Genomic DNA, 57,671 nt, shown 5'->3' with positions numbered 1-57,671 from the left:
TCACTTATCAAGAAAATCTTGCCACTACTGATCAGCTTGGTGGTCATGGAACTCACGTTGCCGCGACTGTGGGTGGCGATGGTGTTATGTCTGGAGGTTTATACGAAGGTGTGGCTCCAGGCGCTAACTTGATTGGTTACGGCTCTGGTGCGGCGCTATTTTTATTGGATACGCTTGGTGGCTTTGATTATGCGTTAGCGAATCAAACTCGATATGGTATTCGGGTAATTACCAACTCATTTGGCTCAACTGCCGATGCTGGTTCTGAGTTCCAACCTAATCATCCAACGAATATCGCTACCAAAGCATTGGCAGACCGTGGAGTAATTACTGTATTTTCAGCAGGTAACTCTGGATCAGGAGCTAGCACCATTACTGGAAACTTTAAAAAGGCTCCATGGGTGGTAACTGTTGCAGCTGGTGATTCGCAAGGTAATTTAGCGCCTTTTTCCAGCCGTGGCGAACGTAACAAAGGCGGTGAAGTAATAATCAATGGCGAACGGTTTGATTGGGTGGACCAGCCAACGGTAACAGCACCTGGAGTTGGTGTTATTTCCGCTCGCGTACAATCAGATCCGTTGGGTGGTTTAGGTGCAACCTCTGACGCTGAACGCATCGAGTTAGGGCACTTACCTTACTACACTGCGAAGAGTGGTACATCTATGGCTGCGCCACATGTTGCTGGTATTGTGGCGTTGATGTTAGAAGCAAACCCATCACTTGAATGGCGGGAAGTAAAAGATATCCTTCAGTACACTGCAACCAATATGCCGGGTCGTGAAGATTGGGAAGTTGGCGCTGGTTACGTAAACGCCTATGAAGCAGTGAAAATGGCAGCCAGCTTTGAACAAAATGCGAGTGGCTTAAACAATCTAGATCGTGAGTTTAATGCTTCGGCAACAATTGAAATCGGTAAGGAAGAAACTATTAACGCGTTTTTCTCACCGGTAGGCGAACCAGAGCGTTACAGCTTCAACGTTGGCAGCGACATTACTTTGGTTTCTGCTAGCGCCAATGTGAGTGAAAACACATTAGCAATTGTGCTTACTGATCCTAATGGTGTTCGTTACGGTTCCGGCGTTTCGTTACCTGTTTTAGGGCAAAACATTGCCGCCACTGCTCCAGCTGTAGCTGGAGAGTGGACACTTGAATTGCGCGGTGTTGGTGGGCTATCCGGTGTGGCTTTAGACCCTCTCGGTGTAACCAACGGTTATGGAGTACCTGGCGATCTTAACGTTCGGGTAGTGCAGGAACGCGCTGGTGAGTTTTCTGGTTTAAACGATATTGCATCGCACCCAGCACGGGGCTTTATCGAATATGCGGTACAAAACCGCTTGGTAGACGGTCGCGGTAGCAACTTCGATCCAAACCGAGAACTTCGCCGGATCGAGTTAGCTGATTTCCAAGTTATGGGTGGGGGCGTTCGTCAGCTTGCACCTGCAACGGAGAGATTCACCGATGTGAATGGTTTTGCCGCTTTACTTGCTGAAGCTACCACAGCTCGAGGTGCAGCATTACGCGATCGCGCGCAGTTTGAGCCGGGTGTGGTTATTGCTAACAGTGATAAGTTTGCTCCGAATGGACGTGTAACAAAAGCTGAGCTTGCTTATACTTTGGTGCAATCGCTTGGATTAGGGCGTGAAGTTGCGAATTTTGATGGTGAAGTTGTTGCATACTTTGACGGTAACGCAGTACCAGTTACAGATGCTGGTGACATACCAGCAGGGCTACGCGGATATGTGCAAGCGGCGATTGATACCGGCCTGTTGTCAGTGCGGTTTCATTTACAGCAGGGAGTGTTGGATTTAGAGCCTACAATCACCGCTACATTTGAACCAAAGCAGCGGGTACAACGTGCGGATTATGCAGTGGCCATAACACGCTTACATAAAGCATTTTATTAACCCTGCCAAAAGATTCATTTTTTATCGTTATTGGCCAGCTTCTTCGGAAGCTGGCTTTTTTATTGAATTCGCAAGAGCTTAAGGTAATACATGAACCTTACCCTGTGGTATTTTTATGCTATGATTACGCCTTTGAAAAATAGCGTAAAACTCCCGTTATAACTCGCTTATGAGTAGTTGAGGATAAGTATGGATTTACAAGCAAATCTTGTGGAAATTCTTGCGGCAGGGACATCTGCTGCTCATTCAGCTAGAACCCCTGCGGAACTAGAAGATGTTCGTGTTGAATTTATGGGTAAGAAAGGCCGTTTAACGGAGCAGTTGAAAAGCCTAGGTAAATTAAGCGCGGAAGAGCGTCCGAAAGCAGGGCAGTTAATCAATCAAGCTAAACAAGAATTGCAGGATATTCTGAACGCCCGCCGTGATGAATTGAAAGATGCAGAAATGAATGCGCGCCTTGATGCAGAGCGCATTGATGTAACCTTAGCTGGCCGTATGGGGCAGTTTGGTGGTTTACACCCGGTAACGCGCACAATTCAACGTATTGAAGATTACTTTGGGCAATTAGGCTTCTCTGTGAAGGAAGGCCCTGAAGTAGAAGATGCATTTCATAATTTCGATGCGCTAAATATTCCGGCGCAACATCCAGCACGTGCTGATCACGATACCTTCTATTTCACACCAGAAACAATGTTGCGTACGCAAACATCCGGTGTACAGATTCGTACTATGGAGCATGAAAAGCCACCATTACGCATTATTTCTCCGGGCCGAGTTTACCGCAATGATTACGATCAAACTCACACGCCAATGTTCCACCAAGTGGAAGGCCTAATGGTTGATGAAAACGTGAGTTTTACCGAGTTGAAAGGTATTTTGCATGATTTCCTACACCACTTTTTTGAAGAAGATTTAGAAATTCGTTTTCGCCCTTCGTATTTTCCGTTCACGGAGCCCTCGGCAGAAGTTGATGTGCGCCGCAAAGATGGAAACTGGTTAGAAGTTTTAGGTTGCGGCATGGTGCATCCAAATGTATTGCGTTCTGTTGGTATCGATCCAGAGCAATACACTGGTTTTGCATTTGGTATGGGCGTAGAGCGTTTAACCATGATTCGTTATGGCGTAAACGATTTACGGGCATTCTTTGAAAATGATTTGCGCTTCTTAAAGCAGTTCAGCTAAACGGTTACGAGGGAATAAGAATTATGAAAATCAGTGAACAGTGGTTACGTGAGTGGGTTAACCCGCAACTGAACACCGAAGAACTCGCCGAACAGTTGAGTATGGCTGGTTTAGAAGTAGATGGTATTGAACCTGTAGCCGGTATTTTTAACGGTGTGGTAGTTGGTGAAGTAATGGAATGTGGGCAACATCCGAATGCCGATAAGCTGCAGGTAACTAAAGTAGATATTGGTGCTGAAGAACTTCTGGATATCGTTTGTGGAGCGCCAAATTGCCGAGTAGGTATAAAGGTAGCGGTAGCTACAGTTGGTGCGTTGCTTCCGGGTGATTTCAAAATCAAGAAAAGTAAACTGCGCGGTGAGCCAAGCCACGGCATGCTGTGTTCAGCTTCGGAGCTCGAGCTTAGCGAAGAACATGATGGTATTTTAGAGTTGCCAGCGAGCGCACCAATTGGTGAAGATTTCCGCGCTTGGATGGGCTTAAACGATACTGCGATGGAAATTGATTTAACCCCAAACCGTGCTGATTGTTTGGGTGTTAGGGGCTTAGCGCGAGAAGTAGGGGTGTTAAATCGCCTAGATGTAAGCGTGCCAGAGTTTAAAAACGTAGCGGTTACCGTTAACGATGAGCGGGCTATTCATTTAGATGCACCAGCAGCTTGCCCACGTTATTTAGGCCGCGTTATTCGTAATATTGATGTAACCGCAGCTAGCCCGTTATGGCTACAAGAGCGCTTACGCCGAAGCGGTATTCGTTCTATTGATCCAGTTGTTGATATCACTAACTACGTATTGCTTGAGCAAGGCCACCCAATGCACGCGTTTGATCTTGCAGCTATTGAGGGTGATGTTCATGTTCGTATGGCGAACAACGCGGAAAAAATTATATTGCTCGATGGCCAAGAAATAACACTTTCAGAAGATGTTTTAGTTATAGCTGATGAAAATAAAGCGTTGGCAATGGCGGGTGTTTTTGGTGGTGAAGCAAGCGGCGTTACTGAGAATTCGAAAGATATTTTCTTAGAAAGTGCTTTCTTTGCTCCTGATGCCATTATGGGCCGAGCGCGTAAGTTTGGTTTGCATACAGATGCTTCGCATCGTTATGAGCGTGGTGTTGATCCTGAGCTGCAGCGTGTAGCTATGGAGCGTGCAAGTGCTTTGATTTTAGAAATATGTGGCGGTGAAGCTGGGCCAATCATTGAAGCGGTGAGTGAGCAACACTTGCCGAAAGCAGCTGAAATTAGTTTGCGCGCTTCACGGTTAGAACGTTTATTGGGTATCGAAGTAGCAGCAAACGACGTTGAAGCTATTTTACAACGCTTAGGCTTCAGTGTTCAGAAAAGCACTGAAGGTTGGCAAGTAAACGTGCCTACTTATCGTTTCGATATCGCTATCGAAGAAGATTTAATTGAAGAAATTGCCCGTGTTTATGGCTATAACAACATTCCTGTGAAAGCTCCAGTTGCTCCATTGAGAATGCAGCGCCAAGAAGAATCAAAGCTTCCGGTGCGGGCGTTACAGCAAGTAATGTTAGCCGCGGGCTATCAAGAAGCCATTACGTATAGCTTTGTAGATCCAAAACAGCAGGCGCAGCTATACCCCGAAGCTGCAGCGTTAACGCTTCCGCACCCGATATCTATTGAGATGTCATCGATGCGCTTAGGCTTGTGGCCTGGGTTGTTATCAGCGGCGGGTTACAACCAAAAACGCCAGCAGCAAAATGTGCGCTTGTTTGAAACAGGTTTACGTTTCACACCAGATGAGAATGCAGAAAATGGCATCCGGCAAGAGCCGATGATAGCCGGTGTAATGCTTGGCACCGTGCAAGGTGAGCATTGGCAAGATGGTGTAAAGCCGGTTGATTTTTATGATCTTAAAGGCCATGTTGAAACCCTATTAAGAGCATCAGGGCGCTTTAGTGAATTCCGTTTTGTTGCTTCAACACACTCAGCGCTTCATCCGGGGCAGAGTGCGGCAATATATTGCGGTAGTAAATTAATAGGTTTTTGTGGTGCTCTGCATCCTCAGTTTGAGAAGCTGTTTGGTATTAAAGGCCGTGCATTCGTGTTCGAACTTGATTTATTAGCCATTCAGCAGCGTACGGTTCCAGTAGCTGGCGTAGTTTCTCGTTATCCTTCAATTCGTCGTGATATTGCTATTTTGGTAGACCGCAATTTGGCGGCTGGAGAGATTCTTGAAGTTATTCGAAAAGTTAGCGCAAATCAGTTAGTTGAACTAAACTTATTTGACGTCTACACTGGTGACAATCTACCAGCTTCAGAAAAGAGCTTGGCGATTGCATTAACGCTGCAGGCAGCGGATCGAACGCTAGAAGATCAAGAAGTGAATACTTTGATTTCTGAAGTAGTAACTGCACTGCAAAATGAATTCAACGCGGTATTGAGGGATAGTTAATTATGGCGCTAACGAAAGCTGAAATTGCTGAGCATCTATTTGAAAAAGTTGGCATTAATCGCAAAGATGCGAAGGAATTAGTGGAAACTTTTTTCGAAGAAATTCGCCATGCTCTGGAAAATGGGGAGCAAGTGAAGATTTCAGGTTTTGGTAACTTCGATCTTCGCGATAAATCTGAGCGGCCGGGGCGTAACCCGAAAACTGGAGAAGATATCCCAATTTCAGCGCGGCGAGTAGTTACCTTCCGCCCAGGGCAGAAATTTAAAGCTCGAGTAGAAGATGCAACGCCAATCGATGAGCAAGAATAACGATTGGTTAATATAATTACCTAATAATGAAAACAAAAAAGAGCCATTCAGAAATGAATGGCTCTTTTTTCTTTAGTAAATTATTTATTCTGCACTGTCTATTTTGCAGTAATGTTACCGAAAGAATAAGCTACTAAATGGATTTAACAAGCGTGCAACGCCCGATGTAAACTGTAATGGTGCATCCAGCCATGCTAACGTGAGGCAATCTTCTTGCGCTGTTTGCGGGCTATGGCGATGCGAATCACCTAGAAATATAAAATCGCCATCGTCATAACGGTCGAATTCATCTGCAAAAGATCCATTCAACACTAGAGTAGCTTCGCTTCCTCTATGGGTATGCTCAGGAACTGAAGCGCCGGCGGCCATATATATGAGGTTCACGTTATGTTCGCCTTCGATATTCACCGGAGCACGCCAAACTGAGCCCGGAACCTTGCTCCAAGGCCCTAAGCGTGACCCTAAGCGGCCTAGTGAAGGAGGTACTTTGAACTGCTTACCTTCAAGCGTTACTTCCTTCAGCGTTGGTTCACGCAGCAATGGCTGCGGTGCATTAGAGCTTAGTATTTGCTCAAGCATGTTATCGATATTTGTATCAGTGAAGCGCGAACCGCTATTTAAAGCTGTTTTGGCTACTTGTTCTTCAATGTCTTTCACGGAGTTTGCACATACTGGACACATATCAATGTGCGTTCCGATTACCAGACACAAAGACGCATCAAGCTCGCCTTGCGTATACTTCACTAGTAACTCTTCAGTAGGATGAAATTTAATCATGTGCAGTAATCAGCTCTCTTAGTTTCTGTAAGGCCAAACGCGTTCTCGATTTAACCGTTCCTAATGGAATATCCAATTCGTCAGATACTTCCTGCTGGGATTTGCCTTGAACATATATCTGTTCAATAACAATACGTTGAGCATCGGGAAGCTGGCGATAATACTCACCAATCTCTTGCATTAAGATGTTTTGGTCAAGGGCAAACTCTTCATCAGACGAATCACTCATTTCTTCAGAAAGAACTGGCCACAAATCTTCTGCGCTTACGTCGTTTTGCCGATGTTTGTTTTTGCGTAAGATATCGAACCGTATGTTACGAGCTATGGTGAAAATCCAAGTAGTGGGCGAACCCTTCTCTGGGCTAAATAAATGCGCTTTGTGCCATACATTGGTCATTGTATCTTGAACTAGGTCCATTGCAGTTTGTTCGTTGCCGAACTGCCGGGTAGCAAAGGCTTGTAACCTTGGCGCAAAATGCTTGAACAGCTCACTAAACGCTCTGCGCGAGCGATTGTTAGCTACATCCGCTAATAATTTGCCGAGATATTCAGTCGTTATTTCTTGGGTCTTGCTTGGCGACGTGTTCATGTACTCTCGCGTTACCCGATTTTTAGGCATGACATGCATTGTATTGTACGCCTTCTTGTTATTTTCCACCAATCAGTAACAACAATTACGGTTTCATACTTGCTACTGGATCAGTTGCGGTTAAAGATTAATCAAATCTTTCTGCTTGTTAACTTGCATAGTTAGAATCTTCATTCGAGCTTTCTTCAAATAATTGCCTAAGGTAGGCTTGCAGTTGTGGTGCATCGCTTTCATTTAGTAGCGCTTGTTTAGTTTCTGCTTGTAACGGCAAAATCTCTAACCAGCGATTACATACCCACAATGAATCATCAAAATTTTGCTCGGGATACAAGCTGGCAAACTCCGGATAATTATCAAACACTTCTTGTAATCTGCGCTTTAACTCACACTCATCGTTACTTGCAACATAGTCTTCGGCGTTCGCGGTTGTTGTATCTGGGAGGCTACGCAGAATCACTTCGCCAACCCGTAAACCATCTTTTTCCGTTTCGATGCTTTGGATATCAAAAAGTTGTTCACCTACTATAGTAATACCAAGGTAACCGTCGTCTAAACTCTCAAAATCAATAACTTTAACGAGCGTTCCAACGCTATGAATGTGTTCGTTGCGGCTTAAATCGCCATTTGGATTCAACATACATAATCCAAATCCGAGCTGATTACGTAAGGAATCTCTTACAAGTCGCATGTAACGTGGTTCGAAAACCCGCAATTGCATTCTGCCGCCCGGTAAAATATGTGCGGTAAGAGGAAACAAACCTAATTTTTTAACGCTGCTATCTAACATTGCTTTTAAATCCACTAATCGCTATTCGGTTTGTAACCCGAAATGGGTTGTTGAAGCAGTTACGCGGAAGTTTGGGATGTGGATCTATAAAGGTGTCATTTTTTAAAGTTATGGTGCAACGTTCGTAATTACTATTAATTAATTGAGCTGCACAAGTGCTTGCGTTACTTGCATTAATAACGCAGATGTAAGACAAATAGTTAAAGGAAAAGGCAAATTGAAAATTGTGCGGTGAATTAGTGCTACAACCTTAGGGTTGAATCACTAATTTTTAGACCAACGGTGAAATAAATATACCTAGTGCCGCCATTTAAGGAGTAAACATTGATATATGTGGGTGTGAGTGCTTGTCTTCTGGGACAAAAAGTAAGATACGATGGCGGGCATAAAGCCTCTGGATTTTGTCAGCATGAATTGGGCCGTCATGTAGAATATTTGCCACTGTGCCCGGAAGTGGGCGTGGGGTTATCAGTTCCAAGAGCGACAATTCGTTTAATTGGTGATGTATCTGCGCCTCGTGCTGTGGTGCAGAAAACAGGTGAAGATCTAACCGAAAAGTTAGAGGATTTTGCGTCTGTGCGTGCCGAACAACTAGCGAAGCTATCAGGATACGTATTGTGTGCGAAATCACCAAGCTGCGGAATGGAGCGGGTTCGCGTTTACGAAGAAAATTCAAACGCGAATGTTAAGCAAGGAATGGGTATTTTTGCAAAACGTTTGCAGAAAATGTTTCCCGCTATGCCGATGGAAGAGGATGGCCGCTTGAACGATCCAGAGCTGCGTGAAAACTTTGTGTTGCGCTTATACGTTTATGCGGAATGGAAACAATTGGCTGAGAATATTAACAAAGGCATTTTATATGCATTTCATGCTCGCCATAAGCTGCTTCTATTGGCTCATAACCAAGCAGTTTATAGGGAATTAGGGCGTGAGCTTGGTGAATTAGATGCGCTTTCTGATGAGTTTCTTGAAACCTATATTTGCCGGTTAATGGCAGCATTATCTCTGCCTGCTACTAGGAAAGATCACACCAACGTTTTGCAACACGTCCAGGGTTACTTCAAGCAACACATCGATTCAAGCTCGCGAACTGAACTAGCCGATTTGATTTTGCGGTATCACCACGGTATCGAGCCCTTATCTGCACCGCTAACGTTAATGAACCATTATTTGAAGCGGTACCCCGATGCATACCTCGAATCGCAATCTTATTTCCAGCCATATCCTGACGACCTGCGTTTACGCTATGGGTTATGAGATTCTTGAATTTATGTTGCGGATAATTATTAAGGTTTAAAATGACAGCTTTGGTATGGTTTAAACAAGATTTACGGTTATTGGACAACGATGCTGTATTGCACGCGTGTAAGAACAATAGCGCAATTCGCTTCTTAGTAACGCCAACCTTGAGCCAGTTTGCTGAGCATCATTGGGCAGCCATAAAGTGGGATCTCTACCAGCGCCAGTTAAATGAATTAGGTTTTGATCTGGCTGAATTAGGGCATTCGCTTGAAGTGGTTAAACTCGATAGGTTTTCTCAGTGTGCAGAGTTCTTGCAGCAATATTGCGCAGAACAGGGCATTACAGATGTTTATTTCAATCGTGATTATGCGCTTGATGAAGTGCGCCGTGATAAAGAGGTAGCTGAAACATTACAAGCTAAAAACGGTTTAACGGTTCATTCATTCGATTCCAATTTGCTGGTACCTCCGGAGCAGATTAAAAATGGTAAAGGCGAATACTATAAAGTATTTACTCCGTTTTTTAAGGTTTGGTTGAAATATATTCGCGAGCATGGTGTACCAGCGCCTTACCCAAGATGCGCGTTGAAGATAGAAGGTATTGAGGGTGTAGGTGCGTATAAAACTACTGAACTTGATTTGCCGAAAGATAAATCAAATCTTCCTGGGAATAGGATAGGTCAGCTTAAGAGCAGTAAAAAGTGGCTTGTAGGCGAAGCCAATTTACGTAAAAAAACGCAAGAGTTTGTGCGTGAATTAGTTGACGACTACAAAGCAAAACGCGATTTTCCAGCTATTGATGGCACATCAACGCTTTCTGCTTATTTTGAGATTGGTGCGCTTTCGCCACGCGTTGCAGTTCATCTTTTACAAAGAGTATCGCCTGAATTTCCAGAGGGTTTAAGTGATGGAGCATACACTTGGTTATCAGAACTTGCTTGGCGGGAATTTTATCAGCATTTAATGTTTCATGAACCGCGCCTAGCTATGGGTGAGCCGTTTCAGGCAGAACAATCTGCGTTTCCGTGGGTAAACGATAAGGCGCAGTTTGTGGCTTGGAGTGAAGGCCGAACAGGCTTTCCTATTGTTGATGCCGGTATGCGGCAGTTGAATGCAACCGGTTGGATGCATAATCGTGTTCGCATGATAGTGGCAAGCTTTTTAGTGAAAGATTTGCATATCAATTGGCAATGGGGCGAAGAATATTTTATGCAGCGCTTAATTGACGGTAGCTTTCCAGCAAACAATGGGGGCTGGCAGTGGAGCGCAGGTACTGGAACTGATGCAGCACCTTATTTCCGTGTATTTAATCCTACGAGCCAGGGAGAAAAGTTTGACCCAGACGGAAACTATATTCGTAAATGGGTTGAAGAATTACGGGATGTGCCAAGCAAGCATATTCATAACCCGCATGCTTACTTAAAACAGCAAGGTATGTTTGCAGAAGAAAAGGCCGCTAATGAAACCTATCCGAAACCGATAGTAGACCATAAACAGGCGCGGGAGGTATTCATTAGTACATTTAAGCAAGTTAAAAACAACTCAAAATAGCAATTTAAGGGCGGTGGATTATGACGATTAAGCATGCTGATCGGGAGCAATTGGTACATGATTTGCAGGCGATGTACAGTGAGTTTAATAAGAAATCTATTGACCAAGCCGATAACATTTACCACGCAGAAATAAGTTTTCGAGATCCTATTTTACAAGTAAATGGTTTGGCTGAGTTGAAGAGTTACTTTAATCACGGCGTAGCAAATGCCAGTTCCTGCCACTTCGCGTTTGATGCGCAAGTGGTTACTGAAAGCAAAGCCTTCTTAACTTGGCAGATGCGCTTGCAACATGAAAAATTGGCAGGCGGTAAAGAAATAGTAGTGCCTGGCTGCACGCATTTGGAATTTGCAGAAGAAGAGAACACAGTGCGCCATCATGTTGATTATTATGATGTTGGTGCAATGGTTTATGAGCATGTTCCTGTGCTTGGGTTTTTAATACGCAAAGTTCGCGAACGGTTGGAAGCATACGAGTAAGCCTAATTTTAGCCATTTATTCACAGCGAATGTTAAGGGCACATAATGAATATTTTAATTACCGGAGCAACCTCAGGTATTGGTAAGCAACTAGCGTTGGATTACTTGGCAGATGGCCATCATGTTGTTGCTTGCGGAAGAACAAAAGCGAAACTTGATGCCCTTGCCAAGGATGCGCGCGGCAGCGGGCGTTTAAGCTACTGTATTTTTGATGTTACCGATAGAGAGCAAACGCTTTTGGCTTTGCAGGAAATTGCAGTGAATGAGGGCCTGCAAGCTTCAGGATTTGATTGCGTTATATTGAGCGCGGGTGTGTGTGAATATATTGATGACGCAAAGAATTTTGAACCGGCTCTTGTGGATCGTGTGTTCGCCGCCAATTTTTTTGGCGTTGTGAATTCAATTGCAGGGGTGCTTCCGAATTTAAAGCCGGGCAGTAAGTTGGTTGTGGTTGATAGTATGGCTCGCATGTTTCAATTTACACGCGCAGAGGCTTATGGAGCTAGCAAAGCCGCTATTCATTACTTTGCCGGTTCATTACGCACAGATTTGGTAAAAGAGGGTATCCAAGTTATTACCGTATCGCCGGGCTTTGTAAAAACACCCATGACAGATGCTAACGATTTCGAGATGCCAATGCGCGTTACTGTAGAGCAGGCTTCTAGGGCAATCCAAAAAGGCATTGCTAAAGGTAAACCGCATATTGCATTCCCACGTATATTCGGTGGTATTTTAGCGTTTCTACAGCGGCTGCCATATCGTTTGCAGATTTCACTTTCAAAACGTATGAAACAATCTTAAACCGTTATTAATATGCGGAATTCCGCGGCAAAGGAAAGTACATGAAAATCGCAGTTATTGGCTCGGGTATCGCGGGAATTACCGCAGCAAATTTATTGAGCCAAGACCACGAAGTGTGGATGTTTGAGAAAAATAACTATATCGGTGGCCACACTGCCACGATTGATGTTGAAGTTGCCGGTAAACCTTTTGCTATCGATACCGGTTTTATTGTTTTTAATGATAGAACCTATCCGAACTTTCGGGCTTTATTGCGTAAGCATGGTGTTGCTTGGCAAGACACTCAGATGAGTTTTAGTGTACAAAACCCGGAAACAAGGTTGGAATATAATGGCCACACTTTAGGTACTATGTTTGCACAAAAGCGTAATTACTTGCGGCCGCGTTTTTATAAAATGCTCTTCGATATTGTGAAGTTTAATAAAGCGGCAAAGCAGGCACTCGTTGAGCGCAGTGAAGCTGAACTAGCTGAACTTACCCTTGCTGAATTTGTGCATGAACTTAAGCTGGGCGAAGATTTCTCTATCAATTACCTGTATCCAATGTGTGCGGCAATTTGGTCGGCTAGTTTAAGTGAATCATCTGCTTTTCCACTTAGCTTTTTCTTACGTTTTTTCCTAAATCACGGCTTATTGGATGTTAGCAATCGGCCACAGTGGCATGTAATTAAAGGCGGTTCGCGAAGCTATATTCCAGCTTTAACGCAGCCTTTTGCTGAGCGTATCGTTTTAAATGCCAACGTGATTAGTGTTCGCCGGGGTTCCGAGGGTGTTGATATTGCCTTTGCTGATGGCAGCAATCAACGCTTTGATGAGGTGATTCTTGCTTGCCATAGCGATCAAGCGCTAGCTCTCTTAGCCGACCCAAGCGAAGATGAACGAGCGATTTTGGGTGGCATTCCCTACCAAAATAATGATGTTGTGTTACATACTGATATTGGCCAGTTACCAAAACGCAAAGCAGCATGGGCCAGTTGGAATTATTTACTTCCTGATTTACGTAAAGGCGGTTTGAATAAGCCCGCTACTGTAACTTACAACATGAATATTTTACAGGGGTTAGTTGATGCTCCGGAAACGTTTTGCGTAACCTTAAATAACACTGCCGCACTTGATGAAAGCAAGATTCTTCGTAGTTTCAGTTACGCCCACCCGGTGTACAGTGTCGATTCTTTTAAACAACGAGCCCGACGCAGTGAGATATGTGGCAAAAATCATACACATTTTTGTGGTGCCTATTGGTACAGCGGCTTTCATGAAGATGGCGTGCGCAGTGCCGTAGATGTTGTTGAGCGCTTTGGTATTGGGCGCCCAGAGCATGATTCTCGATACAACGGCGAATAATGATGCAAAACGGCAACCTACTCACAACGCATTCGAAGAAAATGCAGCACGCTGTGTACTATGGAGTAGTTAGGCACCGGCGGTTTACCCCAAAGATTCACCGCTTTAATTACAGCTTGATGCAATGGTGGCTTGATCTAAACGATTTAGAAAGCGCCAATAATGTGAGCAAGTTGTTCTCGGTGGGCAAAAGCTGGGCGCCTATGCAGTTTCGGGAAGAGAATTACTTGCGTAATGAGCATCGCGAATATGAAGGGCAGCCCCTTGCCGATGCAGTGCTTGCTAAAATGAGCCTATTGGCTAATACACAGCTCACCGGCAATGTGTTTTTTCTTGGGAATATTCGAAATTTCGGTGTTTTTTTTAGCCCTATTAATTGCTATTACCTACAGAATGAGAGGGGTGAGTTTACCTACATGTTGGCCGAGGTGAGTAATACGCCTTGGAATGAACGGCATTATTATTTACTTACTGTTGATAACCCTCAGGATCACGATAAAGCCTTTCATGTATCTCCGTTTAATCCGTTAGATATGCGCTATCACTGGCGACTTACTGCCCCAGAGCTGAGTGAGAATTCGAAACTTTTAATTCACATAGAAGCGCACCAAGAGCAACGAGTATTCGATGCAAGCATGACATTAACTCGTATACCAATGAACCAGAGTGAAGTTCGGCGCGTATTAAGAAAACATCCGTGGATGTCATTAAAAATAGTTTCTGGAATATATTGGCAAGCTTTAAAATTGTTTGCGAAACGAGTTCCTTATTTCGGCCACACGGACAAAAAAAATAACGGCAGATAACAAGCAGGATTAATTAGATGAGAACATCGACAGATACAGTAGCGATATCTGAGATAACAATGACAAAAATGGAGCGTTTTGCACAAAAGATAATGTTTCGTGTGCTTAGCCATTTAAAGTTCGGTGAACTTGTCATTTTACATGATAAACAGGTAGTTGCTCGCTTCGGCGAAGAGGGCGCTGAGCCTTGCGCTCGCATTGAAATTTTACACCCGCGCACTTATTCAAAATTTGTTTTTAGTGGCGATATCGGCGCGGGTGATGCGTTTATCGCCGGCGATTGGAGCTCGCCAAATTTAACCAAAGTTATCGAGGTGTTTGCTGCCAACTTAAGTGTGATGGATAAGTTGGAGAAACGCTTGGGCTGGATTTCGTGGCCTTTGCAGATGATTTCGCATTTTCGCCGCAGAAATAGCAAAACGCGTGCCAAAGAAAATATAGCTTCGCATTACGATTTAGGTAATGAGCTTTACACTCGGTTCCTTGATGAGCGTATGCAATATTCAAGTGCTGTATACCCGCGGGTTGATGCCTCGCTTGATGAAGCTCAGGAAGAAAAACTGCGCCGCCTGTGCGAGATGCTCACACTAACCGAGAACGATCACTTAATAGAAATCGGAACGGGTTGGGGTGGTTTGGCAATTTATGCGGCTGAAAATTATGGCTGTAAGGTAACCACAACTACTATTTCTGAAGAGCAATATAAATACGCGCAAGATTTGGTGGCGGAAAAAGGGTTAAGCGATAAGATTACTTTGCTGAAGAAAGATTATCGAGATTTACAGGGGCAGTTTGATAAGCTTGTTTCAGTAGAAATGATTGAAGCGGTTGGCGCCGAGTACATGGGAACATTTTTCCGCAAATGTAATGATTTAGTGAAACCGGGTGGAACAATGGTGCTCCAGGCAATAACGATTGCCGACCAACGCTTGGATAGCTACAACCGGAATGTTGATTTTATTCAGAAATATATTTTCCCCGGTGGTTATTTACCATCAGTGGAGTTAATTGGACGCATGTTTAGAAAGAATACAGATATGGTTGTTCGTGAGCTTAGTGATATTGGATTAGATTACGCACATACACTAGCGGATTGGCGAACGCGTTTTAATCGCCGGTTTAACGAGCTGCAGGCTTTTAATTACGATGACCGTTTCTATCGGATGTGGAACTACTATTTATGTTATTGCGAGGGCGGTTTCAATCAACGAAGTATCAGCGCAGTGCAGATGAAGGCCACGAAAAATGCAAATCTGGTTTAAGCTTAAGGAACAAGTTAAGTACCATTTGTTGAATTTACATCGGAACCCGCGGTTGGCGGGTTTCGTGATTTTCGATTTTGTCTGGTTAAGCGCTGTTTTAGGCAGAGAAGCTTGGATTTGGCTTACGGCACTTCTTATTTTGGCGATGTTCGCTGCTACTCCGAAGCTTTTATGGCAACGGCGTTATGCGTTTCTTATTTTGGTATTTGCTGGATTATTCGCTGAATTTCTAACCGTCTATTTTGGCGTTATTTCTTTTACCGGAACCGATTGGTTGCCGCCTTGGTTGATTCTGTTGTGGGTAGGTTTTACCGGAATGTCGTTGATAGTTTTCGATTGGCTACGTGGTAAGGCATTACTGGCAGCTTTGTTAGGTGCGGTTTTCGGGCCAATAACCTACTTTGCGGGAACTCGCATAGATGCAGCGGAAATATTAATCGCATTTCCCTATGCAGTAACGGTTTACGCAGTTATGTGGGGATTGATAATGGTTTTAGTGTCGAGGTTAGTAACGCCGATACTGGTTGCGAAAGCTGGAAAAACTAAAGGGCAGGAGGAACATATCAATGTTTAAAAAGAATTATTTAATGGCAGCATTTACCGTTGCATTTTCGGCTGCGGTAACTCTTGGAGCCCTGAGTACTTCTACTGCCTATGCCAGCAGTTGCGGCCAAAGTGTGGTTTCCGGTGAAGCCTCTGCTAGCGAGATGGCTCTTGAAAAAGTTGGCGAAACTCGGTTGCGCGTTATGCTATTTCGAATTTATGACGCTGAATTGTATTCTGATAACGGCAATTACTCTGGCGCTAACGAATTATTGTTAAGGTTACAATATGCCCGAGATTTCAGTGCTGCAAAATTAGCCGAACAAACCCAAGATGAGTGGGAACGCATGGGTTACCCTCAGAACGAACAATCAGATACATGGATTAGTGAGCTGAGCGCTATGTGGCCAGATGTAAATTCGGGTGATTGCATTGTTGCTCATAGAGTAGCCGATGGTGGCATTAAATTTTACGGCACTGAGGGTGAATTAGGCATGATTGAAAACAGTAATTTTGCCGATCAGTTTCTTTCGATTTGGTTATCTGAAGATGCTCGCTTTCGCAGTAGCCGCGATGAGTTAGTAGGAGTTAAATAATGCGTATATTTGCGATGATTGCTGGTTTCTTAATATTTTTAAGTGGATGCTCGGCAAAAATTGAAGATTATCAAGCAGATTCACCAAAGCTACATTTAGATGAATATTTCGTTGGTGATATCGTTGCCTATGGCATGGTGCAAGATCGTTCCGGAAAAGTTACGCAACGTTTTCGTGCCGATATCGTGGGCACTTGGGAAGGTAATCAGGGCGAGCTTGATGAGGTATTTTACTGGGATGACGGCCGCGAACAAACACGCGTATGGACACTAACGAAAACTGGTGAGAATAGCTACGAAGGTACTGCCGGCGATGTAGTAGGGGTTGCTAAGGGAACTACAGCGGGAAACGCGTTGCATTGGGTATACCAACTCGAGGTACCGTTTCGTGATGGCACCATAGCGGTAACCTTGGATGATTGGATGTTTCTACTCGATGAAGATCGCTTAGTAAACCGCACGGAAATGCGAAAGTTTGGTTTTCGTGTTGGCGAAATCACTATTTACATGGAAAAGAAATAGAGAAAAAAAGTAGCAGCATTAAGCTGCTACTGCATTCCCCGAGGAAGCCGAGCATCTTGGCTTGCTTCTAGCTGCTCCTTCCATTGTTCTTTTGCGGTTAAACCACCGCTGTTTGCTGCTTTCTTCGCTTTTGGTTTTGCCGTGGCAGCCTTTTTAGTGGATCCCTGTTTAGCAGTTGATTTCTTGCTTGTCGCCTTTTTAGAGACCTCTTTTTTTGCTGTAGATTTCGCCGGCTTGGCTGCCTTTTTAGCGGTATCTTTCTTAGTTGTGGTTTTCTTATCAGTATCTTTTTTGCTAGCCGGCTTACCGGAATATTCGGCTGTAAGTTCAGCTACTTCCGCCAAACGCACGTTTTTACCGCCATCTATGCTATACCAACCACTATTGTCTTCCACTTTGGGTGCCTTCCCATGGGCTTTCTTATAAGCCGCACTGAAATCAGCAAGCACCTGTTCTTTATCAAGTTTGCTCATCGTGTATTCCCTTTGTGTTAAGATAATATCGTGCTTCTTTTTTATACCTATTTTTAACGTGAGTGTCTAATTTATGCAGCGCAATGATCTATTAAAACAGCTTAATAATTGGTTACAGCCGGAAATCGTTCAGGATTATTGTCCAAACGGGTTGCAAGTTGAAGGCAATGATCAGGTTGGTAAAGTAGTAACAGGAGTTACCGCAAGCCAAGCATTGGTGGATGCCGCAATTGAACAAGGCGCTGATACATTATTAGTACACCACGGCTACTTCTGGAAAGGTGAAGCTGAGCCCGTTGTGGGCATGAAACGAAAAAGGCTTGGCGCTCTCATTAGCGCCAACATTAATTTGATTGCCTACCATTTACCATTGGATATCCACCCTGAGTTTGGTAATAACGCGCAGCTTTTGCGCTTATTAGGTGCGAGTGAAATTGAATCGTTAGGTAACGTAACACCGGTTGGCATATTGCAGATTGGGAATTTCAGTGCGGGATTATCTGGCACTGAGCTTGCTAAAAAGCTAACAGTGCTGCTTGATCGTGAGCTTGTTGCTTGCGTAACCTCGGCGCATATTATAACCCGCGTAGCTGTTTGCACGGGCGGTGGTCAAGGCTTTATTGAGCAAGCGCTTGCTGCTGGTGCCGATGCTTTTATTACGGGCGAGGTTTCTGAGCAAACCATTCATATTGCAAGAGAATGTGGAATCCAATTTTTCGCCGCTGGGCACCATGCAACCGAACGGTATGGCGTGAAGGCTCTTGGTGAAAAGATTGCAGCTGAGCTTGGTTTAACTGTGGCTTTTATCGATATTGATAACCCAGCGTAGTTGTTTTGCATTGTAAGTGCATCGAAAATGCGTTGTAGCACAAATTATCCAGAGCTTTATGGAATTCGATAGCTAGGCAGGAACTTTCATGGTTGATCGCGCTTTTGAGAGCGATGTGAAACGCTTTAATAAAAATATTTATCAAACCGAAAAAGGGCAGATACGCGAAGCTGTGCTTTCGGCTGATTTATCGTTCCTATGGCAATCACAGCCCGAAAACGGAGCTGAAGCGCTTACCTGTATTGATGTAGGCGGTGGTTTAGGGCAAATAAATAGCCAGTTTGCTAAAGCCGGATATCAAGTTACCCATACTGATATCGCCGCTGAAATGGTTGTTGGCGCAGAAGAAGAACACAGCAAACAAGGAATTTCTCAGCATTACCGTTACTTACAATCAAGCTTACAGAAACTCGATGATGTTATTGGTAATGAACAGTTTGATGTGGTGCTTTGCCACGCAGTATTAGAGTGGCTGGCAGATCCGTACGCAGCGTTAACCCCTTTAATCGAGCGCGTAAAGCCTGGAGGTTGGTTATCATTGATGTTTTATAACCTCGATGCCAAGCTCATGGCAAATATGATTTATGGCAACTTTGATTACGTTAATGCGGGTTTGCAAGTTAAAAAGAAAGTACGGTTTAGCCCGAATTATCCGCTAAAACCAGAAAATGTAATAGCAAGGCTAGGGCAATTTCCAGTAACGCTGGTTACTCATTCCGGTGTTCGTTGTTTTCATGATTACATGCGTAAACCAGATTATAACGCTGAGCAATTGCTTGCACTCGAGTTGCAATATCGTAATCAGAATCCCTATCGGCAGTTAGGCCGATACCAACATTTATTATTAAAAAAGGATAGAACATGACAACTTCAGTAGCGTTTATTGGGCTTGGTGTAATGGGCTACCCCATGGCGGGCCATTTACAGCGGGCTGGCTATGATGTGTGTGTTTATAACCGTACATTTGCAAAAGCTGAAAAGTGGCAAAAAGAATTTTCTGGGCGTGTAGCAGAAACCCCCGCAGCGGCTGCTAAAGGTGCCGAAGTAGTATTTGTGTGTGTGGGCAATGATTCTGATGTTCGTAGTGTTGTGTACGGCGATAGCGGCGCTTTAGCGGGTATGTCGGCCGGCACCATTCTAGTAGATCATACAACGGCTTCTGCCGATTTAGCTCGGGAACTTGCCGAGGCTGCGGCTAAACATAGTGTGGCGTTCTTAGATGCGCCAGTATCTGGTGGCCAAGCTGGGGCCGATAACGGCCAATTAACGGTTATGTTAGGTGGTGAAGCGAGCGATTTATTGCAGATATCGGCGATGCTAGAAACCTATTCGCGCCACGTTGGTTTGCAGGGCCCGGTAGGCTCTGGACAACTTGCCAAGATGGTAAATCAGATATGTATCGCGGGTGTGGTTCAGGGTTTAGCCGAGGGCTTACAATTTGCTAAAAATGCAGGGCTCGATCAAGAAAAGCTTGTTGCGGCTATTAGCAAAGGCTCTGCAGGGAGCTGGCAAATGGAGAACCGCTCCAAAACCATGTGGGAAGGTGAGTTTGATTTCGGTTTCGCGGTTGATTGGATGCGAAAAGATTTGCAGATTGCGCTGAAAGAAGCGAATAAAAATGGTTCTCGCTTGCCGGTTACTGCGCTGATTGATCAGTTTTATGCTGATGTGCAGGTAAATGGCGGTAGCCGCTATGATACATCGAGCTTGATTACGCGTTTTCAAACCAAGTAATACCGAAACGTTTTTCAAATTTCTAAAAAGTAAACATTAAAAAAGGCTGAGTTTTTCAACTCAGCCTTTTTCGGTTATAGATTTCAGATTAATTCAACATTACTGAATTAACGAATACCCATTCGGCGAAGTGCCTGTTGGGTGAAATCCTGACGGCTTGGCTCGATTTCAAAATCCATGAAATCGCCTTCTTCGTTTCCTAAACCTAGCACTAGATAACGGCCGTTGTTTAAGTCGTAAAGCGCTTCAGCGGCCATCCACGGAACATCGTTACCGTAGTATTGCACGTTGTAAGCTTCACCTACACGCCACAATTCGCCACGGCCATCGTAGTGGTCGATAACTGATGCTGTCCAAGTATCTTCATCGATAAAGAAGTTACGCTGAGCATAAATATGTCGCTCCCCATCTTTAACTGATGCCTCCACAACCCACACACGGTGTAGTTCATAGCGAACATGATCTTGGTTCATGTGGCCAGGTTGCAAAATTTCAGAGTAGCGTAAATTCTCATCTAAGAGTTTGAAGTTGTTGTAAGGAATATACATTTCTTTCTTACCAACAAGCTTCCAATCGTACTTATCAGGTGCACCGTTGAACATATCCAAGCCATCAGAGGTACGCAAACCATCTGATGCAGTACCCGGGCCATCGTAAGCTACGTTAGGAGCACGGCGCACACGGCGTTGCCCAGCATTATACAACCACGCACGGCGGCTTTCTTTCGCTTGGTTAATTGTATCGTGTACTAACAATACAGTTCCGGTTAAACGAGCTGGTGCTAATACTTCTTGTAGGAAGTAAAACAGGATGTTGTCGTCGGCACGTTCATCTCGCCCGCCCTGTAAGTGCTCAGGCCATACCAGCTGTTCACGCAAACGAACCATTTCGTAATTACCGTTAGCCTGAACTGGGAACTGGCCAACAGTACGCTGCACTGCACCACCGCGGTAACGAGTAAGGTGGTTCCAAATAACTTCTAAGCCATCGTTCGGCACAGGAAACGGAACATAACCACTGAAGCCCTCAAGGCCATTACCGCCTTGAACTAATGATGCATTCTCCGCATTTGCTTTTACGATATCGTAAATATCTTGCGGGTAAGCAGCCGTTCGACGAGTTTGGTAGATATGCATTTTATACGTATCGTAACGACCAAACATAGCGATTTGCCCTGGGCTTAAACGCTCCCGGTGCTCATCTAGGTTTGCGTGCGTGATGGTATATAACGGTTCATCATCTGCAAATGGGTTCTGCGGGCGATGAACATCTTCACCTGGCTTAGAGAAACCGCCAGTCCATTCAGGGATCGAACCGTCGGCGTTTCCAGCACGCTCAGCGCCTAACGGAGTCAAGTCTTGCGCCAAACGTGCGGCATTTTCTTCTGAAACTGCTGCGTTGACGCCAGCCGAGACTAGCGATAGCGCCATGACCCCAGCAGTAAGCATGATTTTTTTCATTGTCGTTGTCCTTAAGTTCCTGTGCGTTCTTTTTTATTGGAACACCAGTCCGGAACGATCCGGATGGGGTTAGTTATGTAAGCTACACCAATTTTCAACAAAATAAAATACAAGAAAATTTCAATTCGGGGGTTTTCAAACGCCCGTTAGACTATACAATCAGGTACGAGAATAAATTTAATCAGATCAAATTGAATCTGTGATGACATCTGGAGTACCCAAATTATGAAACGGATTGCTTTAGCAGGTATGGTTTCAGCCCTGTTGACAGGGGCTGTGCTGAGCCAGCCGGTGGTTGCCGAAACCTACGATCCGCTATTTACCCCTTCGCCAATTGCGCCCCGAGCAACACAAGGTTTACTTGTTGGCGCTGAAAAATTCGGGCAAAACTTTGTGGTGGTGGGTGATTACGGCACTATTTTAACGGGTTCCGGTAACACAGATTGGCAGCAAAGTAGCGTGCCAACAAGTGTTTTGCTTACCTCAGTTTCTGTTGTTGACGAGCAACATATGTGGGCTGCAGGCCACCAAGGCGCACTTTTACAGAGTACTGACGGCGGTAAAGAGTGGGTATTGATAATGGATGGCCATCAATTACTGGAACTTGAATTTGCTTGGTTGCAAGAGAAAGAAGAAGAGCTCATTGCCGCTATAGAAAATGCAGAAGATGAATATGAAGCCGAAGAACTTGAATTTGCATTAGATGAACTTTCATTTCAAATGGGCGGCGCTGAAATTCAATACGAAGTGGGCCCAACTAAACCGTTTTTGGATGTGCATTTCTTTAACCGGGAGGTGGGTTTAGCTGTTGGAGCTTATGGCACCATTATTCGTACTACCGATGGCGGCCAAACTTGGAATGTAGTGAACGATGTGATTGATAACGTGATTGGCTACCACATCAATAAATTAGTGGAAGGGCCAGAGCAAAGCCTGATTCTGATTGGTGAGGCTGGTTTGTTAGCCCGCAGTGATGATATGGGTGAGAGTTTCGAAATGATTGATTCTCCGTACCATGGCTCTTTATTCGGCGCCTTATTTGATGATTCAGGTAGGCTTTGGCTGTATGGCCTCCGCGGCAATGTATTCGTTTCTGAAGATGGTTACAGTTTTGATGCCATTGATGTTGATACCCGCTACAACTTAAATGGCGGTTTAGCATTGAGCGATGGGCGTATTGTTTTAGTGGGGCATGCTGGTGTGATGATAGTTATTGAGCCTGATACTATGCAAGTTAGCCTCTTTAGCCACCCATCTGGCTCGCCGATTAGCGATATTCAGCAAGGGATCGGTAGTGAAGTGATTTTATTGGGCCGGGCTGGCCTGCAAACTTTTGCGCTTCCAGCGGCAAGCCAATAAGGAGATAGGATACACATGCAAGATTCAAATAAAGCAAACGCAATTAATGCGGAAGCGCATGGGAAAGCTTCATTCGCCGAGAATATGCTATTTCGTTATCGCATGTTTTGGGTACTGGTATTTGCAGCCTTAACGGCGTTCTTGTTATATCACGCTTCGCAGGTACGCCCAGATGCAAGCCTGCAAAAAATGATTCCCGCAAACCATGAATTTGTGCAGAACTATTTCAAATATGGCGATGATCTCTCTGTTATGGGGAATGCCATCCGTATTTCAGTAGAAACAACTGATGGCGATATATTCGACCCTGAATACCAAGATTTGCTTCGTCGCGTAACCGATGAAGTTTCTTTTCTGAATGGTGTTAACCGTTCGGGTATGCGCTCCATTTGGACACCAAACGTACGTTGGTCGGAAGTAACGGAAGATGGCTTTGTGGGTGGCCCGGTTATTCCACAAAACTACGATGGCACTGAAGAATCATTAGCGCAACTGCGGCAAAATATATTGCGTTCGGGCACAGTAGGCGATTTAGTTGCGAACAATTTCCGCTCTGCACTTATCTATGTGCCGTTAAACGAAATCGATCCGGAAACGGGTGAGGCACTCGATTACCATGAATTTTCACAGCGCCTAGAAAGCGAAATTCGCAGCCAGTTTGAATCTGAGAATATTAATATTCAAATCGTTGGTTTTGCGAAAGTAGTGGGTGATTTAATTGATGGCGCGTTGCTCGTTGGCGTGTTCTTTATTATTGCCATGATTATCACCTTCGGCATGCTGTTCTGGTACAGCCGCTGTATTCGTAGTTCCGCCGTTGTGTTGTTGTGTTCGGGAATCGCGGTAATTTGGCAGCTCGGCATCATCAAGCTTATTGGCAGCGGTATAAACCCTTATTCAATGCTTGTGCCATTTTTAGTGTTCGCAATTGGCGTAAGCCATGGTGTGCAAATCATCAATGCGGTAATTGGGAATCACGCTGATGGTGCTAATAAAGTTGATGCCTCTCGCTTTGCTTTCCGCGGTTTGTATGTTGCCGGCTTAACAGCGCTGGTATCTGATGCCGTTGGCTTTACCACATTGATGGTAATCGATATTGCGGTAATCAAAGAGCTCGCGATTGCGGCGAGTATTGGTGTTGCCGTTATTGTGCTTACCAATTTGGGCTTACTACCGATTCTTACTTCGTATTTGGGAGTGAGTAAAGGTGGTGTTGCCTATATGAAGAAGGTGCAAGGTAAAAACCATCCTGTATTCCAACTCTTTGATCGTTTCACTCAACGCAAATGGGCTATTCCTGCGGTGAGTATTGCCGTACTAATGAGTGTATGGGGTATTTATCAAGCGCAGAACCTGCAAATTGGTGATTTGGATAGTGGTGCGCCAGAGTTGCGTGCTGATTCACGTTATAACCTTGATAACGCCTTCCAAGTTGCTAACTACAGTGCGAGTACGGATATCTTCGTGGTCATGGCAGAAACAGCGCCAGGCGAATGTATTGCTTATGAAAATTTAGCACTTATCGATCGGTTCCAATGGCACATGGAGAATGTGCCAGGCGTACAGGCGGTTCGCTCTATTGTTTATGTTTCTAAGCTAGGTATGGCTGGAACTAATGAAGGTAACTTGAAGTGGTCGAGTGTGAACCGCGATAACTTCATTGTTAACGCTTCAATTTCGCAAGCGCCAAGTGGCCTGATAAATAACGATTGTAGTATGGCGCCAATCATTATTTATTTGAACGATCACAAAGCCGATACATTGAATCGTGTTGTTGATGAGGTGCGGGGCTTTTCGGAGCAATACCCTACAGAATCAGTAAACTTTCTTTTAGCGGCGGGCAATTCCGGTATTGAAGCTGCTACTAACAAAGTAATTGATGATGCTCAATTCCGCATGCTGGTGTGGGTGTACGGTGTTGTTATTGTACTTTGTTTTATTACTTTCCGGAGTATTCGCACAGTGCTCTGCATCGTATTACCTTTGATGTTTACCACTATTATGAGCCAAGCGTTAATGTCGATGCTGGGAATAGGGGTTAAGGTTGCTACGTTGCCGGTTATCGCACTCGGGGTCGGTATCGGCGTCGATTACGGTATCTATATATACAGTAAGATGCGCGAAGCCCTAAATAGAGGCGAAGGCCTAACGGAAAGCTACCTATTCGCTCTTTCTAAAACAGGTAAAGCAGTTGGCTTTACTGGATTAACGTTAGCGATTGGTGTGGCAACGTGGATTTGGTCGCCCATCAAGTTCCAAGCGGATATGGGTTTATTACTAACCTTTATGTTTATTTGGAATATGTTAGGTGCATTGATTCTTATACCAGCGCTTGCGTGTTTATTTAAGGTAGGACCGAAGAAGGAACCGAAACCAATCGCGTAGTTAATGTTAAGTTTTTTAACAAAGACGTTGATTTTATGTTTAGTTTCGATTTATTCTTGCTGAGCTTAGAGTAGGGGTTTACCCCTTGCTCTGATTGAATGGGAGCAGTGGTAGCCCTAAAGAGCCACATAATAATAAATCTAAAGTCACTAAGAGTGATCCAGGGAGAGCTCTACATGTATACAAACAGCAAACTAAGCAAATCTATCCGTTTGGCGTTAGCATTTGGTGCAGCGTCATCGTTAGCATTTGCGGGGGGCGTTAACGCCCAAGAAGAAAACGACGAAGAAGAAGAAGCTCGAAGCGAACGCCCAGAGCGAATTCAAGTTGTTGGTTCACGTATCCGTACTGATGGTTTAGATAGCGCTACGCCAATCGATATCATCAGCACCGAAATCGCAAGCGAGCAGGGCTTGAACACGCTGGGTGAATTGTTGCGTACCTCTACTATCGCATCAGGTTCAGATCAGCTTATTTCTGCATACTCTGTAGGTTTCGTAACCTCAGGTGGTGCAGGCGCCGAATCAATTTCAATGCGTGGTTTAGGTGCTAACCGTACATTAGTACTTTTAAATGGTCGCCGTGCAGGGCCTGCAGGTACTCGTGGTCAGGTATCAGCATTTGATATGAACTCGCTGCCAGTTTCGGCTGTTGAGCGTGTTGAAATCTTGAAAGATGGTGCATCTTCACTTTACGGTTCTGATGCGGTAGCCGGTGTAATCAACATCATCACTAAACGTGGCGATGATAAGAGCATTAACGTTTCTGCTAGCCAGCCTTTCGAATCAGGTGGCGAAACGTTCCGTGTAAACGGCACTTACGGTACTGCGTTCGATCGTGGTTCATACCGCATCGTAGCTGATTACAACTTAAACACTGGTCTAAAACGTGGCGATCGTGATCACTTCGGTTGTCCTACTCGCTACTTATTTGATATCGAAACTGGTGAACGTGGCGATCCAATCGACCCGCGCACTGGCGATTTCCATTGTAACGATAATGGTTTCGGTTTGTGGGTAAACAATGGCGGCCGCTTCCAGTTTGATCGCGATGGTTTTGGCTTCCCGAATGCTGCATCAGGTGATGAATACGGGAACCCACTGTTAGCACAAGCTCCAGATGGTTGGTATTGGGCTGGTCATAACTTTGAAACTGATGGTTGGTACGATAACTCTTCAGATCTTCATAAAAACCGTACAATGATTCCAAAGTCTGAGGTTTGGTCTATTTATCAGCAAGCTGATTATGATCTTACCAACAATGTTTCTGCATACGCTGAATTAATGCACAGTCAACGTACTACTGAAATCGATTCAGTGCGTCAGTTCTGGACATCTAACCCTGGTTTAGCGTCATTCATTCCAGTAGATACGTTACCAGGTTGGGAAGCCATCAACCCTGCATTGGGTGTAATGCCAGTGGCATTAACGGATCACTTTAGTAGCGAAACTACTGTAGATTACAGCCGTTTCGTACTTGGCCTTGAAGGTGCCTTAGGTTACTGGAACTGGGATGTTTCTTGGCAGCGTTCATTAAACCGTGGTGAATACAAGCAAGATATTATTTATCGCGATTCAATGGTTATGGCTCATGAAGCATTGCTTGGTTTACGTGATTGTGGCCCAGGTGAAGTAACTGAGTTCTCACAGAAGCAATGTGTACAGCTAAACTGGTTCACTGATGGCCACTTAACTGGAACCAACTATGGCGATGCGCAAGCGGATTTCATCTTTGGTAACGACAAAGGTAAAACCGTTTATAAACAAGATACAGTAGACGCGTATATCACGGGTGATGTTCTTGATTTACCAGCGGGTCCTTTGGCAACTGCAGTAGGTGTGGCTTATCAAACTGATGAACTGCAAGATACTCCTGGTTTCCATACTCGCAACGGTAACTCTTGGGGCTTAAGTTCTGCAGGTATTACTGCTGGTCGTTCTACGACTACTGCAGCTTATGCAGAAATTCAAGCGCCATTAGTTCGTGATGTATACTTGATGGAAGCTTTAGATTTAACCGCTTCTGCGCGTTATACCAACGTAAACACCTATGGTAGCGGCGAAACATATAAACTTAGCGCTAACTGGACAATCGGTAACGGTTTCCGCATGCGTGCATCGCGTGGTACTTCGTTCCGTGCTCCAGCATTGTTCGAATTGTTCTTAGAAGGCCAAACTGGTTTCCTAGGGCAGCTTAGTGATCCGTGTGTAAACTGGGTTGAGTCTACTAATGAAATCTTGCAGGCTAACTGTCAAGCGGCTGGCGTACCTGATACGTACATTGCAGCAGTTGGTGGTTCAATGACTTCAATCACTGGTGGTGGTGCAGGCCAATTAGAAGCCGAAACTTCAACTTCTGAAGGTATTGGTTTGGTTTATACTAGCCCAGAGAGCACGTTTGCCGTTTCTGCGGATTATTACGATGTAACTATTCGTGGCCAAATCTCAAACGTAGCTGGCGGAACAGTACTTGCTAACTGTTATTTCAGTGAAGCAGGTTTTGATAACGAACCGTTCTGTCGTCAGATCACTCGCCGTACGGGTAATGAAGGTAATAACTTCGATTGGGGTGTTGAAACCGTTCGTGGTGGTTACTTGAATACTTCTGAGCAGCGTGTTCGCGGTGCAGATTTTGTTGTAACTTACCAAACAGAAACTCCGGTTGGTCATGTTCGCATGCGTTTGAACCATACCTCTACCATTGAGCGTTATTTCAAGCAGTTCAGTGACAGCGATCCAATTCAGTTCGTTGGTCGTGTAGGTAACCCGAAACAATCAGGTAACTTAAACACTACCCTTACGCGTGATGATTGGAGTTTCAACTGGAACATCCAGTATGTAGATCGCGTATCTAACAATCACCTATACACTCGTGGTGATATTGTTACTTACCGTGGAGAAGATTACCGCGTAGTTGGTTCTACTGGCCGTTATTTCATGCATTCAGCATCAGTTAATACTACTGTTGGTGATAACTTAGATGTGACTTTTGGTATTGCGAACTTATTTGATAGACTTCCACCACAGGCTTCACCTTCACGAGTTAACACTGCGGGTAACACTATGCTGTTCGCTTCTCAATATGAGTTATTGGGCCGCCGTGCATTCTTGAACATGTCTTACTCTTTCTAAGTTAGAAGTTGTAACTAGAATTAGTTAACATTTTTGAGTGAAATATAAACACCAACCAGCAATGGTTGGTGTTTTTTTTATGTTTTACGGAACTTTTTTGTAAAAATGCGTTGAACAGGCCATTAACCGCCGTGGTTTTGTTGATCTTTACTATCCTTTAACATTATTATGATTCATTGGCACATTCGGTTGTGAACCGTCCGCTAATCTTATGAGCACAGCTCGTTGGCATCTATAGCTGTTATATAAACAAACTTATACACATTGCTGTTCGGCTAAAGGTTCATTTTGTTGGTTTGCTTTGGTTCTGGCTTTCGGCAGGCACGGGCAGAGTATTAAAATGAAATCTAGGCACAGTGCTTGAAATAGCACTGAATGGCACCCCAGGGAGTAAATCAATGTTTACTAATAATAAAATAAGCAAATCTATACGTATCGCGTTGGCCTTTGGCGCCGCTTCTACGTTAGCATTTGCTGGTAGCGCAAGCGCCCAAGAAGAAGATGAAGAAGAAGTGCGTAGCGAACGCCCTGAAAGAATTCAGGTAGTAGGTTCGCGTATTCGTACCGATGGTTTAGATAGTGCAACACCTATCGATATTATCAGCGCTGAAATCGCAACAGAGCAGGGTTTAAATACCTTGGGTGAATTGTTACGGACATCAACCATTGCTTCTGGTTCCAACCAATTAATTTCTGCAATGAGCGTTGGTTCTGTAACTGCCGGTGGTGCAGGTAACGAATCAATTTCAATGCGCGGCTTAGGTTCTAACCGCACTCTAGTATTACTGAACGGACGCCGGGCTGGGCCTTCAGGTACTCGCGGGCAGGTAGCTGCTTTTGATATGAACGCTTTACCCATTTCTGCGGTTGAGCGAGTTGAAATATTAAAAGATGGAGCTTCTTCTCTTTATGGTTCTGATGCTGTTGCGGGTGTAATTAACATCATCACTAAACGCGGCGATGAATCAAGCATCAACGTTAGCGGCAATCAACCATTAGAACGTGGTGGCGAAACTTTCCGTATCAATGGTACTTGGGGTACAACATTCGATCGCGGCTCATTTCGAGCAGTAGCTGATTATAACGTACAAACTGAATTACAGCGCGGTGACCGTGATCATTTTGCATGCGGCCAACGCTATATGTTTGATCCAGCAACTGGTGAGCAAGTAGACCCAATCGATCCGCGCACGGGCAACATCCATTGTAACGATTTACCTTACGGTATGTGGTTGTGGAATGCAGGTGCGAGCAACTTTACTTCAAGAATTACATCATTCGATTACAGTGGTTATAACCGTGCAAACGGTACACCAACTTACACTCAAACTCAGCCTGGCGATATTTCAGCACCGGACGGTTGGTTTCCTGTAGGTTATTCACGTGAGACTGATGCATTGCTTGATACTCAGCATCCGTTCCAAGATCTTCAAACAATGGTTCCTGAAACAAAAACGGCATCTGTATATTTTCAGGGTGACTACGATTTAACGAACAATATTTCAATGTATGCAGAGTTAATGCATAGCCGCCGCGAAACTTCTATAGATAGCTATCGTCAATTCTGGATGGATCCGATGTTGAATCCACTTGGATCGTGGGGATTAGTTGATGGTTGGGACGGCGATGTATGGATTGACCCTACTGCAATTACGGACCATTCCGGCTCGGTAACTACCGTTGACTACACACGTGCTGTGTTAGGCCTCGAAGGCGCAATTGGTTACTGGAATTGGGATATTTCGTACCAACGTTCATTGAATAGCGGTGAGTATCAGCAAAAAGTTATCTTAGAAGATGCTCTCGATATGGGCGCAGAATTAGGTATTTACGCTCCAGATGCGTGTGCGGGGTCAATTACGCCGATTTCCGGTCGTGAGTGTCATTTAATTCCTTTCTTCACACCTGAGTACATTTACGGTGATTTCGATCAAGGAACTCGTGATTTCTTATTTGATACTGAAACGGGTAAAACTATTTACAAGCAAGATACTGTTGATGCTTATGTAACAGGTGATTTGATCGATTTGCCAGCAGGCCCCTTAGGTGCTGCGTTTGGTGTATCTTATCAATCTGATGAAATCCAAGACACTCCTGGTGAAGTAACGCTTGCAGGTAACTCTTGGGGTATGACGAGTGCGGGTATTACAGCCGGTAAATCGAATACAAAAGCGGTTTACGGTGAAGTTCAAGCTCCTCTATTACGTGATTTACCGTTTGTAGAATCTCTTGATTTAACAGCTTCAGCCCGCTATACAGACGTTTCAACATACGGTTCTGGAGAAACCTTTAAAGTAAGTGCAAATTGGAATATCGCAAATGGCTTCCGTATTCGGGCTTCTCGCGGTACTTCGTTCCGTTCGCCAGCACTATTTGAATTGTTTTTGAAGGATCAAACAAGCTTCTTCGACCAGCGTAATGACCCATGTTTCAACTGGGGACAAGCTGATGAAGCTGGCACATTGAACGCTATTGTTCGAGCGAACTGTATTGCCGACGGCATTCCAGAAGACTACAACCAAGACTTTGGCTCAGCTACAGCTATTACAGCTGGTGGTGCAGGGCGTTTAGATGCAGAGACTTCTGTTTCTGAGGGTATTGGTTTAGTTTGGGCCTCAGAAGATAACCGTTTTGCTGCTTCAGTTGATTATTACGATGTAATTATTCGTGACCAAGTTAGTAACATAGGTGGTTCATCAATTGTAAACTTATGTTATAGCTCAGAGAACTTTGCCACTGAACCTTTCTGTGAGCAATTCGACCGCAATGACGGAACAAACGGTAACTACAATATTACTGAAGTTCGCGGAGGCTATGTTAACGTAGCTGAGCAAACAGTACGCGGTGCTGATGTTGTACTTACTTACATGGATGAAACTCCTTACGGTTCTCTTCGAGTGCGTTTGGATCATACGATTCAATTTGAACGTATTTTCCGTCAGTTCCCAGATAGTGCAGAAATCAATTCAATTGGTCGTTTGGGTAATCCTAAGCATTCTGGAACTTTGAACGTTGGTTTAGTACGTGATTCTGTAAGCTTTAACTACGCCATTCGTTACGTGGGTAAAGTGTCAAACGATTCACTTTATGCAAACGGACCATTCACTACCTACCGTGGTGAAGAAGTTCGCGTTGTTGCTAGTGGTCCTACAACCCTTTATCACACGTTATCAGTGAATAAGTCGTTCGACGATGGAGTAGACCTTACCGTTGGTGTACGCAACTTGTTTGACAAGAAGCCACCAAGCGCAAGCCGTTTAGGCTCACGCGCGTCAGTTGTTGGTAATGCGATGCTGTATTCGCAATATGACCAAATTGGCCGTTCTGTGTTCTTGAACCTTGGTTACACGTTCTAAGAAACACTTTGGCGAAAGCTAATAGGTAAATAACGAAAGCCCTAACTGAATGGTTAGGGCTTTTTTGTTGTTTGATGCGAAGTGAAAGATACCAATGCCATACTTTGGTTTGTTTAGAGCGTCATTAAATAATCGGCTAACGATTTTAAAATTGCCATTTTGCGTGGGTCTTGCTGGTGTTGCTCTGCGAGTTGCTCTAGCTTCAGAACAAATTCATCACTACTTAAGAATGCTTCGCCACCATGCACCAATCGGTTTTGGCAGTGTTGTTTCCAACGCTCAGCTTCACTAGCACTTAATGTGTGTGGGAAGTTTCTTGCGCGGAATCGAAATAGCAGCACCGGTAAACGAGGGTCGTCTAGTGGTAATTCAATACCTGCAAGCTGTTCAGGGCTTGCTTGTTGAATCATATTCATGTGTGTTTTTGCTTGTGCACTGAAAAAACCACCCGAATATAAAGCTAAATCAGCATCAGCCCGTTCAGGATCTTCGTTAGCTACAAGCCGATCATCTTTATCAAGAATTGCAGCAAGTAGGTGATCTCGAAGGGTACTATCGTTGGCTAGTAACGCTCGGTTCGTTTCTACGGCTGCGATATCAATGCCAGCGTTCTGAGCCTGAGCTTCAGCAAGGGTTTTTTCTGGAGCTAGAAAAGGGCATTGGTTCAGTGTGATAGTAATTAACCCAGGGCGTTCACCCTGCAGCTCTTCGCGGCTAGCAAATAACTGCGCGTTGATTTCTGCCGCACTCTTATCGCGCCAAAATTCGGGGTTAGCATCTAAACGCCAGGCAATCAGTTGATTTTGATTCTCTGGGTGGAATGCAATCGGAAATACCCATTGCACATAGCGTGATTCAGCACCGAAAAAGCCGCTTACGTAAACCAGCATACTTTGATTAAGTAAAGCGCTCTCAACCAAATCAATTAACTTTTTCTTTCGCCGAATATCGAAGCTGTAGTTATACAGTTTTGGCTGCGCGTGCATTATCTTCTTGGCCAGCTCTATGCTTGCATGTACATCTGCCATGGCATCGTGGGCATTCGTATGTTCAATGCCATTAGCGGGCGCAAGCTGATCTAATTTAAGACTAACATTTCCTTCTTCATTCGTTGGCCATTCAATTCCTTCGGGGCGCAGGGCATAGGTAGCGCGCACTAAGGTTAATAAATCCCAACGAGAATTATCGTTTTCCCAACTGTAAGCGTAAGGATCGATAAAGTTTCGGTAAAAGAGAAAACGGGTCATTTCATCGTCGTAGCGAATATTGTTATAACCAACAACAGTGGTTTGGTGTTGGCTAAATTCCTGATGAATTCGCCGTGCAAATTCGCATTCAGGCAGGCCACGTTGATTAGCCGCTTGCGGTGTTATACCGGTGATTAAACAGGCTTCAGGGTGCGGCAGATAATCAGGCGATAGCCGGCAATATATTTCTAAGGGCTTACCGATAATATTCAGCTCACGATCGGTACGCACACCCGCAAACTGCATTGGCCTATCGGCGCGTGGGTTTATACCGCCAGCTTCGTAATCATGCCAATAAATTGTGGGATTTGTCATGGCGAGTTTTCTCTCATGGTTTAAACTTATAAAGCAAGGATAACACCGCGAAGGGCTTGTATGCGAGCAGCAAGCATGATGATATTAGCGTATTGTATACAAGCTTAGCACAACCAAAAAACGAGGATTTCATGAATAATAAAGTGTGGAACAAAGCTAACAACAAGTTTATTGATAAACCTGCCCGCAAAACGCTTCTTTCGGCAGCTGTTTTGGCAGCCGCATTTGGCTTAAGCGCGTGCAGTGATGCACCAGAATCTGAGCAATCGAACACTGATTTTGCAGCAACTCCAATTGCCATTGCTATTCATGGTGGTGCAGGAACTATAACTCGCGAGAGTATGAGCCCAGAACGTGAGGCGCAATTCAATGCTGCGCTCGATCTTGCGCTAGAGATGGGTTACAGCATTCTTGAAAATGGCGGCACTAGTGCTGATGCGGTTATTGCAGCTATTCAAAGTATGGAAGATAACCCGTTGTTTAACGCCGGCAAAGGCGCGGTTTATACCTACGAGGGTGGCCATGAGCTCGATGCATCAATTATGCACGGTGGTACCCGTAATGCTGGTGCAGTTTCAGGTGTTGGGCGGGTGAAAAGCCCGATCGAGTTGGCTCAAGCAGTAATGGATAACTCTCGGCATGTAATGTTAAGCGGAGTAGGTGCTGAGCAATTTGCTCGCGAACAAGGCTTAACTATGGTGCACAATAGCTATTTTAATACCGAGCATCGTTTTCAGCAGTTACAAGAAGCCCTTGATGGCTTACAAAGCCAATCATCTGCAAGCGATTATCGTGCTATTGCGGCTAATGAACATACAAATCCAATATTTAATATGGGTACAGTAGGAGCTGTTGCACTTGATGTTGAAGGGAACCTAGTAGCAGGTACATCAACTGGTGGAATGACAGCGAAACAGTATGGCCGAATTGGCGATTCCCCCATTATTGGTGCGGGTACTTGGGCCGATAATGAAAGCTGCGCAGTTTCTGCTACTGGGCATGGTGAATACTTCATTCGTTACCATGTAGCTGCTGATATTTGTAATCGTGTTAAATATCTTGGTGAAACGATTGATCAGGCCGGCGAGTATGTAATTCACGAAACCTTACTACCAGTGGGTGGCACCGGCGGTGTAATTATCCTTGATGCAGCAGGTAATGTGAGTATGCCTTTCAACACTGAGGGTATGTATCGCGGCTTTAAAACCAGTAATGCTGGCAAGCAAATAGGGATTTACAAGCAGTAAGGATTTATAAGCGAAAGGAGTAATATTATGCGTTCGATAAAAGTACAAGATTACATGAATCGACATCCATTAAAATTTACTCGAAAAATGCCGATAGAAGAGGCGGTGGCACTCTTGGTTTCTGCTCATCAAAGCGGCGGCCCAGTGGTTGATGACAATAAGCAAGTGATTGGCTTTCTTTCGGAACAAGATTGTTTGCGGATGATGCTAAAAGGCACTTATCATAATGAGCAATCGGCCAATGTTGAAGATTGCATGAGTGCTGAGGTGCTTACTGTCAACATGGATGCTGCGGTGGTTGATTTAGCGCAAACATTAGGTAGTAACAAGCCCAAGGTTTATCCCGTTGTTGATTACGAGAAACAATTAGTGGGCGTAATCAGCAGAACCGACGTATTACGTGCTATTGATTTATACCAGCGCGAATCACACGGGAAGCACTAGTTATTAGGTTGATATTTGAGAGCCGGCCAATAACATAGGCTTAGGCCGCTAGGTTTGCTAAACTTAGCGGCCTTATTTTTTGTGTTTGCTGGCTTTTAGCTCTTTTTTAGTGCTGGTTTTGGTTCGTTTAAGGAAGTGATTTTATTCATGTCTGAAGTTGTAGCCCGAGTTATAAAATATCCTGAGCAGTTGCCGGTAGTTGCCGATAAAAAGCGTATTCAAAACGCCATTCGCGATAATCAGGTAATTATTCTGGCCGGCGAAACAGGCTCGGGAAAAACCACACAGCTGCCAAAAATGTTGCTTGAAATGGGCTATGCAGAAAAGGGCATGATTGGCCATACGCAGCCGCGCCGGTTGGCTGCTCGATCGGTTGCACAACGAATTGCTGATGAACTTGAAGAGCCCTTGGGTAAAACCGTGGGTTTTAAAATTCGTTTCCAAGACACCGCTTCAGCAGACACATCAATAAAACTCATGACCGACGGTATTTTGCTGGCCGAAATGCAACACGATCGTTTGTTACAAAAATATTCAGCGATCATCATCGATGAAGCTCATGAACGATCATTAAATATTGATTTTTTGCTTGGAGTATTGCGCCAACTTATCGATAAAAGGCCTGATCTAAAAGTTATTATTACATCAGCCACTATTGAAACAGAGCGTTTCTCGAAACACTTTGCCGATGCCCCAGTAATCGCGGTAGAAGGGCGAACCTTTCCAGTAGAAACACGCTATCGGCCTCTACAAGAGGGTGATGACGAAACCGAACAAGACGTTATTCAAGGTATTTGCGATGCCGCCAGCAGCTTAGTAAACGAAGGCCCTGGTGATATCCTGGTATTCCTCAGTGGTGAACGGGAAATTCGTGATACAGCAGATGCGCTTAATGATACCTTTCGCGAGTTGCCGCAACCGATAGAAATAGTGCCGTTGTATGCACGGCTATCGGCAAGCGAACAAAACCGCATTTTTCAACCGCATAATAGCCGCCGAATCGTACTTGCCACCAATGTGGCGGAAACATCGTTAACCGTGCCCGGAATTCGCTATGTAATTGATCCAGGTAGTGCCAGAATTTCTCGCTATAGTTATCGCACAAAAGTGCAGCGGCTGCCTATCGAGCCTATCTCACAAGCCAGTGCGAACCAACGTGCAGGCCGTTGTGGCCGGGTTGGCCCAGGTATTTGCGTACGTTTATACAGTGAAGAAGATTTCTTGAATCGCCCGGAATTTACCGATCCGGAAATTCTCCGTACTAATTTAGCCTCAGTAGTTCTGCAAATGGCAACGCTAAAGCTGGGCGATATTCGCAAGTTTCCTTTTCTACAAAGGCCTGACGAACGCTTTATTACCGATGGCATTCGCTTACTCGAAGAGCTTGGCGCTATGCAAGGCGCAGGCCGCAAGCAGCAACCCAAGCTAACGGCGGTAGGACGCTCTATCGGGCGTATGCCGGTAGATCCGCGCCTAGGGCGTATGTTGCTTGCCGCTAGTGAGTTAGGGTGCGTTAGAGAGCTTCTTGTTATTACTGCTGCGTTAAGTATTCAAGATCCGCGCGAGCGGCCCCATGATAAGCAACAAAAAGCAGATGAGCTGCATAAACGCTTTGTTGATAAAGATTCCGATTTTTTAGGGTATTTAAACCTTTGGAATTACGTTCAGGAATTACAAAAAGAGCTCAGCGGAAATCAGTTCCGTAAGCGCTGCAAACAAGAACTTATTCATTATTTGCGCGTGCGGGAATGGCAAGATTTATACACGCAACTGCGCCAAAGTGTTCGTGAGCAAGGCATTCGGATTAACGAAGAACCAGCAGATTACAGCAGTATCCATCGAGCGCTTTTAACCGGATTGCTTTCGCATATAGGTAATAAAGATGAAAAGCACCAATATATGGGTGCGCGGCAGAGCCGTTTCTTTATTTTTCCCGGTTCAGCGCTGTTTTCAGCTAAGCCAAAGTGGCTAATCGCAGCGGAGCTGGTGGAAACTTCGAAACTTTACGGCCGTTACGTAGCGAAAATAGAGCCAGAATGGATTGAGCCCGCGGCCGAACATCTAGTGAAGCGTAATTACCATGAGCCTCGCTTCTCGAAAAAGCTGGGTGCGGTAGTGGCTACAGAGCAGGTTACGCTTTATGGTTTGCTTATTGTGGCTGGGCGGCGAGTTCAATACGGCAGGATTGACCCTGTTGAATCGCGCCGTATTTTCATTCTTGAAGCATTGGTTAATGGCAACTTGCGCGAAGTATTGCCGTTTATGAAAGCGAATCAAAAGCTCATTGAATCGGTTCGTGAACTCGAAGATAAATCGCGCCGCCGCGATATTCTAATCGATGAAGAATCGCTTTTTCATGCCTATGATGAAGTGCTTCCAGAAGATATTTATGATGAGCGCCGCTTAAAACGCTGGTGGCAGCATGCTCGCAAGGCTGAGCCACAAATACTTTGCTTCAGCCGTGAGCAACTGATGCAGCAAGAGGCGAGCCATGTAACCGCAGTAGATTACCCTGATGAGTGGGCGCAGGGGCGCTTACGCTTGCCGCTCACGTATGTATTTGAGCCAAATGATATTGACGATGGTGTTTCGGTTGATATTCCCTTACCGGTATTGAACCAAGTTGAGCCGTATGGTTTCGATTGGCAAATTCCAGCGTTGCGTGAGCAATTGGTGATAGCCCTCATTAAGAGCTTACCGAAAAACTTGCGGCGTAATTTTGTACCGGCACCAAACTACGCCCAAGCATTTTTACAGGCAATTAGCCCAGAAGAAGCGGGTGGGGAGCTAGCCCTGTTGCAGGTATTGAGTGCGAAACTAAAACGCATGACAGGGGTTGAGGTTCCGCTCGATGCATGGAATTTAGCTGCGGTGCCTGATCATGTGTTAATGAACTTCCGCATACTCGGTGAAGATGGCAAAGTTTTAGGGCGTGCGCGCAAGCTCAAAGATTTGCAACACCAATTGCAGCCCAAGCTAACCGAAACTTTAAAAGCAACTGCGGGTGATGATATTGAGCGCGAAGGCTTAACTGATTGGAATTTCGGCGAAGCGCCAAAAGCAGTAGAAAAGAAAACTGGGCGTTTTGCTATTAAGGCTTTCCCGGCATTGAAAGATGAAGGAAAAAGCGTTGCTATTCGAGTTTTTGATAGCGAAGCCGATGCTGAACGTTCGCACCGCCAGGGTTTACGTAAGTTGGTAATGTTGCAAATTCCTTCGCCCGTTAACTATTTACGCGCAAAACTTCCGAATAAGGCAAAACTTGCACTGTATTTTAATCCTTGGGGCAAAGTAGAAGCTTTAATTGAAGATTGTATGTTGGCTGCGATAGATTCGCTTATTGATGATCAATTACCGAATAACGATGAAGAGTTCCGAAAGCTTACCAATATGATTAGGGCTGAATTAAACGATAAAACCCTAGGTATTGCGGAACAGGTAGAACGGTGCTTGCTGCTGAGCCATCAGGTTCAGAAACTAATTAAAGGAAAGATCCCATTAACCTTAGTGCAATCATATAATGATGTGAAAGCGCATTTAGGGCGTTTGGTTTACCCTGGATTTGTAAGTGATTTTGGTGTGGTGCGCTTAATCGATGCTGAGCGGTATTTAAAAGCGTTGGTACAACGAGCAGAAAAGCTTCCGGTAGACCCGAATAAAGATAGGATTCGGAGTTTACAGCTTGAGAAGCTCGAGGCTCATTGGCAAGAACTCTATAAAAAGGTGCCAAAAGGCGACCCGATTCCAACTGAGCTTGCTGATTTTCGTTGGTATTTAGAGGAATTCCGGGTATCTACTTTTGCTCAGCAGCTGGGTACGGCATTTCCGGTATCAGAGCAAAGGTTGAAACAAAGATTAAATGAGATAGAAAAACTGCTCCGCGCTTAGTTCTGTTGGTTTCGGAGAATTGGCTAGGAGCAGTTGTGTATCGAACTTGGCTCGCTGATTGCTGGTAATACAGGCTATGGGCGCTAAAAAGCGAGCTAGTGAAGAAGCTAGGCGTACAAACCGAGGTTTGCTTTGGCGTAGGCTTCAAACTCTGTGCAACCGCCCACATGCGCTTCATCTACAAAAATTTGTGGCACTGTCATTACTGGCTTGCCTACTGTTTTTTCTAAATCAGCTTTAGTAATACCTTCTTTTTGCATATCAACGTATCGATATTCAAAATCATCACGTTGGCCTGCGAGTTGTTTGGCAATTTGCTCGGCACGTACACAAAAAGGGCAGCCAGGGCGGCCAAAAATTACTGTTAACATCGTGCGCTCCTGTAGAAATACATTCGTAAATTAAATCGTGCTGCATTATGGCAGAGCTGGCGAATCGCCGAAAATCGATTAATACGATATGGCCATTCTGCTTAAACGATTGTGTTATTTATGTTCTAAAGTTAAATCAGTTTCTGCTTGGCATACGCAAGGTAAAATATCACCTGGCCGAATATATGCTAGTGGATCGGTAGTATAGCGAACGGAGCCACTAATTAGTTTGGTACGGCATGCACCGCAAAAACCATTACGGCAGTGATAGCGTGTTTCTAAGCCAGTGGTTTCCATAATTTCAAGCAAAGAGGCCGGGGCATCAGCCGCGACCTCAATGTGAATCACTTCATTTATGGTGATGTTAAACGAAGCCATGGGATCAGAGATCAAAATCTCCGAAATCATCAATGCTTACTTGGCTATCGATTTGGCCAACTAAGTACGAGCTAATCTCGGCTTCTTGTGGTGCAACCTGCACATTATCCGATACCAAATACTTGTTCATCCAAGGCAACGGGTTGTTCTTTTGAGCAAATTCAGGCTCAAAACCAATCGCTTGCATGCGCAGATTAGCAATGTACTCTACATATTGGCATAGAATTTGTTCATTCAAGCCAATCATTGAACCATGCTGGAACAAGTACTTCGCCCATTGTTTTTCTTGCGTTACCGCTTTTAAGAATATTTGCCGGGCTTCTTCTCGGCATTCTTCGGCGATTTCTTTCATCTCAGGATCGTCTTCGCCGTATTGCCAAAGATTAATAATGTGTTGAGTAGATGATAGATGTAAGTTTTCATCACGAGCAATGAGGCGAATGATTTTTGCGTTACCTTCCATGAGCTCGCGCTCTGCAAAGGCAAACGAACAAGCAAAGCTCACGTAGAAGCGAATTGCTTCTAATGCGTTCACTGAATTGATACACAAAAATAATTTCTTTTTCAGATCGCGAACGCTTACATGATAGGTTTCGCCATCAATGGTGATATCGCCTTCACCATGTGTTTGCCACAACTGAGTGTAGAAAATTAAATCATCGTAGTACTTAGAGATATCAATTGCGCGAACTTGAATCTCATCATTTACCATGATGTCATCAAATACATGGCTTGGATCGGTAAAAAGATTTCGCAAAATATGCGTGTAAGAACGTGAATGAATCGTTTCTGAAAACGACCAGGTTTCTATCCACGTTTCTAACTCGGGTAGCGATACAATAGGCAAAAGCGCAATGTTTGGGCTGCGGCCTTGCACTGAATCTAACAAGGTTTGGTATTTCAAGTTAGAAATGAAAATGTGCTTTTCACTATCTGAAATCTTGTTGAAATCAACACTATCACGGCTTACATCTACTTCTTCTGGGCGCCAGAAAAAGCTAAGCTGTTTTTCGATAAGCTTCTCGAAAATAGGGTGGCGCTGTTGATCATAGCGCGCCACATTAACTGAGTTTCCAAAAAACATCGGCTCTTCGAGTGCATTTGTGGTTACTTGACTAAATGTAGAATATCGCATGCTTACCTCAAATTTTGCAGGCGCCGCCAGCACAATCATCGTCTTCTTCGATAATGGCGGTTACGGCTTGGTTTGCTTTTTCTTCAAGCTTCTTACGCATCTCGGCAGGCATATCCGTTTGGCTATCTGAAGCACCATCACGAGTGTTGTGATAATACATAGTTTTCACGCCAAGCTTGTATGCGTATAGTAAATCTTGCAGCAGTTGCTTCATTGGCACGCGGCCGCCTTCAAACTTACCTGGATCGTAGTTGGTATTTGCTGAAATTGTTTGGTCAACAAACTTCTGCATAATCCCTACCAGCTCTAAGTACCCTTTATTACTCGGTATTTGCCATAACAGTTCATACTGATCTTTCAAATTCTCATAATCTGGAACTACTTGCTTCATCACCCCATCTTTGGAAGATTTAACACTTACGTGGCCACGTGGAGGTTCAATACCATTCGTAGCGTTGGATATTTGTGAAGAGGTTTCTGAAGGCATTAGCGCCGATAGTGTTGAGTTTCTTAAACCATATTTTTTTACTGATTCACGCAATGTTTCCCAATCATAATGCAGCGGCTCAGAGCAAACCGCATCAAGATCTTTTTTGTAGGTATCAATCGGTAAAATACCTTGAGAATAGGTAGTTTCATTAAATTTCAGGCAAGCGCCTTGCTCTTTCGCTAGCTCATTCGAAGCTTTCATTAAATAATATTGAATCGCTTCAAAGGTACGGTGAGTTAGGCCATTGGCACTACCATCGGAATAACGAACACCGTTTTTCGCCAGATAATAGGCATAGTTGATAACACCAATACCAAGCGTACGGCGTGCCATAGATGCGTTTTCGGCAGCGGGTACCGGATAATCTTGATAATCCAATAGGTTATCTAATGCACGAACGGCTAAATCAGCAAGCTCTTCAAAATCATCCAACGATTTGATAGCGCCAAGGTTGAACGCCGAAAGTGTACAAAGCGCAATTTCACCATTTTCATCATTAATATGTTCAAGCGGCTTTGTTGGTAACGCTATTTCTAAACACAGGTTGCTTTGCCGAACCGGAGCCAATTTAGGGTTAAATGGGCTATGGGTGTTGGTATGATCAACGTTCTGCAAATAAATACGGCCAGTGCTTGCACGTTCCTGCATGAACAAACTAAAGAGCTCAATTGCTTTAATACGCTTCTTACGAATACTTTCATCGGCTTCATACTGCACATATAAACGTTCGAACTCATCTTGGTCCGCAAAGAATGCATCATATAGCCCTGGAACATCAGAAGGGCTAAACAATGTAATATATTGATCTTTTACCAAGCGTTGATACATGGTTTTGTTGAATTGCACGCCGTAATCAAGATGACGAACACGGTTTTCTTCTACACCGCGGTTGTTCTTTAATACCAGTAGCGATTCAACTTCTAAATGCCAGAGTGGGTAGAATAGGGTAGCCGCGCCGCCACGAACACCACCTTGCGAGCAGCTCTTTACTGCGGTTTGGAAGTATTTAAAAAATGGAATACAACCAGTGTGGAATGCTTCGCCGTTACGAATAGCACTACCAAGCGCACGAATTCGGCCGGCATTAATACCAATACCAGCACGTTGCGATACGTATTTCACAATAGCGCTCGCAGTGGCATTGATTGAATCTAAGCTATCACCGCACTCAATCAGCACGCATGAGCTGAACTGGCGGGTAGGCGTGCGCACACCCGACATAATCGGTGTTGGTAATGATATTTTAAACTGTGAGGTAGCATCGTAAAAACGGCGAACGTAATCGAGCCGCTTTTCTTGTGGGTACTTAGCAAACAAGCAAGCCGCTACCAATATATATAAGAACTGCGCACTCTCATAGACCACACCAGTAATGCGGTTTTGAACGAGATATTTACCTTCAAGCTGCTTTACCGCCGCATATGAGAAATTTAGATCACGGCTGTGCTCGAGGAAGGTGTCCATTTCTTCAAGTTCAGCTTGAGTGTAATCTTCTAAAATATGCTTATCGTAGCGATTCATACTCACCATTTTGCTTACGTGATCGAACAATTTAGGTGGTTCGAACTGACCATAGGCCTTTTTACGTAGATGGAATATCGCTAACCGTGCGGCAAGGTACTGATAATCAGGAGCTTCTTCACTTATCAAATCAGCAGCGGCGCGAATGATAGTTTCATGGATATCGGCAGTTTTTATGCCATCATAAAATTGAATGCGTGAGCGCAATTCAACTTCAGAGACAGAAACGTTTTTAAGGCCTTCAGCTGCCCAGCTAATTACCCGATGAATCTTTTCTAAATCTAGTACTTCGCGTACGCCGTTGCGTTTTGTAACGTGAATAGGTTGGCTCATGGTTCCCTCACTGATGTTTTTCGTAGCACTATATCTTGTGTTTAATGATTGCGCTTGGGCTCTTTTTACACAATATATAGTGTTGCGTTGCTGAGGGGTATGCTAGTCATGTAAGGGCATTTTATCAAGCACCAAATTGCAAATTTTGGTAAGGAAAATAGCATTTTTCTTCTTGACTCAATGGTGGTGGGCGTTCGCGCGTAATAACTTTTCATAATTAAATTTTTGTTAACAGCACTGAAAGGAATATATAACAAATGCAGTGCATGGCCACCGTTGTTGCACACAGTAAATAAGCAAGGGCGCAAGCAAGTGCTTGTGGTGATATCTGTGGCGAATCGCCGATTGCTTTTCGTGCTATTTTTAGCTTTCTAAAAGTAAATCTAGCAGTTTTGCTGGGCTTGTAATGGTGTAATCAGCACGCCAGCTCGATGCTTGATCTTCAGGTGCTATATACCCGTAACTAGCCAGCACTGTGCGCATTCCAGCATCTCTGCCGGCAACAATATCCCGCTCGGCATCACCAACGTATAGGCACTGCTGTGGATCTATTGCTTTATCATGATGCGTACTCAAAAGCTGACAGGCATGCAATAGGGGAGCTGGATGTGGTTTGGCAACCGCCAAAGTATCCCCACACACAACTACCTGTATTTCGGCTAATGTAGGTATTTGCTGAAGTACGAGCTCGGTATAAAGCGTTGGTTTGTTTGTTACAATGGCAACGGGAAGCCCCAGCTTGTTCAAGCGTTCGAGCATTAAAGCTACTTCAACAAATAAAGATGTATCAACACAAACGCGCGCTTCATAGTAATCCAGAAACTGTTGGCGCAATTGCAACCGGTTAGTATCGTTAAAATCATCACCAAAACCGAGCTTCAATAAGCCATATGAGCCATGTGAAGCATAAGGCCTCATTTCTGGGTGAGTTTTCAATGGGCGGTTATGATCGCTCAACACGCGATTCAACGCATGGCCAAGATCGGGGGCGGTATCCAATAAAGTGCCATCAAGATCGAAAAGTATCGCATCAGGCCAGATTTTTTGTAGTGCCACTTCATTTACTCCGCTGTTAATCCATTTCTTTGATTCACGTGCTTAATCAAGCGGCCGTTCACAGGCAACAAGATAGTTTACGTCAAGATTACGATCACTAATAAAGAATTGGTTCAGTAGCGGATTAAAATGAATGCCGGTTGCCGCCAATTCTCTTAACCCTGCAGCGTTGGCCATATCCATTAATTCAGCAGGGCGGATAAACTTTTTCGCATCGTGAGTACCTTGTGGAACCCAACGCAAAACGTATTCCGCGGCATATACTCCAAGCAATTTGGCTTTTAGCGTGCGATTTAATGTAGAGAAGATAATGCGGCCGCCGGGCTTTACCATGTGCGCACAAGCTGCGATAACGGTAAGTGGCTCGGGTACATGCTCAAGCATTTCTAAACAGGTTACGATATCAAACTGGCCTTTGTGGGCAACGGCGAACTCTTCTGCGGTGGTTTGTTGATAATCGATGGCGAGCTCGCTATCTAACGCATGTAATCGAGCTACACTGAGTGCATCAGGGCTCATATCAATGCCGGTTACTTCGGCACCGGCTTTCGCCATACCTTCGGTGAGCAAGCCGCCACCGCAACCAACATCGAGAACTTTTCGGCCAGCTAAGCCTAAGCCTTGCTGATCAATAAATTGTAAACGTAGCGGGTTGATTAAATGCAGAGGTTTAAAATCACCTTCAGGATCCCACCAACGCGAAGCCATGGCATTAAATTTTTCTATTTCTGCGGGATCGACATTTTGCTGCATATTAATAATCCTTGTGCTAAAACTGACTGCTGCGAATTTACCGAAAGATAACAAGAAGGCCTTGCGCCACTGATACGGCTTCGTGCATATTGCTATGTAGAAGTGTACCGAAATGAAGTTGTGCAAACCAGATATAAGTTCACTTTTCTCTGCGCTTTTGAGTCGTCATGGGCGGAGTGCTGTGGTATGCTATTTCGGTTATTCAGTAAGGCGATTTACTCGAAAACTATAACGATATGAAGAGTACTGTTAGGGAAAAAATATGAGCGATCTTGCCAAAGAAGTGATGCCGATTAATATCGAAGACGAGCTTAAGAATTCGTACTTAGATTACGCGATGAGCGTTATCATCGGGCGTGCTTTGCCGGATGTAAGAGACGGTTTGAAACCAGTGCACCGCCGCGTTTTGTTCGCGATGAGCGTGCTAGGTAATGATTTTAATAAGCCGTATAAAAAATCTGCCCGTGTGGTAGGTGATGTTATCGGTAAATATCACCCACATGGTGATTCTGCGGTTTACGATACGATAGTTCGTATGGCTCAGCCATTCTCATTGCGCTACATGTTAGCAGATGGCCAAGGTAACTTCGGTTCTGTTGATGGCGATTCTGCCGCAGCAATGCGTTATACCGAAGTTCGGATGTCGAAAATTGCACATCAGCTGTTAGCCGATTTAGATAAAGAAACCGTTGATTTCGTGCCTAACTACGATGGCACCGAATTTATTCCAGAAGTACTACCAACGCGTATTCCTAACCTGTTAGCCAATGGCTCGTCAGGTATCGCCGTAGGTATGGCTACTAACATCCCACCGCATAACCTTACGGAAGTAATTAACGGTTGTTTGGCCATGGTTGATAATCCAGATATTCAACTTGAAGAGTTGATGGAGCATATTCCAGGCCCAGATTTCCCAACAGCAGGTATTGTTTCTGGCCGCCAAGGCATCATTGATGCCTACCGCACTGGCCGCGGTAAGATTTACATTCGTGCGCGCGCCGATGTTATTACTGATGAAAACACTGGCCGCGATACGATTATTGTTCACGAGCTTCCTTACCAGGTGAACAAAGCTAAATTAATTGAAAAAATCGCTGATCTGGTAAAAGAAAAACGTATTGAAGGTATTAGTGCCTTGCGCGATGAATCTGATAAAGATGGCATGCGCATGGTTGTTGAGCTGAAGCGCGGCGAATCCGGTGAAGTGATGCTGAATCACCTCTACCAGAATACGCAAATGCAAGTGGCGTTCGGCTTCAACATGGTTGCGCTCGATAAAGGCCAGCCGAAATTATTTACCTTACGCGAAATGCTTGAGTGTTTTATTACTCACCGCCGCGAAGTGGTTACACGCCGTACTGTATATGAACTTCGAAAAGCTCGAGAACGCGCACACATTCTTGAAGGTTTAGCGGTTGCATTAGCTAACATCAATGAAATCATTGAAATGATCAAGCGTTCACCATCACCGGCAGAAGCTAAAGCGCAACTAATTGCGCAAGGCTGGAATCTTGGTGATGTATCCATAATGCTTGAGCGTGCGGGTGTAGATGCGGCACGGCCTGATTGGGTTGAGCCTGGTTTTGGCGTAATTGATGGTATTTATCACCTAACTGAAAACCAAGCCCAAGCAATTCTAGATTTACGCTTACATAAATTAACGGGCCTTGAGCACGAAAAAATTCTTGATGAGTACAAAGGCCTCTTAGGTGTAATAGCGGAATTGATGCATATTCTTGCTAGCTCAGAACGTTTAATGGAAGTTATTCGTGAAGAGCTCGTGCAAGCGCAAGCTGAGTTCGGTGATGAACGCCGTACTGAAATTACTAATTCAAGCCACGATATCAATCTTGAAGATTTGATTGAGCAAGAAGATGTTGTAGTTACTCTATCGCATCAAGGTTATGTGAAATATCAATCACTTAAAGAGTACGAAGCACAAAAACGTGGTGGTAAGGGCAAAGCTGCAACGAAAATGAAAGATGAAGATTTCATTGAGCGGTTATTAGTCGCGAACACGCACGATATGATCCTGTGCTTCTCAAGCCGTGGCCGTGTGTATTGGATGAAAACCTATAATCTTCCTTATGCAAGCCGGGCAGCACGCGGTAAGCCGATTGTGAATTTACTGCCGTTGCAAGACGATGAACGCATTAATGCGATATTGCCAATTGCGAACTTCGAAGAAGATAAATTCGTTATTATGGCTACTCGCAAAGGTACCGTGAAGAAAACGCCATTGGCAGATTACTCACGCCCGCGTACCAGCGGTATTATTGCCCTGAACCTAACCGATGGTGATGAACTTATTGGTGTGGATATCACCGATGGTAACAGTGAAATAATGCTATTCTCCGATGCTGGTAAAGTAGTGCGCTTCACTGAAGATCAAGTACGTTCTATGGGCCGTACCGCTACAGGCGTTCGTGGTATGCGCATTGAGCCGGAACAAAAAATTGTTTCCTTGTTGATTCCACGTACCGATGAAGGCGCAGTGCTTACAGTTACTGAAAATGGTTACGGTAAACGTACACCGTTAGCAGAGTACCCAGCGAAGAGCCGAGCAACTAAAGGTGTGGTATCTATTAAGGTTTCTGAACGAAATGGCGCAGTAGTAGGCGCTATGGAAGTAGTGCCTGGTGAGCATCTGATGCTTATTAGTAACCGCGGTACGCTAGTACGCACCCGGGTTGATGAAGTTTCACAAGTTGGGCGTAATACCCAAGGTGTTACTCTGATTCGCACTGCGGCTGATGAGTTCGTTGTAGGTATGGCACGCGTAGCTGAAATTGAAGAAGAAGAGCTGGAAGTTCTTGAAGGCGAAGCTTCGGAAACTGCTGATGCGGTAGATACAGATGAAAATTTGGCTGATGATGTAGGGGGCGAGAGCACTGAGCCGAGCTCTGGAGATTCAGGTGATGATCTATAACTTTTCAGCGGGGCCGGCAATGTTGCCGGCCTCAGTTTTAAAGAAGGCGCAAAACGAGCTACTGGATTGGCAAGGCCTGGGTATTTCGGTAATGGAAATTAGCCACCGAGATCCAATCTACATTCAAATGACCGAGGAAGCAGAACAAGATCTTCGTGATTTGATGGCAATTCCAGATAACTACAGTGTGTTATTTATGCATGGTGGTGGCCGAGCGCAATTTTCATCGGTACCGCAGAATATAGCCGGGCCGAATGCTACCGTTGATTATCTAAATACGGGTGTTTGGTCGGATATCGCAATTATTGAAGCGCGTAAATACGTTGCTGAGGTGAATGAAGTAGCCAAAGTTGTTGAAACTCCTGAGGGAAAAGCGATTCCACCGATAAACGCGTGGGCGCTTTCGAAAAATGCGGCCTATCTGCATTACTGCCCAAATGAAACCGTTGATGGTATTGCCTTACATGAAGTGCCTGAAGTTGGCGTGCCTCTTGTTGCAGATATGTCGTCGGTTATCTTATCCGAGCCAATTGATGTTACTAAGTTTGGTATCATTTACGCAGGTGCTCAGAAGAATATAGGGCCTTCTGGTCTTTCTGTAGTGATTATTCGTAATGATCTGCTCGAAACGCAGCAAAATCGTGTGTGTACGGTGATGAACTACAAAGTACAAGCAGAGCAACACTCGATGTACAACACCCCGAATACTTTCGCGTGGTACTTAGCTGCCGAAGTTTTCAAATGGGTAAAAGCGCAGGGTGGTTTACCTGCCATGGCTGAACTAAATGCCGCAAAATCATCGTTATTGTATGAATGTGTTGATAACTCAAAATTTTATCGAAATACTATAGCGGCACAAAACCGTTCTCGAATGAATATTCCCTTTCAGCTAGTGGATAGCAATCTCGATAATCTGTTTTTGCAGCAAGCGAAAGCGGAAGGCTTACTTTCTTTGAAAGGGCATCGTTTTGTAGGCGGTATGCGCGCGAGTATGTATAACGCTATGCCGTTAGAAGGTGCGCACGCATTGGTAGATTTCATGACGCGGTTTGAAAAAGCACATCGATAAACTGAATGGTGTGCAGCAACATCAATAAAAAATAAAACAAGAAAGAGGATTCTGATGCAAGAATTTGACGCAGCAAGTTTAGCCTTACCCGGTATTCGAGAGCTACAGCCATATCAAGCCGGCAAGCCAATCGAGGAAGTTGAGCGTGAGCTTGGCATTAGCAATATTATAAAGCTAGCCTCAAACGAGAACCCACTTGGCGTAAGTAGCTTAGTGAAAGAAGCGCTGATTAATAAAGTTAATGGTTTGGCGCGTTACCCAGATGCAAACGGCTTTTATTTGAAACAAGCGCTTGCTGAAAAGTTTGCGGTAAAAGCGAACCAAATAACCCTTGGTAATGGCTCTAACGATGTACTCGAATTGCTTGCGCGAACCTATGTAACAAATCATCATGAAGTGATTTTTTCTCAACATGCATTTGTTGTGTACCCATTGGTAACAAAGGCTATTGGCGCTAAACCGGTTGCAGTGCCAGCGAAAGATTATGGCCACGACCTTGACGCCATGCTGGCGGCTGTAACCGATAAAACACGAATGATATTTGTTGCGAATCCAAATAATCCAACGGGTACATTTTTACCTACTGAGGCACTTGAAGAGTTCATTGCGCAGGTACCAAAGCATGTATTGGTAGTGCTAGACGAAGCTTACTACGAATACGTACCGAGTGAAGTAAGAGCTCCATCTTTAGCGTGGATAAACGAATATCCAAACTTAGTAGTAACTCGCACATTTTCGAAAGCTTATGGCTTAGCTGGCTTACGTGCAGGTTATGCGGTATCAAATGCGGCTGTAGCAGATTTAATGAATCGCATTCGGCAACCGTTTAATATGAACGAGTTGGCGTTAACGGCAGCCATGGCAGCACTGCAAGATGAAGCTTTTTTACAGCACTCTATTCAAGTAAATGCAGAGGGTATGGCTCAAATTACAGCATTTTGCGATTCACATGGTTTAAGTTACATACCATCGCACGGCAATTTCATTACCATTCGTTTCGGTGGTAACGCGGCAGATGTCTATCAAAAGCTTTTGCTTAAAGGCGTTATTGTTCGCCCAGTGGCAGGCTATGAGTTACCTGAGCACTTGCGGGTAAGTATTGGTTTGCCTGAAGAAATGGCTGCGTTTTACCGCGCTTATGATGAAATAGTGGCTGAAGCCCAAAGCAGTTAAGGGCTATTGTCTTAAGATTATGTCGAAAACTAAAACATTAACGTTAGCATACCGGCCCCGAGTTGAGGGCGCCGTGCATGTTCCTGGTTCCAAGAGCATCGCTAATAGGGCGTTACTTTTAGCGGCTTTAGCTTCGGGTACTACACAACTCGATAATATGCTCTTGAGCGATGATACAGCCCGTATGCGAGAAGCACTGGTTGCTTTAGGTGTCGGTATCACCGAAACGGATAATCATACCGCGGCAGCGGGCAATGAGGCGGAAGCAACGACACTAAGTGTGGTTGGCTTAGGTGGGTTGCCGAAAGCCTCGGATAAGTTATCGTTATTTCTCGGTAACGCCGGCACAGTAATGCGGCCGTTGGCTGCTATTCTGAGCGCTAGTGAGGGCGAATTTTTATTAACCGGTGAACCTCGCATGTATGAACGGCCGATAGGCCCACTTGTTGATACTTTGCGTTTGGCTGGTGGGAATGTTGAATATCAGCAAACAGAAGGTTACCCGCCATTGCTCATTCATGGTGGCCAGCTCCCAGGAGGCTCGCTAAGCATAGATGGCAGTATGTCGAGCCAATATGTTAGCGCACTGCTTATGCTCTTACCGTTGCTTGCAGGTGATACTCACCTTACGCTTACCGGAACTATTGTTTCTGAGCCTTATATTGCACTTACAGTAGCAATGATGGCTTCCTTTGGTGTTGCTATTGAGCGGTTAAATAAGCGTGAATTTGTGATCAAAGGCAATCAACAATACCAATCTCCTGGTGTTTACTGGATAGAAGGTGATGCATCATCCGCGTCATATTTTTTAGCCGCGGGCGCCATTGGTGTTGGGCCGATTACAGTTTATGGTGTTGGCATTGATAGCTTGCAGGGTGATAAAGCGTTTGCCGAGGTGTTAGCGGCAATGGGTGCGGAAGTTCAGTGGGCTCCTCGTAGTATTACGGTAAGTAGTGGCCAGAATGGTTTACATGGTGGTGTGTTTGATCTAAACCACATTCCCGATGCAGCTATGACAATTGCAACTTCGGCATTATTTGCAAAAGGTGCTACAGAAATTAGAAATATTGCAAATTGGCGCTTGAAAGAAACAGATCGTTTACATGCAATGGCAACGGAACTGAAAAAGTGTGGTGCTATTGTGGAAGAAGGGGATGATTGGATTCGAATTACGCCCCCAACAAAAGGTATTGAAGGCCTTCAACATGCCGAGATTGCCACCTATGATGATCACCGAATGGCGATGTGCTTTTCATTGTTAAGTTTTGCGCCTTGCGGAGTAACCATCACTGATCCTGAGTGTTGTAAAAAAACCTACCCCAACTTCTTTTCTGATTTCTCCGCAATCGATTACACCAATTAAGGTGCATTTTTCTACAGGCGCTGTATAATTTGCGCGCCTGATAATTTATTGAAACTACGCTCGTTATGTTGCAAGAGGGCGTACAAAAGGGGTAAGCATGTCGGATATCGAACCGTCGACCACCGAAGACGTAGCGCAGGAACAAGCGCCAGTAATTACGATTGACGGCCCTGGTGGAGCCGGTAAAGGTACGCTTTGCCGCTTATTGGCGGAGAAGCTAGGCTGGCATTTGCTGGATAGTGGTGCGATTTATCGGGTATTAGCCATTGCCGCGATGCATCATGATTTTGGCCCTGAAGATGAAGAGAGCTTAGTTGCGCTTGCCACCGATTTAGATGTTGAGTTTGTGCCCAATGATGAAACAGGCTTAACTCATGTGATTTTGGAAGGTGAAGACATCACCATGACAATTCGCACAGAATCAGTGGGTAACATTGCTTCGAAGATTGCTGCTCTGCCTACGGTGCGTGCAGCGCTATTACGCCGTCAACAAGCGTTCCGTGATTTACCTGGGCTTGTTGCTGATGGGCGTGATATGGGCACGGTAGTGTTCCCTGATGCCGAAGCAAAGATTTTCCTTACGGCAAGTGCCGAAGAAAGAGCTCGCCGCCGCTTCCTGCAATTGCAGGAAAAGGGCTTTGATGCTAATATGAACGAATTAATCGTTGAGATTAAAGATCGTGATGATCGAGATATGAATCGCTCTGTTGCGCCATTAACGCCAGCGGAGGATTCGTTAATTCTAGATTCGACTTCAATGTCGATCGACGAAGTGCTTGAGCAGGTGTTGCAATACGCGCACATACGGTTAACAACTAAGTAATTAGTGGTTAAATCTCAATTTCAAATTGAAGCGGTAGTGCTGAGGTGCTGCCATTCAAGGGTCGGTGCTAAGGATTGCTCCGATAATGTGAAACAACCCCGCCGAGATGGAATTCTGGTGGATGTCCAATAAATGAAGTTAACTAAACCTATGACTGAAAATTTTGCCCAACTATTTGAGGAAAGCCTCAAAGAAGTAGAAACCCGTCCTGGTTCGATTGTGAAAGGTACTGTTGTTGCCATTGCAAAAGGGTTAGTTCTGGTTGACGCCGGCCTGAAATCTGAAAGTGCTATTCCAGCTGAACAGTTTATGAATGCAGACGGCGAGCTTGAAATCGCAGTTGGCGATACTGTTGAAGTGGCGCTAGATGCTGTAGAAGATGGCTTCGGTGAAACTATTCTTTCTCGTGAAAAAGCGAAGCGTTTTGAAGCTTGGTTGCAACTTGAATCTGCTCACGAAAATGAAGAAACTGTTATCGGTATTATCAGTGGCAAAGTAAAAGGCGGCTTCACAGTTGACCTTAACGGCGTTCGTGCGTTCTTACCTGGTTCATTGGTAGATGTACGCCCAATCCGTGATACTGCTCACTTAGAAAACCGCGATTTAGAATTCAAAGTAATTAAGCTCGATCAGAAGCGCAACAACGTTGTTGTTTCTCGCCGTGCTGTTATTGAGAAAGAAAACAGCGCAGAGCGTGATGAGCTACTTGAAAACCTACAAGAAGGCCAAGAAGTTAAAGGTATCGTTAAGAACCTTACTGATTACGGCGCATTCGTAGATTTAGGCGGCGTAGACGGTTTACTTCACATCACTGATATGGCTTGGAAACGTGTTAAGCACCCAAGCGAAATCGTGAATGTTGGCGATGAAATTAATTGTAAAGTTCTTAAGTTTGATCGTGATCGCACGCGTGTTTCATTAGGCTTGAAACAGCTTGGCGAAGATCCTTGGAGCGACATTTCTGCACGTTACCCAGAAAACTCTACGTTATCTGGCCGTGTAACTAACCTAACTGATTACGGCTGTTTCGTAGAGCTGCAAGAAGGTGTTGAAGGTTTGGTTCACGTTTCTGAAATGGATTGGACAAACAAAAACGTTCACCCATCTAAGATTGTTAACTTAGACGACGTTGTGGAAGTTATGGTTCTAGAAATCGACGAAGAACGTCGTCGGATTTCACTAGGTATTAAACAATGTAAACCAAACCCTTGGGAAGAGTTCGCTAAAGGCTTCCAAAAAGGTGATAAAGTGAGTGGTAAGATTAAATCAATCACTGATTTTGGTATCTTCATTGGCCTAGACGGCAACATCGATGGCTTAGTTCACTTATCTGATATTTCTTGGAACGCAACTGGCGAAGAAGCCGTTCGTGACTTCAAGAAAGGCGATGAAGTTGAAGCTGTAGTTCTTCAGGTTGATGCAGAACGCGAGCGTATTTCACTTGGTATCAAGCAAATTTCAGAAGATCCAGTGAATAACTTCCTTGCAGCGAACAAGAAGGGTGCTATTGTTAAAGGTAGTATCACTGAAGTTGACGCTAAAGGCGCTACTGTTAAGTTGGCTGACGGTGTTGAAGGTTATGTTCGCGCATCAGATATCGCTCGTGAGCGTATCGAAGATGCTTCTACTGTTCTTTCTGTTGGTGATGAGATTGAAGCCCGTTATGTTGGTATCGATCGGAAAAACCGCGTAATCAGCCTTTCGATTAAAGCGAAAGATGAAGCGGAAGAAAAAGCAGCAATGGAAACTGTGAACAGTAGTGCTGAAGAAGTTGCGTTTAGTAGCGCAATGGCAGAAGCATTTAAAGCAGCTAAAACTGACGATTAATAATCGAAAGTAAGTTACATGTACTGTGTATCTTCTCTATTGAGTGATGACGGCTGTTTTGTTATCAGCATGAAGGATCTGTTATGACGAAGTCTGAACTGATTGAAAAACTGATTAATAAGCAGCCAGAGCTGCAACCCAAAGACGTAGAGCGCGGCGTACGGGAAATTCTTGAAGTTATGGTGCATACCCTAGCTGCAGGAGATCGCATCGAAATTCGTGGCTTCGGAAGCTTTTCGCTTCATTATCGAAAACCACGAGTGGGGCGTAACCCGAAAACCGGTGACCAGGTTGATTTGGGCGGTAAATATGTACCGCACTTTAAGCCTGGTAAAGCTCTACGAGAGCGGGTGAACGATTCAGTACAAGGCTAACTGCTTGGTTTTAACTCTGTTTTGCAAAAAGGCATGCTATAATAGCGTGCCTTTTTTCTTTTCAAAATCGCACAGGGAAACGTTATGGTACGTTTGATACTAAGTTTGATACCCGTGTTAATTCTATTTTTCTTAGCTTTTATTTTAGGCCGTTACAACGCCAATGACGCAGAAGTGAATCTGCTATTCATGCGGGCTGAAACCTCTATGGCGATGGTTATTGCGGCAACACTATTTGTTGGCTTTCTCTTAGGCCTGTGTGTAGTTTGCATTAGTTACCTGAAGTTAAAATTCCAAAACCGTAAATTGAAAAAAGCAATTATCAAAATGAGTAAGGTGAGTGTTGATTCACGCTCCGCCGATAAAGTGAGCTAGTAAATGCTTGAGTTGCTGTTCCTACTTTTACCTGTTGCGGCTGCCTATGGATGGTTTATGGGCCGAAATAGTGTTCGTGCTGAGCAGCGCAAAGAACAGGAAGAATTCTCTCGAAACTATGTAACCGGTATCAATCTTTTACTTTCTGAACAAAGCGATAAAGCTGTAGATCTGTTCATTGATATGCTTGATATTGATAGTGAAACCATAGAAACCCATTGGACACTTGGCAAGTTGTTCCGCCGCCGAGGCGAAGTAGACCGCGCTATTCGTATTCACCAAAATCTAATTTCCCGGCCATCGCTTTCTGTAGAAGAGCGCCAACACGCTATGTACGAACTTGGCCAAGATTATCTTTCAGCAGGTATTTATGACCGTGCTGAACAGATGTTCAGCGAGTTACAGCAACATACCAATTATCAATCACAAAGCTTACAAAGCCTGCTTGCCCTGTATGAAGCAACTCATGAATGGGATAAAGCAATACGGATTGGCCTTAAAATCTCCCGCAAAGATAAAACGGTTGAGATTATCATTGCGCAGTTCTACTGCGAGCTTGCAGAGATGCAAGAAGAGCCAGCACAAACATTAAAATTTTATGGTAAAGCTTTAAAGCATGATGTTAATTGTGTGCGGGCGCGGATTGCACTAGCGCGTTGGTGGATAGGGCAAGGGAAGCACAGTAAAGCGCTCGCTTATATATTGCCGATCACCGAGCAACAACCTGATTTTATTCCAGAAATATTACCACTGCTGCGTGAATGCTACGATGGCATGAACGATTCTGAGGGGTTGGTAGCCTTATTGCACGATATTGTGCTCGAGCACCCATGTGCGAGTGCCGTGGTTATGCTCGGTGATATCATTGCCCGCAGAAATGATGTTGAGGCGGCAGAGCAGTTTATGCTTGCAGCTTTACAAAAAAGCCCAACGATGAAGGCATTCCACAAACTAATCCAATTTCACGTTGCTTCTGCAGATGAGGGCCGCGCTCGCAAGAGCCTAATGCTTCTCGGTTCAATGGTTGCAGAGCAACTGAAACAACGCTCAACCCACAGGTGCCGGCATTGTGGCTTTGCCAGCAAAACACTTTATTGGCATTGCCCAAGCTGCAAAACTTGGGGAAGTATCAAACCAACACGAGGCCTTGACGGGGAATAATGAAAAAATCAATTATTGTGGCGTTAGATTATGCAAAGCCTGCAGATGCACTTCGATTTGTGGATAGTTTAGATCCGAGCGAATGCCGCTTAAAAGTGGGCAAAGAACTATTTACTGCGGGTGGTCCTGATTTAGTTCAAGCACTTCATGCTCGAGATTTTGACGTTTTCTTAGATTTAAAGTTTCATGATATTCCGAATACGGTAGCCAAAGCTGTTACCGCGGCAGCTGAATTAGGTGTGTGGATGGTAAACGTGCATGCCAGCGGCGGCCAGGAAATGATGCTAGCGGCGCGTGATGCCCTTATTCCCTATGGTGATAAGGCGCCGATCTTAATTGCGGTTACCGTGCTTACTAGCATGTCTGCTGAACAACTAGCAGCAACTGGGGTAACGAGAACACTTCCGGAACAGGTTCTGGCATTGGCACAGAATGCTAAAGGGGCTGGTTTAGCTGGTGTTGTTTGCTCAGCGCAAGAAGCGACAATATTGCGCAATGCACTGGGGCCAGAATTTTTATTAGTAACTCCGGGTATTCGGCCTACCAATAGCGATAATCACGACCAGAAGCGGGTAATGAGCCCGGGTGATGCAGTGAAAGCAGGCGCAAACTTTTTAGTGATGGGGCGGCCAATACGCGAAAATAGCCAGCCTAACCAATTACTTTCAGCGATAAACCACGAAATATCAGCTATTTCCTCATAGTAATCAGTAAGATGCTTTCTATAATAGTAACGCTACCAGGACGGTAGCGTTTTCTATTTAAGGAGCTTGTATGTTTACAAAATCATTTATCGCTATTGCTTGTTCTGGAGCTTTTTTGGTTTCAGTTGCGGCGGCGGATGTTCAATCTGTTGATAATACTTTTGGGTACAATTCGAATTCAGTGCATTCGCTGGGCGAGTATAGCTTTGCCCAAGAACAACGCGAAACACAATCTCAAAAGATTAATATCAATCGCGCAAGCGCTGAAGAATTAGCTGCGGCTTTACGTGGAGTTGGTATGGCGCGTGCTCGCGCAATTGTTAAGTTGCGTGAAGAGCTCGGGCAATTTACTGATGTAGAGCAATTACTGCAGGTACGCGGGTTGGGCGTTAAAGTGTTAAACGACAATCGAGAGAAAATCACTTTATAGAATTACGCAATTTAGCAGCAGGGATTTGCTGTTGCGTTAGGCTGCTGAGATCTTGTTAGTGCTTGGCAGTTATAGGGAACTGCAACATGGATGGTTGCAACCAAGGATGGTACGGGTAGTAAAAAGCCGAGGTTATATATAACCTCGGCTTTTATATTTTACCTAAGTAAGCGCCAAGCTTACTCTTTTGGCGGCGAACAGCGCACTGGGCCAGCTTCAGCTTTGTTTAAAGCGCCACTGATACCAGAGTAGCGCCCCGAGTGTTTTACTTCACTACGGCGTTCAATTGGAGCAGAGCTAAGCGCTTTTGATTCATTACTTGAATCTACCACTGCTGCTGCTTTCGTCATTGCAGCTGAGGCTACGCTTTTTACTGCGGCAGCTTTGCTTACAGCTGGTTTAGTTACAGCTTTTGTTTCTTCAGCAGGGGCTTC

General features: G+C 44.6%; 48 protein-coding genes (1 of these 48 running past the window's edge). 35 read left to right on the top strand and 13 right to left on the bottom strand.

Features of this window, described 5'->3' with window-relative positions; translation table 11 throughout:
• The 4 genes from A28LD_RS07135 to ihfA all read left to right on the top strand — a co-directional run.
• On the top strand, positions 1 to 1,904 hold the 3' portion of the coding sequence (locus A28LD_RS07135; RefSeq protein WP_007420406.1) for a S8 family serine peptidase. 553 nt of this gene lie to the left of the window's left edge; only the last 1,904 of its 2,457 coding nucleotides appear in the window; the start codon falls outside the window, past its left edge; its stop codon occupies positions 1,902 to 1,904.
• Between the two features lie 189 nt (positions 1,905 to 2,093).
• Positions 2,094 to 3,086 carry a phenylalanine--tRNA ligase subunit alpha gene (pheS, locus tag A28LD_RS07130; protein ID WP_007420405.1) on the top strand — a complete coding sequence of 331 codons (993 nt, stop codon included), beginning with the start codon at positions 2,094 to 2,096 and terminating at the stop codon, positions 3,084 to 3,086.
• A 23-nt stretch (positions 3,087 to 3,109) separates the two neighbouring features.
• Positions 3,110 to 5,500, top strand: a complete 2,391-nt coding sequence (gene pheT / locus A28LD_RS07125; RefSeq protein WP_007420404.1) for a phenylalanine--tRNA ligase subunit beta — start codon at positions 3,110 to 3,112, stop codon at positions 5,498 to 5,500.
• 2 nt (positions 5,501 to 5,502) lie between these two features.
• Positions 5,503 to 5,808, top strand: a complete 306-nt coding sequence (ihfA, locus tag A28LD_RS07120; RefSeq protein WP_007420403.1) for an integration host factor subunit alpha — start codon at positions 5,503 to 5,505, stop codon at positions 5,806 to 5,808.
• Positions 5,809 to 5,922: 114 nt separating this feature from the next.
• Here ihfA and A28LD_RS07115 read toward each other — a convergent pair whose 3' ends face one another.
• The 3 genes from A28LD_RS07115 to A28LD_RS07105 form a co-directional block, all read right to left on the bottom strand.
• Positions 5,923 to 6,585, bottom strand: a complete 663-nt coding sequence (locus A28LD_RS07115; protein WP_007420402.1) for a ChrR family anti-sigma-E factor — start codon at positions 6,583 to 6,585, stop codon at positions 5,923 to 5,925.
• Positions 6,578 to 7,213 (bottom strand): sigma-70 family RNA polymerase sigma factor, encoded by a 636-nt coding sequence (locus A28LD_RS07110; protein WP_007420401.1) that lies wholly within the window; start codon positions 7,211 to 7,213, stop codon positions 6,578 to 6,580. Before A28LD_RS07110 ends, A28LD_RS07115 begins: the two co-directional genes overlap by 8 nt.
• A 109-nt stretch (positions 7,214 to 7,322) precedes the next feature.
• Positions 7,323 to 7,961 carry an LON peptidase substrate-binding domain-containing protein gene (locus tag A28LD_RS07105; protein ID WP_007420400.1) on the bottom strand — a complete coding sequence of 213 codons (639 nt, stop codon included), beginning with the start codon at positions 7,959 to 7,961 and terminating at the stop codon, positions 7,323 to 7,325.
• 324 nt (positions 7,962 to 8,285) lie between these two features.
• Between A28LD_RS07105 and A28LD_RS07100 the strand changes: the two genes are divergently transcribed.
• From A28LD_RS07100 to A28LD_RS07055, 10 genes are read left to right on the top strand one after another with little or no spacing between them, the layout of a single operon-like run.
• Complete coding sequence (locus tag A28LD_RS07100; protein WP_007420399.1) at positions 8,286 to 9,218, top strand: YbgA family protein; 933 nt, start codon at positions 8,286 to 8,288, stop codon at positions 9,216 to 9,218.
• A 41-nt stretch (positions 9,219 to 9,259) separates the two neighbouring features.
• On the top strand, positions 9,260 to 10,753 hold the full coding sequence (phrB, locus tag A28LD_RS07095; protein WP_007420398.1) for a deoxyribodipyrimidine photo-lyase: 1,494 nt from the start codon (positions 9,260 to 9,262) through the stop codon (positions 10,751 to 10,753).
• 20 nt (positions 10,754 to 10,773) lie between these two features.
• On the top strand, positions 10,774 to 11,232 hold the full coding sequence (locus tag A28LD_RS07090; protein ID WP_007420397.1) for a nuclear transport factor 2 family protein: 459 nt from the start codon (positions 10,774 to 10,776) through the stop codon (positions 11,230 to 11,232).
• Between the two features lie 45 nt (positions 11,233 to 11,277).
• Positions 11,278 to 12,033, top strand: coding sequence for an SDR family NAD(P)-dependent oxidoreductase (locus A28LD_RS07085; RefSeq protein WP_007420396.1), 756 nt, complete (start codon positions 11,278 to 11,280; stop codon positions 12,031 to 12,033).
• Positions 12,034 to 12,074: 41 nt separating this feature from the next.
• A complete protein-coding gene (locus A28LD_RS07080) occupies positions 12,075 to 13,376 on the top strand; it encodes an NAD(P)/FAD-dependent oxidoreductase (RefSeq protein ID WP_007420395.1) in 1,302 nt (433 codons plus the stop codon).
• Positions 13,376 to 14,182, top strand: coding sequence for a DUF1365 domain-containing protein (locus tag A28LD_RS07075; RefSeq protein ID WP_007420394.1), 807 nt, complete (start codon positions 13,376 to 13,378; stop codon positions 14,180 to 14,182). The genes A28LD_RS07080 and A28LD_RS07075 overlap by 1 nt, the downstream gene beginning before the upstream one ends.
• Positions 14,183 to 14,199: 17 nt before the next feature.
• Positions 14,200 to 15,444 carry an SAM-dependent methyltransferase gene (locus A28LD_RS07070; protein ID WP_007420393.1) on the top strand — a complete coding sequence of 415 codons (1,245 nt, stop codon included), beginning with the start codon at positions 14,200 to 14,202 and terminating at the stop codon, positions 15,442 to 15,444.
• Positions 15,428 to 16,018, top strand: coding sequence for a DUF2878 domain-containing protein (locus A28LD_RS07065; RefSeq protein ID WP_007420392.1), 591 nt, complete (start codon positions 15,428 to 15,430; stop codon positions 16,016 to 16,018). The genes A28LD_RS07070 and A28LD_RS07065 overlap by 17 nt, the downstream gene beginning before the upstream one ends.
• Positions 16,011 to 16,583 (top strand): chalcone isomerase family protein, encoded by a 573-nt coding sequence (locus tag A28LD_RS07060; RefSeq protein ID WP_007420391.1) that lies wholly within the window; start codon positions 16,011 to 16,013, stop codon positions 16,581 to 16,583. Before A28LD_RS07065 ends, A28LD_RS07060 begins: the two co-directional genes overlap by 8 nt.
• The gene (locus A28LD_RS07055) at positions 16,583 to 17,104 is read left to right on the top strand and encodes a DUF3833 domain-containing protein (RefSeq protein ID WP_007420390.1); all 522 of its coding nucleotides are present in this window, start codon (positions 16,583 to 16,585) and stop codon (positions 17,102 to 17,104) included. Before A28LD_RS07060 ends, A28LD_RS07055 begins: the two co-directional genes overlap by 1 nt.
• A 26-nt stretch (positions 17,105 to 17,130) precedes the next feature.
• Here the strand turns inward: A28LD_RS07055 and A28LD_RS07050 are convergent, their stop codons facing one another.
• Complete coding sequence (locus A28LD_RS07050) at positions 17,131 to 17,577, bottom strand: hypothetical protein (protein ID WP_007420389.1); 447 nt, start codon at positions 17,575 to 17,577, stop codon at positions 17,131 to 17,133.
• Between the two features lie 73 nt (positions 17,578 to 17,650).
• On the opposite strand from A28LD_RS07050, the gene A28LD_RS07045 reads away from it, so the two are divergent.
• The 3 genes from A28LD_RS07045 to A28LD_RS07035 all read left to right on the top strand — a co-directional run bounded on the left by A28LD_RS07045 (position 17,651) and on the right by A28LD_RS07035 (position 20,140).
• Positions 17,651 to 18,406, top strand: coding sequence for a Nif3-like dinuclear metal center hexameric protein (locus tag A28LD_RS07045; protein ID WP_007420388.1), 756 nt, complete (start codon positions 17,651 to 17,653; stop codon positions 18,404 to 18,406).
• Positions 18,407 to 18,494: 88 nt separating this feature from the next.
• Positions 18,495 to 19,271 carry a methyltransferase domain-containing protein gene (locus A28LD_RS07040; RefSeq protein ID WP_007420387.1) on the top strand — a complete coding sequence of 259 codons (777 nt, stop codon included), beginning with the start codon at positions 18,495 to 18,497 and terminating at the stop codon, positions 19,269 to 19,271.
• Positions 19,268 to 20,140 (top strand): NAD(P)-dependent oxidoreductase, encoded by an 873-nt coding sequence (locus tag A28LD_RS07035; protein ID WP_007420386.1) that lies wholly within the window; start codon positions 19,268 to 19,270, stop codon positions 20,138 to 20,140. The genes A28LD_RS07040 and A28LD_RS07035 overlap by 4 nt, the downstream gene beginning before the upstream one ends.
• Before the next feature lie 107 nt (positions 20,141 to 20,247).
• Here A28LD_RS07035 and A28LD_RS07030 read toward each other — a convergent pair whose 3' ends face one another.
• Positions 20,248 to 21,600: a DUF1329 domain-containing protein gene (locus A28LD_RS07030; RefSeq protein ID WP_007420385.1), complete on the bottom strand. Its 1,353-nt coding sequence runs from the start codon at positions 21,598 to 21,600 to the stop codon at positions 20,248 to 20,250.
• 225 nt (positions 21,601 to 21,825) lie between these two features.
• On the opposite strand from A28LD_RS07030, the gene A28LD_RS07025 reads away from it, so the two are divergent.
• From A28LD_RS07025 to A28LD_RS07010, 4 genes are all read left to right on the top strand, one after another.
• Positions 21,826 to 22,959, top strand: coding sequence for a WD40/YVTN/BNR-like repeat-containing protein (locus tag A28LD_RS07025; RefSeq protein ID WP_007420384.1), 1,134 nt, complete (start codon positions 21,826 to 21,828; stop codon positions 22,957 to 22,959).
• Between the two features lie 15 nt (positions 22,960 to 22,974).
• Positions 22,975 to 25,344 (top strand): efflux RND transporter permease subunit, encoded by a 2,370-nt coding sequence (locus tag A28LD_RS07020; RefSeq protein ID WP_007420383.1) that lies wholly within the window; start codon positions 22,975 to 22,977, stop codon positions 25,342 to 25,344.
• Between the two features lie 176 nt (positions 25,345 to 25,520).
• A complete protein-coding gene (locus A28LD_RS07015; protein WP_007420382.1) occupies positions 25,521 to 28,475 on the top strand; it encodes a TonB-dependent receptor plug domain-containing protein in 2,955 nt (984 codons plus the stop codon).
• A 398-nt stretch (positions 28,476 to 28,873) separates the two neighbouring features.
• On the top strand, positions 28,874 to 31,831 hold the full coding sequence (locus A28LD_RS07010; protein ID WP_007420381.1) for a TonB-dependent receptor plug domain-containing protein: 2,958 nt from the start codon (positions 28,874 to 28,876) through the stop codon (positions 31,829 to 31,831).
• Between the two features lie 113 nt (positions 31,832 to 31,944).
• Here the strand turns inward: A28LD_RS07010 and sbcB are convergent, their stop codons facing one another.
• On the bottom strand, positions 31,945 to 33,393 hold the full coding sequence (gene sbcB, locus A28LD_RS07005; RefSeq protein WP_007420380.1) for an exodeoxyribonuclease I: 1,449 nt from the start codon (positions 33,391 to 33,393) through the stop codon (positions 31,945 to 31,947).
• A gap of 131 nt (positions 33,394 to 33,524) precedes the next feature.
• Here sbcB and A28LD_RS07000 point away from each other — a divergent pair, with 131 nt between their 5' ends.
• The 3 genes from A28LD_RS07000 (at position 33,525) to hrpA (ending at position 38,972) form a co-directional block, all read left to right on the top strand.
• Positions 33,525 to 34,640: an isoaspartyl peptidase/L-asparaginase family protein gene (locus A28LD_RS07000; RefSeq protein ID WP_007420379.1), complete on the top strand. Its 1,116-nt coding sequence runs from the start codon at positions 33,525 to 33,527 to the stop codon at positions 34,638 to 34,640.
• Positions 34,641 to 34,667: 27 nt separating this feature from the next.
• Positions 34,668 to 35,084, top strand: coding sequence for a CBS domain-containing protein (locus A28LD_RS06995; RefSeq protein ID WP_007420378.1), 417 nt, complete (start codon positions 34,668 to 34,670; stop codon positions 35,082 to 35,084).
• 147 nt (positions 35,085 to 35,231) lie between these two features.
• Positions 35,232 to 38,972 carry an ATP-dependent RNA helicase HrpA gene (gene hrpA / locus A28LD_RS06990; protein WP_007420377.1) on the top strand — a complete coding sequence of 1,247 codons (3,741 nt, stop codon included), beginning with the start codon at positions 35,232 to 35,234 and terminating at the stop codon, positions 38,970 to 38,972.
• Positions 38,973 to 39,079: 107 nt separating this feature from the next.
• Here the strand turns inward: hrpA and A28LD_RS06985 are convergent, their stop codons facing one another.
• The 6 genes from A28LD_RS06985 to ubiG all read right to left on the bottom strand — a co-directional run bounded on the left by A28LD_RS06985 (position 39,080) and on the right by ubiG (position 45,009).
• Entirely contained in the window at positions 39,080 to 39,343 is a 264-nt protein-coding gene (locus A28LD_RS06985; protein ID WP_007420376.1) for a GrxA family glutaredoxin, read from the bottom strand.
• Positions 39,344 to 39,457: 114 nt separating this feature from the next.
• Complete coding sequence (gene yfaE, locus A28LD_RS06980; protein ID WP_237704255.1) at positions 39,458 to 39,736, bottom strand: class I ribonucleotide reductase maintenance protein YfaE; 279 nt, start codon at positions 39,734 to 39,736, stop codon at positions 39,458 to 39,460.
• Positions 39,726 to 40,856 carry a class Ia ribonucleoside-diphosphate reductase subunit beta gene (gene nrdB, locus A28LD_RS06975; RefSeq protein WP_007420374.1) on the bottom strand — a complete coding sequence of 377 codons (1,131 nt, stop codon included), beginning with the start codon at positions 40,854 to 40,856 and terminating at the stop codon, positions 39,726 to 39,728. Before nrdB ends, yfaE begins: the two co-directional genes overlap by 11 nt.
• A gap of 7 nt (positions 40,857 to 40,863) precedes the next feature.
• A complete protein-coding gene (gene nrdA, locus A28LD_RS06970; RefSeq protein WP_007420373.1) occupies positions 40,864 to 43,200 on the bottom strand; it encodes a class 1a ribonucleoside-diphosphate reductase subunit alpha in 2,337 nt (778 codons plus the stop codon).
• A gap of 363 nt (positions 43,201 to 43,563) precedes the next feature.
• Positions 43,564 to 44,256: an HAD family hydrolase gene (locus A28LD_RS06965; protein ID WP_007420372.1), complete on the bottom strand. Its 693-nt coding sequence runs from the start codon at positions 44,254 to 44,256 to the stop codon at positions 43,564 to 43,566.
• 42 nt (positions 44,257 to 44,298) lie between these two features.
• Entirely contained in the window at positions 44,299 to 45,009 is a 711-nt protein-coding gene (ubiG, locus tag A28LD_RS06960; protein WP_007420371.1) for a bifunctional 2-polyprenyl-6-hydroxyphenol methylase/3-demethylubiquinol 3-O-methyltransferase UbiG, read from the bottom strand.
• 262 nt (positions 45,010 to 45,271) lie between these two features.
• Here ubiG and gyrA point away from each other — a divergent pair, with 262 nt between their 5' ends.
• From gyrA to A28LD_RS11955, 11 genes are all read left to right on the top strand, one after another.
• Positions 45,272 to 47,938, top strand: coding sequence for a DNA topoisomerase (ATP-hydrolyzing) subunit A (gene gyrA / locus A28LD_RS06955; RefSeq protein WP_007420370.1), 2,667 nt, complete (start codon positions 45,272 to 45,274; stop codon positions 47,936 to 47,938).
• Complete coding sequence (gene serC, locus A28LD_RS06950; protein WP_007420369.1) at positions 47,928 to 49,007, top strand: 3-phosphoserine/phosphohydroxythreonine transaminase; 1,080 nt, start codon at positions 47,928 to 47,930, stop codon at positions 49,005 to 49,007. Before gyrA ends, serC begins: the two co-directional genes overlap by 11 nt.
• Positions 49,008 to 49,061: 54 nt before the next feature.
• Positions 49,062 to 50,180 (top strand): histidinol-phosphate transaminase, encoded by a 1,119-nt coding sequence (gene hisC, locus A28LD_RS06945; RefSeq protein WP_007420368.1) that lies wholly within the window; start codon positions 49,062 to 49,064, stop codon positions 50,178 to 50,180.
• Positions 50,181 to 50,199: 19 nt separating this feature from the next.
• Positions 50,200 to 51,543, top strand: coding sequence for a 3-phosphoshikimate 1-carboxyvinyltransferase (gene aroA, locus A28LD_RS06940; protein WP_040487136.1), 1,344 nt, complete (start codon positions 50,200 to 50,202; stop codon positions 51,541 to 51,543).
• A gap of 97 nt (positions 51,544 to 51,640) precedes the next feature.
• Positions 51,641 to 52,366, top strand: a complete 726-nt coding sequence (gene cmk / locus A28LD_RS06935; protein WP_007420366.1) for a (d)CMP kinase — start codon at positions 51,641 to 51,643, stop codon at positions 52,364 to 52,366.
• Positions 52,367 to 52,516: 150 nt separating this feature from the next.
• Complete coding sequence (gene rpsA, locus A28LD_RS06930) at positions 52,517 to 54,193, top strand: 30S ribosomal protein S1 (protein WP_040487148.1); 1,677 nt, start codon at positions 52,517 to 52,519, stop codon at positions 54,191 to 54,193.
• A gap of 83 nt (positions 54,194 to 54,276) precedes the next feature.
• A complete protein-coding gene (gene ihfB, locus A28LD_RS06925; RefSeq protein ID WP_007420364.1) occupies positions 54,277 to 54,567 on the top strand; it encodes an integration host factor subunit beta in 291 nt (96 codons plus the stop codon).
• A gap of 84 nt (positions 54,568 to 54,651) precedes the next feature.
• Positions 54,652 to 54,942, top strand: coding sequence for a lipopolysaccharide assembly protein LapA domain-containing protein (locus tag A28LD_RS06920; protein WP_007420363.1), 291 nt, complete (start codon positions 54,652 to 54,654; stop codon positions 54,940 to 54,942).
• 3 nt (positions 54,943 to 54,945) lie between these two features.
• Positions 54,946 to 56,103: a lipopolysaccharide assembly protein LapB gene (gene lapB, locus A28LD_RS06915; RefSeq protein WP_007420362.1), complete on the top strand. Its 1,158-nt coding sequence runs from the start codon at positions 54,946 to 54,948 to the stop codon at positions 56,101 to 56,103.
• The gene (gene pyrF, locus A28LD_RS06910) at positions 56,103 to 56,807 is read left to right on the top strand and encodes an orotidine-5'-phosphate decarboxylase (protein WP_007420361.1); all 705 of its coding nucleotides are present in this window, start codon (positions 56,103 to 56,105) and stop codon (positions 56,805 to 56,807) included. Before lapB ends, pyrF begins: the two co-directional genes overlap by 1 nt.
• Positions 56,808 to 56,877: 70 nt before the next feature.
• The gene (locus A28LD_RS11955) at positions 56,878 to 57,237 is read left to right on the top strand and encodes a ComEA family DNA-binding protein (RefSeq protein WP_007420360.1); all 360 of its coding nucleotides are present in this window, start codon (positions 56,878 to 56,880) and stop codon (positions 57,235 to 57,237) included.
• 179 nt (positions 57,238 to 57,416) lie between these two features.
• Here A28LD_RS11955 and A28LD_RS12280 read toward each other — a convergent pair.
• A partial coding sequence (locus A28LD_RS12280; RefSeq protein WP_007420359.1) for a hypothetical protein occupies positions 57,417 to 57,671 on the bottom strand: 255 nt, incomplete at its 5' end.

This window comes from Idiomarina sp. A28L (assembly GCF_000218785.1).
In the GTDB taxonomy this organism is placed as follows: Bacteria; Pseudomonadota; Gammaproteobacteria; order Enterobacterales; family Alteromonadaceae; genus Aliidiomarina.
The sequence above is the reverse complement of the archived record's forward strand: the minus strand, read 5'-3'. Positions and strand labels throughout refer to the sequence as shown.

Excerpts from the sequence above, each read along its gene's own strand:
- pheS (WP_007420405.1), top strand. The coding sequence starts at position 2,094 with ATGGATTTACAAGCAAATCTTGTGGAAATTCTTGCGGCAGGGACATCT.
- pheT (WP_007420404.1), top strand. The coding sequence starts at position 3,110 with ATGAAAATCAGTGAACAGTGGTTACGTGAGTGGGTTAACCCGCAACTG.
- ihfA (WP_007420403.1), top strand. The coding sequence starts at position 5,503 with ATGGCGCTAACGAAAGCTGAAATTGCTGAGCATCTATTTGAAAAAGTT.
- A28LD_RS07115 (WP_007420402.1), bottom strand. The coding sequence starts at position 6,585 with ATGATTAAATTTCATCCTACTGAAGAGTTACTAGTGAAGTATACGCAA.
- A28LD_RS07110 (WP_007420401.1), bottom strand. The coding sequence starts at position 7,213 with ATGCATGTCATGCCTAAAAATCGGGTAACGCGAGAGTACATGAACACG.
- A28LD_RS07105 (WP_007420400.1), bottom strand. The coding sequence starts at position 7,961 with ATGTTAGATAGCAGCGTTAAAAAATTAGGTTTGTTTCCTCTTACCGCA.
- phrB (WP_007420398.1), top strand. The coding sequence starts at position 9,260 with ATGACAGCTTTGGTATGGTTTAAACAAGATTTACGGTTATTGGACAAC.
- A28LD_RS07090 (WP_007420397.1), top strand. The coding sequence starts at position 10,774 with ATGACGATTAAGCATGCTGATCGGGAGCAATTGGTACATGATTTGCAG.
- A28LD_RS07085 (WP_007420396.1), top strand. The coding sequence starts at position 11,278 with ATGAATATTTTAATTACCGGAGCAACCTCAGGTATTGGTAAGCAACTA.
- A28LD_RS07080 (WP_007420395.1), top strand. The coding sequence starts at position 12,075 with ATGAAAATCGCAGTTATTGGCTCGGGTATCGCGGGAATTACCGCAGCA.
- A28LD_RS07075 (WP_007420394.1), top strand. The coding sequence starts at position 13,376 with ATGATGCAAAACGGCAACCTACTCACAACGCATTCGAAGAAAATGCAG.
- A28LD_RS07070 (WP_007420393.1), top strand. The coding sequence starts at position 14,200 with ATGAGAACATCGACAGATACAGTAGCGATATCTGAGATAACAATGACA.
- A28LD_RS07065 (WP_007420392.1), top strand. The coding sequence starts at position 15,428 with ATGCAAATCTGGTTTAAGCTTAAGGAACAAGTTAAGTACCATTTGTTG.
- A28LD_RS07060 (WP_007420391.1), top strand. The coding sequence starts at position 16,011 with ATGTTTAAAAAGAATTATTTAATGGCAGCATTTACCGTTGCATTTTCG.
- A28LD_RS07055 (WP_007420390.1), top strand. The coding sequence starts at position 16,583 with ATGCGTATATTTGCGATGATTGCTGGTTTCTTAATATTTTTAAGTGGA.
- A28LD_RS07050 (WP_007420389.1), bottom strand. The coding sequence starts at position 17,577 with ATGAGCAAACTTGATAAAGAACAGGTGCTTGCTGATTTCAGTGCGGCT.
- A28LD_RS07045 (WP_007420388.1), top strand. The coding sequence starts at position 17,651 with ATGCAGCGCAATGATCTATTAAAACAGCTTAATAATTGGTTACAGCCG.
- A28LD_RS07040 (WP_007420387.1), top strand. The coding sequence starts at position 18,495 with ATGGTTGATCGCGCTTTTGAGAGCGATGTGAAACGCTTTAATAAAAAT.
- A28LD_RS07035 (WP_007420386.1), top strand. The coding sequence starts at position 19,268 with ATGACAACTTCAGTAGCGTTTATTGGGCTTGGTGTAATGGGCTACCCC.
- A28LD_RS07030 (WP_007420385.1), bottom strand. The coding sequence starts at position 21,600 with ATGAAAAAAATCATGCTTACTGCTGGGGTCATGGCGCTATCGCTAGTC.
- A28LD_RS07025 (WP_007420384.1), top strand. The coding sequence starts at position 21,826 with ATGAAACGGATTGCTTTAGCAGGTATGGTTTCAGCCCTGTTGACAGGG.
- A28LD_RS07020 (WP_007420383.1), top strand. The coding sequence starts at position 22,975 with ATGCAAGATTCAAATAAAGCAAACGCAATTAATGCGGAAGCGCATGGG.
- A28LD_RS07015 (WP_007420382.1), top strand. The coding sequence starts at position 25,521 with ATGTATACAAACAGCAAACTAAGCAAATCTATCCGTTTGGCGTTAGCA.
- A28LD_RS07010 (WP_007420381.1), top strand. The coding sequence starts at position 28,874 with ATGTTTACTAATAATAAAATAAGCAAATCTATACGTATCGCGTTGGCC.
- sbcB (WP_007420380.1), bottom strand. The coding sequence starts at position 33,393 with ATGACAAATCCCACAATTTATTGGCATGATTACGAAGCTGGCGGTATA.
- A28LD_RS07000 (WP_007420379.1), top strand. The coding sequence starts at position 33,525 with ATGAATAATAAAGTGTGGAACAAAGCTAACAACAAGTTTATTGATAAA.
- A28LD_RS06995 (WP_007420378.1), top strand. The coding sequence starts at position 34,668 with ATGCGTTCGATAAAAGTACAAGATTACATGAATCGACATCCATTAAAA.
- hrpA (WP_007420377.1), top strand. The coding sequence starts at position 35,232 with ATGTCTGAAGTTGTAGCCCGAGTTATAAAATATCCTGAGCAGTTGCCG.
- A28LD_RS06985 (WP_007420376.1), bottom strand. The coding sequence starts at position 39,343 with ATGTTAACAGTAATTTTTGGCCGCCCTGGCTGCCCTTTTTGTGTACGT.
- nrdB (WP_007420374.1), bottom strand. The coding sequence starts at position 40,856 with ATGCGATATTCTACATTTAGTCAAGTAACCACAAATGCACTCGAAGAG.
- nrdA (WP_007420373.1), bottom strand. The coding sequence starts at position 43,200 with ATGAGCCAACCTATTCACGTTACAAAACGCAACGGCGTACGCGAAGTA.
- ubiG (WP_007420371.1), bottom strand. The coding sequence starts at position 45,009 with ATGCAGCAAAATGTCGATCCCGCAGAAATAGAAAAATTTAATGCCATG.
- gyrA (WP_007420370.1), top strand. The coding sequence starts at position 45,272 with ATGAGCGATCTTGCCAAAGAAGTGATGCCGATTAATATCGAAGACGAG.
- serC (WP_007420369.1), top strand. The coding sequence starts at position 47,928 with ATGATCTATAACTTTTCAGCGGGGCCGGCAATGTTGCCGGCCTCAGTT.
- hisC (WP_007420368.1), top strand. The coding sequence starts at position 49,062 with ATGCAAGAATTTGACGCAGCAAGTTTAGCCTTACCCGGTATTCGAGAG.
- aroA (WP_040487136.1), top strand. The coding sequence starts at position 50,200 with ATGTCGAAAACTAAAACATTAACGTTAGCATACCGGCCCCGAGTTGAG.
- cmk (WP_007420366.1), top strand. The coding sequence starts at position 51,641 with ATGTCGGATATCGAACCGTCGACCACCGAAGACGTAGCGCAGGAACAA.
- rpsA (WP_040487148.1), top strand. The coding sequence starts at position 52,517 with ATGACTGAAAATTTTGCCCAACTATTTGAGGAAAGCCTCAAAGAAGTA.
- ihfB (WP_007420364.1), top strand. The coding sequence starts at position 54,277 with ATGACGAAGTCTGAACTGATTGAAAAACTGATTAATAAGCAGCCAGAG.
- A28LD_RS06920 (WP_007420363.1), top strand. The coding sequence starts at position 54,652 with ATGGTACGTTTGATACTAAGTTTGATACCCGTGTTAATTCTATTTTTC.
- lapB (WP_007420362.1), top strand. The coding sequence starts at position 54,946 with ATGCTTGAGTTGCTGTTCCTACTTTTACCTGTTGCGGCTGCCTATGGA.
- pyrF (WP_007420361.1), top strand. The coding sequence starts at position 56,103 with ATGAAAAAATCAATTATTGTGGCGTTAGATTATGCAAAGCCTGCAGAT.
- A28LD_RS11955 (WP_007420360.1), top strand. The coding sequence starts at position 56,878 with ATGTTTACAAAATCATTTATCGCTATTGCTTGTTCTGGAGCTTTTTTG.